This is a genomic window from Micromonospora sp. NPDC003241 (assembly GCF_053589795.1).
On record NZ_JBSFSO010000002.1, the window covers coordinates 1 to 57,671 of the forward strand.

Annotated in this window: 45 protein-coding genes; 24 read left to right on the plus strand and 21 right to left on the minus strand. The window is 70.6% G+C overall.

Translation table 11 applies throughout. From position 1 onward, the window contains the following. Positions 1-137 precede the first annotated feature (137 nt). Positions 138-992, plus strand: a complete 855-nt coding sequence (gene fdhD, locus ACWDVW_RS01805) for a formate dehydrogenase accessory sulfurtransferase FdhD (RefSeq protein ID WP_449943532.1) — start codon at positions 138-140, stop codon at positions 990-992. Between the two features lie 34 nt (positions 993-1,026). Here fdhD and ACWDVW_RS01810 read toward each other — a convergent pair whose 3' ends face one another. The 4 genes from ACWDVW_RS01810 to ACWDVW_RS01825 are packed head-to-tail and all read right to left on the minus strand — an operon-like array spanning position 1,027 to position 4,746. Then, a complete protein-coding gene (locus tag ACWDVW_RS01810) occupies positions 1,027-1,737 on the minus strand; it encodes a GAP family protein (protein ID WP_449943535.1) in 711 nt (236 codons plus the stop codon). Positions 1,738-1,759: 22 nt separating this feature from the next. Further along, complete coding sequence (locus tag ACWDVW_RS01815) at positions 1,760-3,094, minus strand: MFS transporter (protein WP_449943538.1); 1,335 nt, start codon at positions 3,092-3,094, stop codon at positions 1,760-1,762. Beyond that, on the minus strand, positions 3,091-3,666 hold the full coding sequence (locus ACWDVW_RS01820) for a helix-turn-helix domain-containing protein (RefSeq protein ID WP_449943541.1): 576 nt from the start codon (positions 3,664-3,666) through the stop codon (positions 3,091-3,093). Before ACWDVW_RS01820 ends, ACWDVW_RS01815 begins: the two co-directional genes overlap by 4 nt. 48 nt (positions 3,667-3,714) lie before the next feature. Continuing rightward, positions 3,715-4,746 (minus strand): DUF4192 domain-containing protein, encoded by a 1,032-nt coding sequence (locus ACWDVW_RS01825; RefSeq protein ID WP_449943543.1) that lies wholly within the window; start codon positions 4,744-4,746, stop codon positions 3,715-3,717. A gap of 206 nt (positions 4,747-4,952) precedes the next feature. On the opposite strand from ACWDVW_RS01825, the gene ACWDVW_RS01830 reads away from it, so the two are divergent. From ACWDVW_RS01830 to ACWDVW_RS01860, 7 genes are all read left to right on the plus strand, one after another. Beyond that, positions 4,953-5,867 carry a fructosamine kinase family protein gene (locus ACWDVW_RS01830; protein ID WP_449943546.1) on the plus strand — a complete coding sequence of 305 codons (915 nt, stop codon included), beginning with the start codon at positions 4,953-4,955 and terminating at the stop codon, positions 5,865-5,867. After that, positions 5,864-6,877 (plus strand): GTP 3',8-cyclase MoaA, encoded by a 1,014-nt coding sequence (moaA, locus tag ACWDVW_RS01835; RefSeq protein WP_449943549.1) that lies wholly within the window; start codon positions 5,864-5,866, stop codon positions 6,875-6,877. The genes ACWDVW_RS01830 and moaA overlap by 4 nt, the downstream gene beginning before the upstream one ends. Beyond that, a complete protein-coding gene (locus tag ACWDVW_RS01840; RefSeq protein ID WP_350698018.1) occupies positions 6,874-7,128 on the plus strand; it encodes a MoaD/ThiS family protein in 255 nt (84 codons plus the stop codon). Before moaA ends, ACWDVW_RS01840 begins: the two co-directional genes overlap by 4 nt. A gap of 12 nt (positions 7,129-7,140) precedes the next feature. Continuing rightward, complete coding sequence (locus tag ACWDVW_RS01845) at positions 7,141-8,424, plus strand: metallophosphoesterase (protein ID WP_449943553.1); 1,284 nt, start codon at positions 7,141-7,143, stop codon at positions 8,422-8,424. Between the two features lie 61 nt (positions 8,425-8,485). Continuing rightward, positions 8,486-11,695, plus strand: a complete 3,210-nt coding sequence (locus tag ACWDVW_RS01850; RefSeq protein ID WP_449943556.1) for a UvrD-helicase domain-containing protein — start codon at positions 8,486-8,488, stop codon at positions 11,693-11,695. 666 nt (positions 11,696-12,361) lie between these two features. Continuing rightward, entirely contained in the window at positions 12,362-12,802 is a 441-nt protein-coding gene (locus tag ACWDVW_RS01855) for an LppU/SCO3897 family protein (protein WP_449944161.1), read from the plus strand. A gap of 187 nt (positions 12,803-12,989) precedes the next feature. Beyond that, complete coding sequence (locus ACWDVW_RS01860) at positions 12,990-14,228, plus strand: AAA family ATPase (protein WP_449943559.1); 1,239 nt, start codon at positions 12,990-12,992, stop codon at positions 14,226-14,228. A gap of 134 nt (positions 14,229-14,362) precedes the next feature. On the opposite strand, the gene ACWDVW_RS01865 is transcribed toward ACWDVW_RS01860, so the two are convergent. Continuing rightward, positions 14,363-14,908, minus strand: a complete 546-nt coding sequence (locus ACWDVW_RS01865) for a GNAT family N-acetyltransferase (RefSeq protein ID WP_449943562.1) — start codon at positions 14,906-14,908, stop codon at positions 14,363-14,365. A gap of 150 nt (positions 14,909-15,058) precedes the next feature. Between ACWDVW_RS01865 and ACWDVW_RS01870 the strand changes: the two genes are divergently transcribed. Together ACWDVW_RS01870 and ACWDVW_RS01875 are read left to right on the plus strand one after the other, a co-directional pair. Beyond that, entirely contained in the window at positions 15,059-15,604 is a 546-nt protein-coding gene (locus ACWDVW_RS01870; RefSeq protein ID WP_449943565.1) for a DoxX family protein, read from the plus strand. Between the two features lie 224 nt (positions 15,605-15,828). Beyond that, positions 15,829-17,271 (plus strand): glycosyltransferase 87 family protein, encoded by a 1,443-nt coding sequence (locus tag ACWDVW_RS01875; RefSeq protein ID WP_449943568.1) that lies wholly within the window; start codon positions 15,829-15,831, stop codon positions 17,269-17,271. 46 nt (positions 17,272-17,317) lie between these two features. On the opposite strand, the gene ACWDVW_RS01880 is transcribed toward ACWDVW_RS01875, so the two are convergent. The 5 genes from ACWDVW_RS01880 to ACWDVW_RS01900 form a co-directional block, all read right to left on the minus strand. Then, positions 17,318-17,737 carry a molybdenum cofactor biosynthesis protein MoaE gene (locus ACWDVW_RS01880; protein ID WP_449943570.1) on the minus strand — a complete coding sequence of 140 codons (420 nt, stop codon included), beginning with the start codon at positions 17,735-17,737 and terminating at the stop codon, positions 17,318-17,320. Continuing rightward, positions 17,731-18,990: a molybdopterin molybdotransferase MoeA gene (locus tag ACWDVW_RS01885; RefSeq protein ID WP_449943572.1), complete on the minus strand. Its 1,260-nt coding sequence runs from the start codon at positions 18,988-18,990 to the stop codon at positions 17,731-17,733. The genes ACWDVW_RS01880 and ACWDVW_RS01885 overlap by 7 nt, the downstream gene beginning before the upstream one ends. Positions 18,991-19,012: 22 nt before the next feature. Next, positions 19,013-19,483 (minus strand): MogA/MoaB family molybdenum cofactor biosynthesis protein, encoded by a 471-nt coding sequence (locus tag ACWDVW_RS01890; RefSeq protein ID WP_449943575.1) that lies wholly within the window; start codon positions 19,481-19,483, stop codon positions 19,013-19,015. Beyond that, entirely contained in the window at positions 19,480-19,971 is a 492-nt protein-coding gene (moaC, locus tag ACWDVW_RS01895) for a cyclic pyranopterin monophosphate synthase MoaC (protein WP_449943577.1), read from the minus strand. The genes ACWDVW_RS01890 and moaC overlap by 4 nt, the downstream gene beginning before the upstream one ends. Before the next feature lie 233 nt (positions 19,972-20,204). Continuing rightward, a complete protein-coding gene (locus ACWDVW_RS01900) occupies positions 20,205-23,306 on the minus strand; it encodes an AfsR/SARP family transcriptional regulator (protein ID WP_449943580.1) in 3,102 nt (1,033 codons plus the stop codon). 425 nt (positions 23,307-23,731) lie between these two features. On the opposite strand from ACWDVW_RS01900, the gene ACWDVW_RS01905 reads away from it, so the two are divergent. The 4 genes from ACWDVW_RS01905 to ACWDVW_RS01920 are packed head-to-tail and all read left to right on the plus strand — an operon-like array spanning position 23,732 to position 28,604. Beyond that, entirely contained in the window at positions 23,732-26,236 is a 2,505-nt protein-coding gene (locus tag ACWDVW_RS01905) for a putative bifunctional diguanylate cyclase/phosphodiesterase (protein ID WP_449943582.1), read from the plus strand. A gap of 13 nt (positions 26,237-26,249) precedes the next feature. Then, a complete protein-coding gene (locus ACWDVW_RS01910; RefSeq protein WP_449943585.1) occupies positions 26,250-27,575 on the plus strand; it encodes a glycosyltransferase family 87 protein in 1,326 nt (441 codons plus the stop codon). Beyond that, positions 27,572-28,204 (plus strand): phosphoribosyltransferase, encoded by a 633-nt coding sequence (locus ACWDVW_RS01915; protein ID WP_449943588.1) that lies wholly within the window; start codon positions 27,572-27,574, stop codon positions 28,202-28,204. The genes ACWDVW_RS01910 and ACWDVW_RS01915 overlap by 4 nt, the downstream gene beginning before the upstream one ends. Before the next feature lie 22 nt (positions 28,205-28,226). Then, positions 28,227-28,604, plus strand: coding sequence for a TFIIB-type zinc ribbon-containing protein (locus tag ACWDVW_RS01920; protein ID WP_449943591.1), 378 nt, complete (start codon positions 28,227-28,229; stop codon positions 28,602-28,604). A gap of 70 nt (positions 28,605-28,674) precedes the next feature. Here ACWDVW_RS01920 and dnaB read toward each other — a convergent pair whose 3' ends face one another. Then, a complete protein-coding gene (gene dnaB / locus ACWDVW_RS01925; RefSeq protein WP_449944164.1) occupies positions 28,675-31,626 on the minus strand; it encodes a replicative DNA helicase in 2,952 nt (983 codons plus the stop codon). 374 nt (positions 31,627-32,000) lie between these two features. Between dnaB and ACWDVW_RS01930 the strand changes: the two genes are divergently transcribed. Continuing rightward, positions 32,001-33,650, plus strand: a complete 1,650-nt coding sequence (locus ACWDVW_RS01930) for a hypothetical protein (protein ID WP_449943594.1) — start codon at positions 32,001-32,003, stop codon at positions 33,648-33,650. Positions 33,651-33,753: 103 nt separating this feature from the next. Here ACWDVW_RS01930 and rplI read toward each other — a convergent pair whose 3' ends face one another. From rplI to rpsF, 4 genes are all read right to left on the minus strand, one after another. Then, complete coding sequence (gene rplI / locus ACWDVW_RS01935; protein WP_350698001.1) at positions 33,754-34,200, minus strand: 50S ribosomal protein L9; 447 nt, start codon at positions 34,198-34,200, stop codon at positions 33,754-33,756. Between the two features lie 14 nt (positions 34,201-34,214). Next, positions 34,215-34,454 carry a 30S ribosomal protein S18 gene (rpsR, locus tag ACWDVW_RS01940; RefSeq protein ID WP_007073789.1) on the minus strand — a complete coding sequence of 80 codons (240 nt, stop codon included), beginning with the start codon at positions 34,452-34,454 and terminating at the stop codon, positions 34,215-34,217. 41 nt (positions 34,455-34,495) lie between these two features. Further along, entirely contained in the window at positions 34,496-35,044 is a 549-nt protein-coding gene (locus ACWDVW_RS01945) for a single-stranded DNA-binding protein (RefSeq protein WP_449943597.1), read from the minus strand. 80 nt (positions 35,045-35,124) lie between these two features. Next, positions 35,125-35,415 carry a 30S ribosomal protein S6 gene (gene rpsF / locus ACWDVW_RS01950; RefSeq protein WP_117228245.1) on the minus strand — a complete coding sequence of 97 codons (291 nt, stop codon included), beginning with the start codon at positions 35,413-35,415 and terminating at the stop codon, positions 35,125-35,127. Positions 35,416-36,004: 589 nt separating this feature from the next. Between rpsF and ACWDVW_RS01955 the strand changes: the two genes are divergently transcribed. The 3 genes from ACWDVW_RS01955 to ACWDVW_RS01965 all read left to right on the plus strand — a co-directional run bounded on the left by ACWDVW_RS01955 (position 36,005) and on the right by ACWDVW_RS01965 (position 39,932). Continuing rightward, positions 36,005-36,796: a deoxyribonuclease IV gene (locus ACWDVW_RS01955; protein WP_449943600.1), complete on the plus strand. Its 792-nt coding sequence runs from the start codon at positions 36,005-36,007 to the stop codon at positions 36,794-36,796. Continuing rightward, positions 36,793-39,045, plus strand: a complete 2,253-nt coding sequence (locus ACWDVW_RS01960; protein ID WP_449943603.1) for a hypothetical protein — start codon at positions 36,793-36,795, stop codon at positions 39,043-39,045. Before ACWDVW_RS01955 ends, ACWDVW_RS01960 begins: the two co-directional genes overlap by 4 nt. Positions 39,046-39,485: 440 nt before the next feature. Next, positions 39,486-39,932, plus strand: a complete 447-nt coding sequence (locus tag ACWDVW_RS01965; protein ID WP_449943605.1) for a hypothetical protein — start codon at positions 39,486-39,488, stop codon at positions 39,930-39,932. 171 nt (positions 39,933-40,103) lie between these two features. Here ACWDVW_RS01965 and ACWDVW_RS01970 read toward each other — a convergent pair whose 3' ends face one another. From ACWDVW_RS01970 to ACWDVW_RS01980, 3 genes are all read right to left on the minus strand, one after another. After that, entirely contained in the window at positions 40,104-41,612 is a 1,509-nt protein-coding gene (locus ACWDVW_RS01970; RefSeq protein WP_449943608.1) for a glycosyltransferase family 87 protein, read from the minus strand. 155 nt (positions 41,613-41,767) lie between these two features. Next, positions 41,768-44,680, minus strand: a complete 2,913-nt coding sequence (locus ACWDVW_RS01975; protein ID WP_449943611.1) for a transglycosylase domain-containing protein — start codon at positions 44,678-44,680, stop codon at positions 41,768-41,770. A gap of 196 nt (positions 44,681-44,876) precedes the next feature. Continuing rightward, positions 44,877-45,332, minus strand: coding sequence for a DUF5318 domain-containing protein (locus ACWDVW_RS01980; RefSeq protein ID WP_396743700.1), 456 nt, complete (start codon positions 45,330-45,332; stop codon positions 44,877-44,879). 174 nt (positions 45,333-45,506) lie between these two features. On the opposite strand from ACWDVW_RS01980, the gene ACWDVW_RS01985 reads away from it, so the two are divergent. Together ACWDVW_RS01985 and ACWDVW_RS01990 are read left to right on the plus strand one after the other, a co-directional pair. Next, positions 45,507-46,145: a PadR family transcriptional regulator gene (locus ACWDVW_RS01985; RefSeq protein WP_176095595.1), complete on the plus strand. Its 639-nt coding sequence runs from the start codon at positions 45,507-45,509 to the stop codon at positions 46,143-46,145. Between the two features lie 23 nt (positions 46,146-46,168). Continuing rightward, positions 46,169-47,248, plus strand: a complete 1,080-nt coding sequence (locus tag ACWDVW_RS01990; RefSeq protein ID WP_449944168.1) for an inositol-3-phosphate synthase — start codon at positions 46,169-46,171, stop codon at positions 47,246-47,248. Between the two features lie 153 nt (positions 47,249-47,401). On the opposite strand, the gene ACWDVW_RS01995 is transcribed toward ACWDVW_RS01990, so the two are convergent. The 3 genes from ACWDVW_RS01995 to ACWDVW_RS02005 form a co-directional block, all read right to left on the minus strand. Further along, positions 47,402-47,881: a methylated-DNA--[protein]-cysteine S-methyltransferase gene (locus ACWDVW_RS01995; protein ID WP_449943615.1), complete on the minus strand. Its 480-nt coding sequence runs from the start codon at positions 47,879-47,881 to the stop codon at positions 47,402-47,404. 203 nt (positions 47,882-48,084) lie between these two features. Next, positions 48,085-50,178 (minus strand): S8 family serine peptidase, encoded by a 2,094-nt coding sequence (locus ACWDVW_RS02000; protein WP_449943618.1) that lies wholly within the window; start codon positions 50,176-50,178, stop codon positions 48,085-48,087. A gap of 252 nt (positions 50,179-50,430) precedes the next feature. Beyond that, complete coding sequence (locus tag ACWDVW_RS02005; protein ID WP_449943621.1) at positions 50,431-51,891, minus strand: CCA tRNA nucleotidyltransferase; 1,461 nt, start codon at positions 51,889-51,891, stop codon at positions 50,431-50,433. Between the two features lie 125 nt (positions 51,892-52,016). Between ACWDVW_RS02005 and murJ the strand changes: the two genes are divergently transcribed. The 4 genes from murJ (at position 52,017) to ACWDVW_RS02025 (ending at position 57,652) form a co-directional block, all read left to right on the plus strand. Then, positions 52,017-53,768 (plus strand): murein biosynthesis integral membrane protein MurJ, encoded by a 1,752-nt coding sequence (gene murJ, locus ACWDVW_RS02010; RefSeq protein WP_449943624.1) that lies wholly within the window; start codon positions 52,017-52,019, stop codon positions 53,766-53,768. A gap of 443 nt (positions 53,769-54,211) precedes the next feature. Then, complete coding sequence (locus tag ACWDVW_RS02015) at positions 54,212-55,816, plus strand: protein kinase family protein (RefSeq protein WP_449943627.1); 1,605 nt, start codon at positions 54,212-54,214, stop codon at positions 55,814-55,816. Between the two features lie 40 nt (positions 55,817-55,856). After that, positions 55,857-56,585, plus strand: coding sequence for an RNA polymerase sigma factor SigM (sigM, locus tag ACWDVW_RS02020; RefSeq protein WP_449943630.1), 729 nt, complete (start codon positions 55,857-55,859; stop codon positions 56,583-56,585). Beyond that, positions 56,582-57,652, plus strand: coding sequence for a hypothetical protein (locus tag ACWDVW_RS02025; protein WP_449943633.1), 1,071 nt, complete (start codon positions 56,582-56,584; stop codon positions 57,650-57,652). Before sigM ends, ACWDVW_RS02025 begins: the two co-directional genes overlap by 4 nt. Positions 57,653-57,671: the final 19 nt, after the last annotated feature.

Below are 57,671 nucleotides of genomic sequence, written 5' to 3' on the forward strand. Positions count from 1 at the left end.
GGGGTGAGGCGGGCGAGCGGCCGGGCGGGCGAGCGGCCGGGCGGCCGGGCGGCCGGGCGGGCGAGCGGCCGGGCGGGCGAGCGGCTGGGTGGAGCGGTCGGATGCGGTGGGGTGTGTGGGCGGGGCAGGATGGCGGGGTGGGACGGGCCAGTGACCGACGCGGGGTGCTCCGCGTCGACCTCGACGCGACGGACACCGGACGAATCCGGGTACGCCGACCGGACACGCTCGCCGCCGAGGAGCCGCTGGAGATCCGGGTCGGGCCGGCCGGGCCGAACCGACGCCGCCCGCTCTCGGTCACCATGCGGACCCCCGGCGCCGACCTGGATCTGGCCCTCGGCTTCCTGTTCACCGAGGGGCTGATCCGCTCGACGGACGACGTGTCCACCGCGCAACTGTGTGCCGGCACCGAGACGCCGAACACCTACAACGTGGTCGACGTGACGCTGGCTCCGGGCGTACCGTCTCCCGGCACCGACACGACCCGGCACTTCCACACCACCAGTGCCTGCGGGGTCTGCGGCAAGGCGAGCATCGACGCGGTCCGTACCCGGTCCCGGTTCGACGTGGCCGCCGACCCGCTCGCCATGGCCGCCGAGATGCTGGCCGAACTCCCGGAGCGGCTGCGGGCCGGTCAGCGGGGCTTCGACCGTACCGGCGGGTCGCACGCGGCGGGACTGTTCTCCGCCGACGGCGAGTTGCTGGTGCTGCGCGAGGACGTGGGCCGGCACAACGCGGTGGACAAGGTGATCGGCTGGGCGCTCCGCGAGCGTCGGCTGCCGCTGGCTGGGCACCTGCTGCTGGTCTCCGGCCGGGCCAGTTTCGAGCTGACCCAGAAGGCGTGGATGGCCGGGTTGCCGCTGCTCGCGGCGGTGTCGGCGCCGAGCACGCTCGCGGTCGACCTGGCTGCCGAAGCCGGTCTCACCCTGGTCGGCTTCCTGCGCGGACGGACGATGAACATCTACACCGGCGCCCACCGGGTGACCGGCTGACCGCCGCGTCGGGCGAGACCGCCCACCCGGCTGCTCAGCGGTTGGCCAGCAGCTCGAACAGCTCCAGCCGGACGGCGGCGTCCCGGGCGATGAGGAAACCCGCGATGCCCAGAATCCAGCCCAGCATGCTGCCCGACGACCGCACGATCCACGCGTTGAGGCGGGCGAGCAGGGGCTCGATCCGCCTCGGCCAGGCCACCCGCGCGCCCAGCAGCACCAGCGCCGGCAGGACCATGACCAGGCAGTATCCCGCCAACAACGCGATCACCTGCGGCACGCCCAGACCCGAGGTGGTGAGCAGACCCAGGGCACCGAGGTACGGCAGCATGGTCGCCACCTCGGCCAGCGCGGCGAACACCGCCAACCCGACCAGCCAACGGGCCGAGGAGTCACCGGACGTCGCCCGGTCACGCCAGCGCAACACCCGCCCGCCGCCACCGCCGCGTTTGCCGTCGTAGCGGAAGCTCAGCACGAACAACCCGACACCGAGCGCAAGCTGCCCCCACAGCACCGGCCGGTTGTCCAGCGCGCCGCCCAACATCTCGGCCAGCCCGCTGCCGCCGAAATAGAGCAGCAGCCCGACCAGGAAGTAGAAGCAGGCGATGGTGCCCAGGTAGGTCGACACCCGCCCGAGGCGAACCGGGCCCGGGGCGAGCAGCAGCCAGACCGGGATGAACAGGGTGCCGATGCTGGTGCTGTCGACGAGCGCCAGACCCGCGAGGGACAGCAGTAACGCGACGCTCATGCCGGGCCCAAGGAACGCACGCTCATGCGGTGATTATCCGGGTGTCCCGGTCCGACGGCTGCCCTGGCCCCGTGGCCTGTCGAGCCTTCGGGACGGTTTCCTGAGGTGGGTTCGGAGGACGGTTCATGGTGCGCCACGGGCCACCGAGGAGCGGGGTGAGGACCACCAGGAGGTAGCCGGCGCCGGCCGCGACGAGGGTGGCCGTGGTGCCGGCATGTTCGCTGGCGAAACCCGCTGCGAGCGCGCCGAGCGGGATGGCGGCCCAGGCCACCGCGCCGATCACGCCGTACACCCGAGCCCGCATCCGGGCCGGTACGCGTTCGAGCTTGATCGCGCCGATCATGGGGTTGATCGCCCCGGCGGCGAAACCGGCGCTGGCGAACACGACGAGCAGGACGGGCAACGGCAGCCCGGCGGCCATCGCCCAGAACGGCGGTGGACCGGCCACCGCGAAGGCCACCACGAAGGTGGCCCGGCGGGGCAGCCGGTGACCGACGGCGCTGAACACCAACGAGCCCGCCAGCGCACCACCGCCCATGGCACCGACGAGCAGCCCGAGGGCCGCCGCTCCGCCGAGGTCCCGGTGCGCGACGACGGGCAGCAGCACGTTGGTCTTGGTCGCGTCGAAGAAGTTGGTCACCAACACCAGCAGGACCAGGACCCGCAACAGGGGCTCGGCGAGCAGGAACCGTACGCCGGCGGCGAACTGGCGCCAGTAACCGGTGTCGTGGCTGGTCGCTGGCCCGTCGACGGTCGCGGCCTCGTCGGCGCCGGGCTGGAGGTTCGCCGGCACCAGCACGGCGACGACCACTGCGGACAGCACGAACGTGGCCGCGTCGAGGACCAGCACGGGCAGCGCCCCCAGGGTGGCGACCAGCAGGCCGGCCACCGGTGCACCGAGCAGTCGGGCACCCCGCTCGGTCGCCTCGAACCAACCGATCGCCCGCTCGGTCGGCAGGCCGGCGGCGGTGGCCGCCTCGGGCAGCAGAGCGACCCGGGCGGTCTGGCCCGGCGTGTCGAGCAGACCGCTGAGGAAGACCAGCGCGAGCAGCGCCCAGAACGGCAAACCGACCGTGGCGTGCAGGAGGGGGATCGCGGCGACCGTCAGGCAGGAGACCAGATCGGCGAGCACGCTCGCACGGCGGTAGCCGATCCGGTCGACCAGGACTCCGCCCAGTGCGCCACCGAGCACGATCGGCGCGGTCGCGACGGCAGCGGTGAGGCCGGTGGCGGCCGGCGAGCCGGTCTCGGCGAGTACGTAGAGCGGCAGCGCGATGATCGTGAGCATGTTGCCGGTCAGCGAGACCGTGTGCCCGACCAGCAGACCGATCAGCGGCGTGCGGGACGGGCGGCTCATTCGGGCCGCCGGAACGCGTGATAGATCATCGTGACCGGGCGGGCGTCGGCGCGGTCCGGGTCGCTGCGCTCCTGCCAGCGCGCGGCCAGCGCCTCCAGGTCGGCCCGCAGTTCCCGCAGTTCGGCAGCGGTGAGGTGGTAGGCGTTGTCGCTGCTGGCGGTGCCCCGTACCCACTCCGGCTCGAAGGTCGCCTCGGCGGCGAGGTAGCCGTTCAGGGCCGCCTGGTACCGCTCCAGCACGGCACGCCGCAGCAGGTCGGAGGCGACCTTCCGCTCCGGGTCGTCGAGTGCCTCCAGTGGCTCCCAGGAGGTGGTGGCGTGCGCAGCTCGCCACCACCGTTCCCGACGGTTGCGTGCACACTCCGGAGCCTCCCGCACGAAGCCGTGCTCGGCGAGTTTGCTCAGGTGGTAGCTGACCGAGCCGACCGCCTCGTCGACGACGTCGCTGAGCATCCCGACGCTCTGCGGCCCCCGCAGCCGCAGTTCGCCGAGGAGCCGGAGCCGGGTGGGGTGGGCGAGGGCCCGCATGGCACGGGGGTCGGTCAGGTGCAGCACGGTCTCGTCGTTCGACATGTCGCCACCGTAGACGTACAAGAAATGACGTACAATACTTCTTGTCAATCATCGCGGGCGGCGACCGGATCGACGCCTGCCCCGCCGTAGCGCCTTCGGCGATCTCGGCCAGCCGTCCAGGCGCGACGGCGGCACTCCCCGGCGGAGCAGGTCGTCCAAGAGCAGGCCGAGCGAGTAGTCCGGGTGCTCGGCCAGCACCCGCTCCAACGCCACCGCCGCCAGCGCGCCCTGCCCCGCGCGCCAGGCGGCGAACGCGAGCAGGGCACCGGGCGCGGCGGACAGGTCCGGCTCGGTCCGGCGCACCATCTCGGTCCAGAACGTCACGTCCTCGTCCCGGCCGTCGGTGCGTTCCCAGGCGTGGTCCCGCACCGGCAGATGGGTCAGCAGCAGGCAGAGCCACGCCACCTCGTCGTCGGTCAACGGCTCGCCGTCGCGGTGACGGCGTCGGGTGGCCCGCAGCGCCGCCACCCCGGCCGTCCGCAGCGCCCGACCGCCGAGCAGGTCGGCCGGGGGCGCCTCCGCCAACAGGTCGGCGAGTCGCCGGTCGGCCCGTTCGGCGGCGCGCCGCATCTCCGGCCCGTCGACCGGGGCCACCGCCGCGGCGAGAGCGGCCCGGTCAGGCAACGCGACCTGGCCGGCGAAGACCGCTGCGGCCGGCACCGCGCTGGCCCTGGGGTCGTACGGAGTGCCCTCGGGCGGGCAGCATTCCGGCTCCTGACAGACGTACGACCACCACCGGTCACCGGTGACCCGTAACGCGTCCAGGACGGTGAGCCCGGCGTCGGCAAGCGCGCCCCGGACCGCGTCCACGGCCGGAGTGACCCGGACCGCCGGGCCGTACCCGATCGCCGTGGCCGAATCGGCGCCCTGCCGCGCGGTCACCGCGGCGATGTGCTCCGCCGACTCACGCGGATCACCCTCGCCGGGCAGGTCTGTCCGGGCGGCGAAGACGATCCGCGAGCCGGCCAGCGCCACCACCACGACGCTGTCGGTGGGGTGGAAGCCGAGCAGGTACGGCACGGCCGCGATGAGGTCGGCGGGCGATCTGACGGTGAGCCGGGGCAGGTCCGTGGAGTTCATGAGAGCAGCCTGCGAGCCGCCCGGTTCCCACCGCTGCCCCTGTGGACGACACGCGGGTTATCCACAGTCACCCTGCGTATTCGCCCAGCTCAACGCGATCCGCCTGCTCCCCGGCACCGCAGCTCGGATGTTAGGAAGGGACCCTTCCTATACACGAGGCGTTAGTAGGGGACCCCTCCTTACACCCGAAGGGATACCTTGCGGGGATGGATCTGGCGTACCTGCGGGCGCATCCGGAGCAGTTGCCGACCTTCCTGACCCACCAGCGGATCCGGGAGACGCCGGTGAGCGGCGGCGACATCTGCGCCGCCAGCCGGCTGACGCTGGACGACGGGCACTCGGTGTTCGCCAAGACCTGGCCGGAGCACGCCGACCGGCAGGTGCCGGAGGACTTCTTCGCCACCGAGGCGGCCGGGCTGCGCTGGTTACGGGAGGCCGGCGCCGTCGCCGTACCGGAGGTGCTGGTGGCGCTGCCCGACCTGCTCGCGCTGGAGTGGGTGCAGCCGGGCGAGCCCCAGCGGGCGGCGGCCGACCGCTTCGGGCGTGAGCTGGCCGAGACGCACCGGGCCGGAGCGCCCGCCTTCGGGGCACGCTGGCCGGGCTTCATCGGCGCGCTGCCAGCGGACAACACCCCGCACGACGGTCCCTGGCCGGTCTGGTTCGCACAGGCCCGGATCGTGCCCTACCTGCGTCGCTCGGTCGACGGAGGCGCCCTGGACGCCACCGCCGCCACGCTCGTCGAGCAGGTCGTGACCCGGATCGACGAGTTCGGCGGCGACGAGCCGCCCGCCCGCATCCACGGCGACCTCTGGCCCGGCAACCTGCTCTGGGGCGCCGACGACCGGGTCTGGCTGGTCGACCCGGCCGCGCACGGTGGGCACCGGGAGACCGACCTCGCGCAGCTAACGCTCTTCGGCGGGGCACCGTACGCGGACCGGATCCTGGCCGCGTACGACGAGACCTGGCCGTTGGCCGACGGCTGGCGGCACCGCGTGCCGCTGCACCAGTTGCACCTGTTGCTGGTGCACACCGCCCTGTTCGGCAGCGGGTACCGGGATTCGGTCGTGCACGCCGCCCGGGCGGCCCTGAGCGGGGCCGAGCGCGCTACGGTCGACGGGTGACCGTCGCCCCGCCGACCGCCGGCGCCCTTGTCGACCGGTACGGCCGCGTCGCCCGGGACCTGCGGGTCTCGCTGACCGACAAGTGCAACCTGCGCTGTACGTACTGCATGCCCGCCGAGGGGCTGCCCTGGCTGGCCGGGCCACAGCTGCTCACCGACGACGAGGTGGTCCGGCTGATCCGGGTGGCGGTGTGCCGGCTCGGCGTGACCGAGGTCCGGTTCACCGGCGGCGAACCGCTGATCCGCCCGGGTCTGGTCGACATCGTCGCGGCCGCCGCCGCACTCGACCCGCGTCCCCGGCTCTCGCTGACCACGAACGGCATCGGGCTGCACCGGCTGGCTCCGGCGTTGCGCGAGGCCGGGCTGGACCGGGTGAACGTCTCGCTCGACACGCTGGACCGTGAGCGCTTCACCCGGCTCACCCGGCGCGACCGGCTCTCCGACGTGCTGGCCGGTCTGGCCGGTGCCGCCGACGCCGGGCTGACCCCGGTCAAGGTCAACGCGGTGCTGATGCGGGGCGTCAACGACGACGAGGCACCGGCACTGCTCCGCTTCGCCCTCGACCACGGCTACGAGCTGCGGTTCATCGAGCAGATGCCGCTGGACGCCCAGCACGGCTGGGACCGCGCCGCCATGGTCACCGCCGAGGAGATCCTGACGACGCTGCGCTCGGCGTACGCGCTGAGCCCGGACCCGACCGCGCGCGGCACGGCGCCCGCCGAGACCTGGCTGGTCGACGGCGGCCCGACGCGGGTCGGCGTGATCGGCACCGTGACCCGGCCATTCTGCGGAGACTGCGACCGGACCCGGCTCACCGCCGACGGCCAGATCCGCAACTGCCTGTTCGCCACCGAGGAGTCGAACCTGCGCGACGCGTTGCGGGCCGGGGCCGACGACGACGAGGTGGCCCGCCGCTGGACGGCGGCGACCTGGGGCAAGCGGGCCGGGCACGGGATCGACGACCCGACCTTCCTGCAACCGACCCGGCCGATGTCGGCCATCGGAGGGTGACCGTGGCGACCGTCACCGTCCGTTACTTCGCCGGGGCCCGCGCTGCCGCCGGTCGCGCCGAGGAGACCACCACCGCCGGGCGGTCGCTGGACGAGGTGCTGGCGGAGCTCTCCGACCGGCACGGCGCGCGGCTGGTGCCGGTGCTCAAGGTGGCGAGTTTTCTGGTCGACGGCGTTACCTGTCATGATCGGAAGCAGCCGCTGCCGGCCGGAGCGACGATCGACGTCCTGCCTCCCTTCGCCGGTGGCTGAGGGGGATCACACGTGTTCGCGGTACTCGGCTTCGTGGCCACGCTTGCCCTGATCACCGGGCTGATCCACCTCTACCTCTGGAAGCGGCTGGTCAAGGACACCACCACCGCCGGGCGCTGGCGGCGGATCGGCACGGTCACCGCGGTGGTGCTGGCGCTGCTCGTACCGGCGACCATGATCGGCACCCGGTCCGGGATGTACTGGCTCGCCTGGCCGGGTTACCTCTGGCTCGCGGTGATGTTCTACCTGTTGGTGATCCTCGTCGCGCTGGAAGTGCCGATGCTGGTGACGCGGCTGGTGCTGCGCCGCCGGGCGGCGGCCGTCGCACCGGAGCCGGCCCTGGTCGGCAGCGCCACCCCGGCGGACCCGCCGGGCACCGACGACACCGAGGCGAGCACTCCGGCAGCCGACCAGGCGGGTGACCCGCCGGCCGCCGGAGCGGTCGGCCCGGACCACGACCCGTCCCGCCGGCTGCTGCTCGCCCGTGGGGCGGCGATCTTCGCCGGGCTCACCGCCACCGGCCTGGTCGGGTACGGGGTGCGGACCGCGATGGGCCCGCCCCGACTGGACCGGGTGCAGATCCCGCTGGCGAAGCTGCCGCGCAGCATGGACGGCCTGCGCATCGCCACCGTCTCCGACATCCACATCGGGCCGCTGACCGGACGGGCGCACACCGAGCGGATCGTCGCCGCGATCAACCGCCTGGACGCCGACATCGTCGCCGTGGTCGGTGACCTGGTCGACGGCACGGTGGCCGAGCTGGGCGACGACGCGGCCCCGCTGCGCGACCTGCGGGCCCGGCACGGCAGCTACTTCGTCACCGGCAACCACGAGTACTACTCCGGCGTCGAGGAGTGGGTGGCCGAGGTCGACCGGCTCGGGCTGCGGGTGCTGCAGAACCAGCGATTGGAGATCGCCGCCCGGGGTGGCGTGCTCGACCTGGCCGGCGTCAACGACGTCAGCGCCGTGGGCACCGGTGTCTCCGCCCCGCCCGACTATGCGGCCACCCTCGCCGACCGGGACCCGTCCCGGCCGGTGGTGCTCCTCGCCCACCAGCCGGTGGCCGCGATGGAGGCCGCGAAGTACGGCGTCGACCTGCAACTGTCCGGTCACACCCACGGTGGTCAGATCGTGCCGTTCAACCTGCTGGTCAAGTTGGAGCAGCCGGTGGTCTCCGGCCTGGGCGAGGTGGACGGGACCAAGGTCTACGTGACCAACGGGGCCGGCTTCTGGGGCCCGCCGGTGCGGGTGGGCGCGGAGCCTCAGGTCACTCTCGTGGAACTGCGTTCGGCATAGCGAACCTCACGCCCGAGCGTGGCGGCGCGCACGGGCACGGCCGGTCGTGGCAGGATGCGGCGTGCCTCCGTTCAACGCCGTACCCCCCGGTGGCCGCCCGCCCTTCGTCGCGGATCTGCACATCCACTCGAAATACTCGCGGGCCTGCAGCCGTGACCTGACCCTGCCGAACCTCGGCTGGTGGGCGAAACGCAAGGGCATCGCGGTGCTCGGCACCGGTGATTTCACCCACCCCGCCTGGTACGACCACCTCCGGGAGACCCTGCGTCCCGCCGAGCCCGGTCTGTACCGATTGTCCGACGAGGCCGAGCGGGACATCGCCCGTCGGTTGCCGCCCCGGCTCTCCAGTCACGCCGAGAGCGACCCGGTCCGGTTCATGCTCAGCGTGGAGATCTCGACGATCTACAAGCGGGACGACCGGACCCGCAAGGTCCACCACCTGATCTATCTGCCGGACCTGGACGCGGTGGGCCGGTTCAACACCGCGTTGGGCCGGATCGGCAACCTCGGGTCGGACGGCCGCCCGATCCTCGGCCTGGACTCCCGCGACCTGCTGGAGATCACGCTGGAGGCGAGCCCGGACGGCTACCTGGTGCCGGCGCACATCTGGACGCCGTGGTTCTCCGCGCTGGGCTCGAAGTCCGGCTTCGACGCGATCGCCGACTGCTACGCCGACCTGGCCGAGCACATCTTCGCGGTGGAGACCGGCCTCTCCTCGGACCCGGCGATGAACTGGCGGGTCGGCAGCCTGGACGCCTACCGGCTGGTGTCCAACTCGGACGCCCACTCGCCACCCGCGTTGGCCCGGGAGGCGACCGTCTTCGCCTCGGAACGGGACTACTTCGGCATCCGGGAGGCGCTGCGGACCGGCGACGGGCTGGCCGGCACGATCGAGTTCTTCCCCGAAGAGGGCAAGTACCACGCGGACGGCCACCGGCTGTGCGGGGTGAACTGGGAACCGGAGCGAACCAGGGCGGCCGGCGGACGCTGCCCGGAGTGCGGCAAGCCGCTGACAGTGGGTGTGCTGAGCCGGGTCGAGGACCTGGCCGACCGACCCGAGGGGTACCGGCCGGAGCACGCGCCCGAGGTGACCCACCTGATCCAGCTCGCCGAGATCCTCGGCGAGATCAACAAGGTCGGCCCGCGTTCCAAGAAGGTCGAGGGCAAGCTCACCGACCTGGTCGCCGCGCTCGGCTCCGAACTGGACATCCTGACGCGTACCCCGTTGGACGACATCGGGCGGGTCGGCGGCGAACTGCTCGCGGAGGGCATCGGCCGACTGCGCCGCGACGAGGTCCGCCGGGTGCCCGGCTACGACGGCGAGTACGGCGTGATCACCCTCTTCGACCCGACCGAACTGGGTGCCGGTGCGGCCTCGGGCGGGCAGGAGACGCTGTTCGACGTACCGGTGCAGGTGCCCACGCAGCGGCGACCGGCCGAGTCGAGCGGCTCGGAGACGAAGGCGAAGCGGCCGACGGCCAAGGCGGAACCGAAGCGCAAGGCGGCTCCCGTGCCGGCTCCGGCACCGCCGATCGCGCCGGCACCCTCCCCGCACGAGCCGTTCGAGCCGATGCTCGCCGGCATGGAGGAGGTGGGCAGCGGGCTGCTCGACCGGCTCGACGCCATGCAGCGGGTGGCCGCCTCGGCACCCGGCGGTCCGCTGCTGATCGTCGCCGGACCGGGCACCGGCAAGACCCGTACGCTGACCCACCGGATCGCGTACCTCTGCGCGGAGCTGAACGTCTTCCCCGAGCGGTGCCTGGCGATCACCTTCACCCGACGCGCCGCCGAGGAACTGCGGCACCGACTCGACGGGCTGCTCGGACCGGTCGCCGAGGACGTCACCGTGGGCACGTTCCACTCGCTCGGACTGACCATCCTGCGGGAGAACGCGGCCACCGCCGGTCTGCCGGACGACTTCCGGATCGCCGACGACGCCGACCGGACGGCGGCCCGCGCGGAGGCCGGGGACGATCCGGCGCGGTACACGTCGCTGCTGCGCAAGCAGGGCATGGTCGACCTGGACGACCTACTCACCCTGCCGGTGGCGCTGCTGCGCGACGACCGCAGGCTGGTCGAGCGCTACCGGGACCGCTGGCAGTGGATCTTCGTCGACGAGTACCAGGACGTCGACGCCGTGCAGTACGACCTGCTGCGCCTGCTCAGCCCCGCCGACGGCAACCTCTGCGCGATCGGTGACCCGGACCAGGCGATCTACTCGTTCCGGGGCGCCGACGTCGGATACTTCCTGCGCTTCTCCCAGGACTTCACCGACGCCCGCCTGGTCCGGCTGAACCGCAACTACCGGTCCTCCGCGCCGATCCTGGCCGCCGCCGTGCAGGCCATCGCGCCGTCGTCGCTGGTCCGGGGACGCCGACTGGACCCGGCCCGGCTCGACCCGGAGGCCCCGCTGGTCGGACGGTACGCCGCGGCGTCCGTCGCCGACGAGGCCGACTTCGTGGTACGCACCGTCGACGAACTGGTCGGCGGACTGTCCCACCGGTCGCTGGACTCCGGGCGCATCGACGGCCGGTCGAGCACGCTGTCCTTCTCCGACATCGCGGTGCTCTACCGCACCGACTCGCAGGCCGCGCCGATCGTGGACGCCCTGGCCCGGGCCAACGTCCCGGTGCAGAAGCGATCGCACGACCGGCTGCGGGACCGGCCCGGCGTGATGGCCATCGCCCGCGAGCTGCGGCACGTCACCGGTGTCGACGGCGCACTGCCCGCCCGGGTACGCCTCGCCGGCCAATCGCTCGCGGAACGGTTCGCCACCCCCACCCTCGACGGCTCGCACGGGGTCCGGCCGGAGGACGTGCGTACCGCGGTCGACCTGCTGACCCCGCTGGCCCGCCGCTGCGGTGACGACCTGGAGATGTTCCTGTCCCAGCTCGCCACCGGGGCGGAGGTGGACGCGCTCGACCCCCGTGCCGAGGCGGTCACCCTGCTGACCCTGCACGCCGCCAAGGGCCTGGAGTTCCCGGTGGTCTTCCTGGTCGGGGCCGAGGACGGACTGCTGCCGCTGCGCTGGCCGGGCACCACTCCGGACGACGAGGCGATCGCCGAGGAGCGACGGTTGTTCTTCGTCGGGCTGACCCGGGCACAGGACCGGCTCTACGTCAGCCACGCGGCACGTCGGGTCCGGCACGGGTCGGAACGCGACTGCCGACCGACTCCGTTCCTCGACGTGATCGACGCCGGCCTCTTCGAACGACTCGGCGACCCCGCCGGGCCTCGCCGACCGAAGGACCATCAGCTCCGGCTCATCTGAGCGTCCGCCGACCCGCCCCGCCCTCCACAGTGCGGGGCGGGGCGGCGGCCGCAGTGACCGGTCCGTGATCGCGTACGGACGATCAGTGAGACGGTCACGCGCTACGGTGACGTGGGCGACGACCGGCTGCGGCCCACCGATTCCACCCACGGCTTCAGGAGTGCGTGCATGGCGAACTACGGACCACCGGGGGGCGGCGGCCCTTCGCCGTGGCACGAGCCGGGCCATGACGAGGGGTACGGCTCCGATCGTCGACCGCCCGACCGCCACCGCCCCTATGACGCGACACCACCACCCGACGACGGCCGGCCGCCCTACGGCGACGGACAGGGCCATGGCGGCCAGGGCTACGGCGATGGGCAGCCCTACGGCGGCCAGGGCTACGGCGATGCGCGGTCCCACGGCGGGCAGCCCTACGGCAGCAGCGGGCAGGGCCATGGCGGTGGCCAGTCCTACGGTGACGGTCATACCTACGGCGGTGACCAGCCCTACGGTGGCGGCTACGGTCCGGGGGCGAGCGGGCCGCAGTACCCGGGCAGTGGACACGAAGCGGGCCACGGATCCGACTCGCAGGACACCGCGACGTACCCGGCCTATCAGGACGGCGCGGCGGAGACCGCGTACGCCGGGCAGCCGCCGCCGGAGCGCGGGCGCGGTCGGGGCCGGATCTTCGCGGTGCTGGCGACGGTATTGGTGCTCGTGCTCGGCGGCGCGACCGCGTTCTACCTGATCGGGCAGGACGACGAGACGCCGACGCCGGTGGCCGCTCCCACGCCCGAGGAGGCACCGGTGACCCCGGCCGGGCCGGACGACGAGGACGAGGAGCCGGCCAGCTCGCCGTCGGACGCCTCGTCCACCGATCCTCGGTTCGTCGAGCCGGGCCAGTGCGTACGCAACGAGGGCCCCGCCGGTGGCAAACCCAAACTGGTGATCAGCGAGTGCGCGCCGAAGTCGTACGAGGTGCTGCGCCGCTTCGACGGCAAGACCAGCGGGGAGCGGGACGCCGAGGCGAAGTGTGCGCCGGTCGACGGCTACACCAACTGGTACTTCTACGACAGTGAGCTGGACTCGCTGGACTTCGTGCTCTGCCTCAAGCAGCGCGGCTGACCTCAAGCAGCGCGGCTGACCTCAAGCAGCGCGGCTGACCTCAGGCCCGGTGTCGACGATCGGTAAAACTAGTGCTGTCTAGCGTCCACGCTAGACAGCCTTAGTTTTGGCTCGACCGGCAACACGCCGGTAGCACCGTCTATCCATGTCTAGCCTCCCGCCTAGACGGCCCGATACTGTGCGATTCGTGGATCCGGTCCGCAACCCGTACGCCCCGGGCGCTGGTCAGCGCCCGCCCGAACTGGCCGGGCGGGGGCGGGAACTGGACGTCTTCGACATCGTGCTGGAACGCATCGCCCGGGGACGTCCGGAGCGGAGTCTGATGCTCACCGGGCTGCGGGGCGTCGGCAAGACCGTGCTGCTGAACACGCTGCGCTCGCAGGCAATCAACAGCCTCTGGGGCAGCGGCAAGATCGAGGCCCGCCCGGACCAGTCGCTACGCCGGCCGATCGCCGCCGCCCTGCACATGGCCGTCCGGGAACTGGCCCCACGGCATCGCGCACCGGACCGGATCGACGCGTTCCTCGGGGTACTCAAAGCCTTCGCCCAACGGGGTGCCCCGACCGGTCGCGCCGGTGCCGCCAAGCTGCGCGACCGGTGGCAGCCCGGCATCGACGTACCGGCGGCCACCGGCCGGGCCGACTCCGGCGACATCGAGATCGACCTGGTCGAGCTGCTCACCGACGCCGCCTCGGTGGCCAGCGACGTCGGCACCGGCGTCGCCGTCTTCATCGACGAGATGCAGGACCTCGGGCCGGAGGACGTCTCCGCACTCTGCGCGGCCTGCCACGAACTCTCCCAGCTCGGCGCACCGCTGATCGTGGTCGGCGCCGGCCTGCCGCACCTGCCGGCGGTGCTGAGCGCCGCCAAGTCGTACTCCGAGCGGCTGTTCCGCTACCAACGCATCGACCGGCTCGACCGCATCGCCGCCGACCAGGCACTCTGCGCACCGGCCGAGCGGGAGGACGTGGAGTACGAGGCGAAGGCGCTCGACCTGCTCTACGAGAAGTCCGGCGGGTACCCGTACTTCGTCCAGGCGTACGGGAAGGCGACCTGGGACCACGCCCCCCGGTCACCGATCACCGCCGCCGACGTACGGGTGGCCGCCCCGGAGGCCGAGGCCGAGCTGGCGGTGGGCTTCTTCGGTTCCCGTTTCGAGCGGGCCACCCCGGCCGAGCGCGAGTACATGCGGGCGATGGCGACGCTCTCCCTGGTCGAGGGGGCAGCCGACGGAGGCGGCCGGGACGACATGGACGCCGCAGTGCCGACCGCCGAGATCGCCCGTGCTCTCGGCCGCAAGCCCGCCAGCCTCTCCCCGGCCCGGGACGCCCTGATCAAGAAGGGCTTGATCTACTCCGGGGAACGCGGCACGGTCGCCTTCACCGTCCCGCACTTCGGTCGCTACCTCCGCACCCAACCCGCCTGACCCGGTCTCGACCTCGCCGCGAGATCACGCTCGATCCGGGATCGAGTGGTCTCGGGGCGAGGGTGACACCACTCGATCCTGGATCGAGCACGACCACAACTCCATGATCGCGGAGGCAGGTGAGGTGGGGCGGGTCAGACCTTGGACCACGGAGGCGGGAAGACCACCTCACCCCGTGGGGCGGCCGGCTCGCCCGAGGTCGTCGGAGGGAGGACCAGGGCCTGCCATGGTTCACCCAGACCGGACCAGGGGCTGGTCAGGCCCATCCGGTCGGCTCGGCTGAAGCCGAAGCGCCGGTAGTACGCGGGGTCGCCGAGCACCACGATCAGCCGCTCGCCGAGTTCCGTGGCCGCCTCCAGGGCGGCCTGCACCACCGCGCCGCCGAGCCCGATCCGTTGCCGGTGCGGTGCCACCGCCACCGGTCCGAGCACCAGCGCCGGGGCGTTGGCCCCGTCCGCGCAGACCCGAACCCGGGTCAGCAGGGCGTAGCCGACGATCTCACCGCCGTACTCGGCGACCATCGCCAGGTTCGGGAGCCACGCGTCGCCGGCCCGCAGTTCGTCGACGAGGCGTACCTCCGGCGGGGTGGTCACGTCGGGGCGGGCGAAGGCGGCGGCCAGTACCCGGCGGACCGCGCCGGTGTCTGCCGGGTCCTCGGGTCGGAGCCGCAGCGTCGTCACGCGGGGAGGTTACCGCGCGCGACGCATCCATCAGTGACGGTCGCTGGAATCGGCGTGGCGCGTCGCCACTCGGGCCATCCGGCCCACCCGATCGATCGAGATGGGCCGTTGCGGGGCATGTCGAGGTCACGGACGGGGTATGACTGTTCCATGACGCCCGTACGATCCCTCGCCCGCGCCATGTTGAGCGGCATCTTCGTGGTCAGCGGCGCCCGCAACTTCACCAGCCCCGAACGTCTGGTGCCGGCGGCGCAGCCGGTCACCGACCGGGTGGCGCCGCTGCTGCAACGGGCGGACGCCCGCATCCCCACCGACACGGTGAGCCTGATCCGCGCCAACGCCGCCGTCCAGTTCGGCGCGGGGCTGATGCTGGCCACCGGGAGGTTCACCCGGCCGGCGGCGCTGGTGTTGGCCGGCACGTTGGTGCCGGTCACCCTCGCCGGGCATCCCTTCTGGCGTAACGACGACCCGGCGGCGCGGAACAACAACCAGATTCACTTCCTGAAGAACCTCGGTCTCCTCGGTGGGCTGTTGCTCGCCGCGGCGGACACCGGGGGGAAGCCGGGACTGCGGTGGCGGGCCGGTCACCGGATCGGCCACTCCCGACGGTCGGTACGCCGTGCCGTCCGGACCGCACGCCGCGAAGCCCGGATCGCCGTCCGCTCGGCGGCAACCGCGCGCCGGATCCCCGGCTGAGCCTCGTCACCCCTCGCTGACCTGCGTTTATCCCACCCCCAGTCTGGCTAAGGCCGCGAATCACCTGAACCGCCCGGTAGGCGTTAACGCGGTGGAAATGTCAAAAGATGGTGTGGGATCGGACACGGTCGCATAACGCGGGAGGCACTGACGTGAGGCGCCGTTCTAGGCTCCCTACCGGACCTGGACGGGTAGGACGACCTTGGTACGGGGGTGGCCGAGCCATGCCGACGAGCGTCGGTAGAAGGCTGGACCGCCTCGCCGCAGTCCGTCGCGTAACGCGTGGGATCGATCGTAGGACAGTCGTACGGGCCGGCATCGTCGCCGCCGTCGCCTATGCCGCATGGCTTGCCATCGGCGCTTTCGGGCGTCCGTACAACTTCTTCGACATGAAGATCTATCACGGCGCGGTGGTCTGGTGGGCGAGCGGTCACGAGCTGTACGAGTTCGTCGCGCCCGACACCACACTGGGTTTCACCTACCCACCCTTCGCCGGGCTGGCGATGCTGCCCATGGCGCACCTGCCGGTGGCCGCGGCGGGGCTGGTGAACGCGCTGGTCAGCATCGCCGCGCTGGCCGTGGTGCTGGCCGCCCTGCTGCGGCCGATCGTGGACCGGCTGGGCTGGCCACTGTGGTACACGGTGGCCATCGCCACCCCGGTCGCGCTCGCCATCGAGCCGACCCGCGAGACCCTCGGCTACGGGCAGGTCAACCTGCTGCTGTTCGCCCTGATCATGGCCGATCTGGTGGCGCTGCGCTGGCGGTCCCGGCGCGGCACGCACCAGGCGGACAGCGACGGGCCCCTGCTGCGGTTCGTCTACGGTGGCGCCTGGGCCGGCGTGGGCATCGGTCTGGCCACGGCCGTGAAGCTCACCCCGGCGTTGTTCATCTTCTATCTGATGATCACTCGCCAGTGGCGGGTGGCCGCGACCGCGATCGGCACCACCGTCGCCGTGACCATCGGCAGCTTCGGCATCGTGGGCGCCGAGTCCCGGGCCTACTTCGGCAACGTGCTGTGGCAGACCGAGCGGGTCGGCGCCGCCGACATGACGCCCAACCAGTCGCTGGCCGGTCTGCTGGCGCGGCTGTACGACTCGATCGAGACCCCCACGCTGCTCTGGCTCGCCTTCGCGGTGCTGGTGCTGGCGCTGGGCCTGTCCCGGGCCTCGCAGTCGCACGCCGACGGTGACGAGCTGACCGCCTTCACCCTGGTCGGCCTGACCGCCAACGTGATCAGCCCGATCTCCTGGACACACCACCTCGTCTGGGTGATCCCGGCGATCATCGTGTTGGCCGACGCGGCGATCCGCCGCCACGACGCCAGCCGAGGTCCGGCCCTGCGGGCCACCTCCGGCGCGTACGGCGGTCCACCGGGTGTCTCCGCGCTCCGCCCGCCGATCTGGTATCCGACGTTGACCGGGCTCCGGCACGGCATCGCCGCGCTCGGGCTCTATCTGCTCTTCCTGATCTCGCCGATCTGGCCGTACGAGCACCAACTCCCCGAGGTCTCGCACTACGAGAACGGGCTGTTCGGGGTGCTGATGGAGAACTCGCTGGCGCTGGCCCTGATCGTGTTGGTCGCCGCTCTGCCGTGGCGTCCCGGTGCGGAACCCGCCTTCTACACCGACCGGATGGCCCGCATCGCGCTGCTGCACAGCCGGCGCTGACCGGGGCGTCGACGGTGCCGGGTCGACGTGACCCGGCACCTGCGGATCACGGGCAGTTGACCCACTCCTCGGTGCCGTCGGCGAAGACCTGCCGCTTCCAGATCGGCAGCCGGGCCTTCACCTCGTCCACCAGCTTGGCGCAGGCGGCGAACGCGGCCGCCCGGTGCGCGGTGCTCACCGCCGCGACCAGCGCCGCGTCGCCGATGGCGAGCGGGCCGATCCGGTGCGACACGGCCACCGCGTATACGTCGGGATCGGCCGCGATCTCGGCGGCCACCTCCCGCAGGATGGCGGCGGCGCTCGGGTGGCCCTCGTACTCCAGGCTCACCACCGCGCGGCCGTGGTCGTGGTCGCGTACCACCCCGGCGAAGGAGACCACCGCGCCGGCCCGCCGGTCGGCGACGGCCGCCTCGTGGGCCGCCAGGTCCAGCGGTTGCTCGGTGACGTCCCCGACCACGATCACCACGCCCGCTCCCCGGGCAGCAGCGGCAGCGGCACCAGCGGCACCCGGTCCCCGGCGGCACCGGTGCTGCCCGGCCGGATCACGGCGAAGCCGTCCGCGCCGGAGAGGCCGCGCAGCATCGCCGATCCGACGTGTCGGACCGGGCGGGCCGTCCCGGCGGCCCGGTCGAGCCGGACCAGGGCGAGGTGGGTGTGGTCGCCGCGTCCCGGCACCGGCTCGGCCAGTGTGACGTGCGGCAGCACCGGTGCCACCCGGCCGGCGAGACCCGCCAGCAGCGGCGCGACCAGCGAGACCAGCGCGACGACGGCGGACTGCGGGTTGCCGGGCAGGCCGGCGACGAACCGGACCCGACTATCGTCGCCGACCACCCGGGCCAGCAGCATCGGGAAACCGGGGCGTACCGCGACGGTGTTGACCACGTAGTCGGCGCCCAGTTCGGCCAGCGCCGGATGCAGGTGGTCGACCGGCCCGTGCATCGTCCCGCCGGTGGTGCAGACCAGGTCGGCGTGGGCCAACGCGGCACGCAGCGCGGCCACGTGGTCGGGCAGCGTGTCGGCCACCGGTCCGACCACGTCGGCCGGACGGATCTGACAGCCGTACCGGCGCAGCCAACTCGGCACGGTCGGGCCCAGCGCGTCACGGACCCGCCCGGCGGCGGGCGGACCGGCGGTGAGTAGTTCGTCCCCGAAGACCAGCAGCGCGGCCCGGGGCTGGCGGCGTACCCGCAGCGTGTCGTGGCCACAGGAGGCGGCCAGGCCGATCACGGCCGGGTCGACCGGGGTACCGGCCGGGAGCAGCTCCTCGCCGGCCGCCGCCTCCTCGCCCGGCCGCCGCCACTCCGGCACGCTGCGCGGCACACCGTCGACCGACCCGTCCGGGGTACGCGTCGACTCCTCCACCCGCAGCACGGCGGAGGTGCCCGACGGCACCATCGCGCCGGTGGCGATCTCGACGGTCGTCCCGTCCTCGGTCAACGGGGACGGTGTGCCGCCGGCCAGCACCCGCCCGACCACCCGCCACGGACCGGTACCTCGGACCGCCCAGCCGTCCACACTCGACGTGGGGAACGCCGGCAGGTCCGTCCGGGTGGTGAGCGGTTCGGCGAGGGTGTACCCGTCGACGTCGGCGAGTGGGCGCTCGACTGCGGGAAGTGCGGCGGCCAGGCCCACCGCGTACACCCGGGAGCGCGCCTCCTCCCAACCGGCCGGCGGCGGCGCGGCGACGCCCTCGGGGGCGGATGCGGTTTCCGTTCTCACCCGGCCGAGCCTATCGGTTCGCCTAGTGGTCGCCACCGCGCAACTGGTCGACGGTGTGCGCGAGGATCGGCCCCAGCACGGCGAGACCGTCCCGCGCGCCACCGGTGGAGCCCGGCAGGTTCACCACCAGGGTGCGACCAGCCACCCCGGCCACCCCCCGGGACAGCACCGAGGTGGGCACCCGGTCACGGCTGTGTGCGCGCAGCGCCTCGGCGATGCCGGGGATCTCGTAGTCGAGCAGGGCCCGGGTCACGTCGGGAGTGCGGTCGGTCGGCGTGACCCCGGTCCCGCCGCTGGTGACCAGCACGTCGACACCGTCGGCCAGTGCGGCTCGGATGGCCTGACCGACCGGCTCGCCGTCCGGCACCACCACCGGCTCGTCCACCTCGCAGCCCAGTTCGCGCAGGCCTTCGACGAGCAGCGGGCCGCTGGTGTCGGCGTAGACGCCGGCGGCGGCGCGGTTGGAGGCCACCACCACCCGGGCGCGGATCACGGCCGGTCCGCCGGACGCTCCCACAGGCCGGTCTTGCCGCCCTCCTTGCGCACCACCCGGATCGCCTCGACGCTCGCCGCCGGGTCGACCGCCTTGACCATGTCCACCAGGGCCAATCCGGCGACGGCCACGGCGGTCAGCGCCTCCATCTCGACGCCGGTCCGGTCGGCCGTGCGGGCGGTGGCGGTGATCTCGACGCTGTCCGTGGTGGGCACCAGGTCGACCGTGACACCGTGCAACGCGATCGGGTGGCACAGCGGGATCAGGTCGGGGGTGCGCTTGGCGCCCATGATCCCGGCCAGTCGGCCGACCGCCAGCGCGTCGCCCTTGGGCAACCCGTCCCGGCGGAGCAGCTCGATCACCTCGGACGTGGTGCGCAGCCGACCGGCCGCGACGGCCACCCGGCCGGAGACCTGCTTGGCGGAGATGTCGACCATGCGCGCCGCACCGGTCGCGTCGACGTGGGTGAGCTGGGCGGGTTCCGTCACGCTGGCGAGCCTATCCCTCCGCACCGACGTGCCCGGTGTGCGGTGCTTCGCGGAAGGAGTGGCGCTCGCGCGCCGCCCCCTTCCGCACCCTGCCGTGGTAGTCGAGACGTACCGATGGCAGGTGTCGCGACGAGATCCGTCCGTGGCGGATCTCCCCCCGTCGGCGACGTCGAGACGCTACCGAGCCGGTCGATAAGAAATCGATAAGAAGGTTTCTCTCGTTCTGTCGCTGCTCAGCGGTGGTCGGCACCGGACGACGCGGCGGTCAGTCGGGTGGCTGTCACCGCGACGGACGACCCCGCCAGACGGCGTTCGACGTCGAACCGCTCGGGTACCCCCATCCGCCTGAAGATCGCCAGGGCACGTTCCCAGTGCCGGCGCGCCTCTGCCGGGTCCGTGCCGGACAGGTGCTCGGCGAGGCCCGCCAGGGCTCGACCCCGCTCGTATGGGTGGGCGATCCGGGTGGCCAACTGCAGGGCCGACCGGTGCAGGGCGGTCAGCCGGTCGGCGTCGGCGGAGCCGGCGAGCGTGAACGCGAGATCGTTCAGGGCGGCGGCCTCGACGTGCGCCTCACCCGACTCCACCGCCAACTCCCGGGCCAGTTCGTGCTGCCGCACGGCCTCGTCGATTCGGCCCAGTCCGCGCAGCGCGTTGCCGATGTCGTTGCGTACCTCCGACTCCGCGTAGCGCTGACCGGTGCGCTCCCGCATCACCAACGCAGCCCGCAGTGCCCGCAGGGCGGCGGCGTACCGCCCCATCCGACATTTCACCCCACCGATGTGTCCCAACGCGTTGAGGATGTGGAACTGGTTGTTGACCTGGCGACCGAGATAGAGGTGCAGGCGATGCAGGCGCAGTGCCTCGTCGTACCGGCCGAGCAGGCCGAGCGCGAGCCCCACGCTCGGCAGGAAAGTCGGCACCTCGCCGGGGTCGTACCCGTTCTGGCTGCGCAGTCCGTCCAGACCACACCGCACCGCCTCTTCGAGATCACCACGGATCCAGTGGATGGCGGCCAGGTTGGTCCGGTAGCGGCCGATGTTCTTCAGGTCGCCACGCCGCTCGGAGATGCGGACCGCCGCGCCGACGTGCTGCAACGCGTCCCCGTAGTCGCCGGTACGGACGTAGGCGGAGGCGAGGTAGTTGTGCATCGCGGCGATGGCGGCGTCGTTCTCGACGTGCTCCGCCGCGGCGAGCCCGTGCAGATGCGTCGAAATGATGTCGTCGAAATAGCCCCGGACGTAAAGGAACCGCCACAACAGTCGGGTCAATCGCCACGCCTGATCGTGGTGTCGCCATTCCCGGGCCCGTACGACGAGCGACACGAGGTTGGCCCGCTCCGTCTCCATCCATTCCTCGGTCGGTGTTCCGACGTCGGCCAATAAGTCAGGACGGCGAGGTCGACCGAGGCTCACCTGCCCTCGCACGAAACCGGACTCCAGCTCGTCAGCGACACCGAATGCGAGGTGCAGAACGAGGTCGAGCAGATCGGCGAGAGCCCCATTCCGGGTGTCCGGCGAATCGTGTCGCATCGACATCTCGTGGGCGTACTGGCGAATGAGGTCGTGCATCCGGTACCGCCCGGCCTCGACCTCTTCGATCAGATGACAGTCGACGAGTACGTCCAGCGCCTCTGCGGTGTCGTCCGGGGACAGCCCGGACACCGCACTGGCGATCGCCGCACCGAACACCGCGCCCGGAGCGACGCTGAGCAGCCGGAACAGTCGCTTCGCGTCGTCGTCCAACGGTTCGTACGAGGCCGCGAACGCGCCGGCCACGCTCCGGTCCCCGGACGCGAGGTGGTCCAACCGGCGGGCGTTGCCGGCCAACAGCGCCGCCAGGTCCGCGACCCGCCAGGTCGGTCGATGCGCCAGCCGCGAACCGGCGAGCCGGATCGCCAGCGGTAGGTGCCCGCACTGCTCCACCACGGCCACGGCCGCCTCGGGTTCCGCCGCCACCCGCGCCGATCCGGCCGTGGAGGCGAGCAGCGCTACCCCCTCCGCGACGTCCATCACCGGCAGGGACACCGGTGGACCGACGTCCAGGCCGGTGATCCGCCGCCGCGACGTCACGATCACGGCGCTTCCCGGCACCGTGGGCAGCAGCGGGCGGACCTGCTCGGCGTCCGCCGCGTTGTCCAGCACCACGATCACCCGGCGTCCGGTCAGCTCGCGACGCCACAGGACCAGCCGGTCACCGCGTTCCGGAGGGATACGTCCACCCGGCACACCGAGTTGACGCAGCAGCGTCGCCAGCGCAGCGGTCGGGTCCACCCTCGCGGCGGGGTCGTGACCCGCGAGGTCGATGAAGAGTTGCGCGTCCGGGAAGCGGGCGGCGAGTCGACCGGCGACGTGCAGGGCCAACGACGTCTTGCCGCTGCCCGGCATGCCGTCGACGAGGTGCACCGCGGAGAGCGAAGTGCCGGCGCGCAGCGTCGCCGCCACCAGGTGTTCGACCGCCGGGGTCCGACCGACGAAGTCCGGCACCTCGCGGGGCAGGAACGGTTGCGCAGCGTCGCCTCTGCCCTCCGGGTCCCGCGTCGAGGACGCCGGGCGCGACTCCGCCGGATGCCGACGTTCCCGCTCCCGCGCGGCGATGTGCTGGTGGAGTTGCCGCAGCTCCGCCCCGGGCTCGATGTCCAACTGCTCGCGCAGGACCCGTCTCGCCTCGGCGTAGGCGGCGATGGCCCCGGCGTGGTCGTTGCGCAGGTACAGAGCCCGCATCAGCAGCAGGTGGGCCCGCTCGCGCAGCGGTTGCCCCATCAACAGCTCCCGGAGCACCGGCAACGCCTCGTCGTACCGACCCAGGCGGATCCGCAGCTCGGCCAGGAGTTCCGCCGTCAACATCCGGTCCTCGGTCGCCGAGGCCACCTGTGCCAGCAGCCCCGGCCCCAGCGAAAGCCCGGTGAGCATCGGTCCCTGCCAGCGCGCCAGCGCCCGCACCAACAGGTCCGCCGCAGCCGGCTCGTCCGCGACGACGAGCCGACGAGCCTCGGCGACCTCGGACTGGAAGGCGAAGACGTCCACGTCGGAGGGGTCGACGTCGAGGCGGTAGCCGTCACGGGTGCGGACCAGCACCTCACGCTCCGGCACCAGCAATTCAAGGCTGCGTCGCAGATTGGCCGCATACGTACGGACATTGGGCACGGCCGAGTGCGGTGGGCGGTCCGGCCACAACTCGTCGACGAGCTGGCCCACCGACACCAGCCGACCGGGGTTGCCGGCCAGCATGGCGAGAACCGTCTGCTGTTTCGGCGTCCCCAGGGGCAACACCCCCGAGTCGAGGCGTACCACGAGACCGCCGAGGACCTGAATCTGCACCGACCCCTCTGCCCGCATTCAAAGGATCACTGTACGCAGCTTAACCAGGATCCCGTGCTGCCAGTCCCCGCGTGATGCGGCAAGCTCGACCGAAACGGCGATGAAACGAGCAAAGCTTCTGGTCACACTTGTTGCGCAGAAATCTTGCGGCGGCGGGCACCGAGGTGGACAACGTGATCGATCCACCTTATTGGACCCTCCGTTAAGCGGATGGAACTGAACGTGACTTAATATCACCATATTGGCCTATTCTGCGCAATAAGACACCTTTAGTCGCTATATGCCCGCAAGCGCCCCTAGGGTTTGGCTACCAACGCGAAGGCAGCACAAAACTGGGGGTCGAGATGAACTCGAACGAATGGGGCTGATCCCATCTTCTGGATCAGGACCAACCGACGTACGCTTGCGGAGCGCAGCCCCTCGGTGACGAACGGGGACGATGGTTGGCTCTGCAGGAACGACAGACCGGGACCGATCGGCGGCTACTGCCGCTAATCGGTCTCGTCGTCGTTGTGGCCGGACTGGCCGCCGCGGTCTCCGTCGCCCACCTGCCCAGCTACGGAGCGGTCAACGCCACCCTCACCTGGACCGCCCTGATTTCCCTGGTGGCGGTCGGCTTCACCGCCAAGGTCCGGGTCCGCATCCGCGCCTCCAACCACTACATCGCCTGGACCGAGACCGCGATCATCATCGGCCTCGTCGTGGCACCGACCTCCGTGGTCGTCCTCGCCACCGGCTTCGGCGTCGCCATCGCCACCACACTGGCCCGGCTCCCACCGATCAAGCGCGTCTTCGGCATCGCCAAGAACATGCTCGTCGCCACCGCCGCCGGCCTGGTCCTGCAACTGTTCACCTGGCCACCGACCGACTCCGACATCGCCGCGACCATCGCCCCCCTGGCCGCCGCCTACCTCACCGCGGTGCTACTCGACGAACTCGTCACCCTGCCGGTCATCGCCATGGCCACCGGCACCTCGCTGCGCGGACTCTTCCTCGACAACTGGGACGTCCGCCTCACCGCAGCCCTGACCCGCCCCATCGTCATCGTCGGCACCATCCTCATCGTCAAGATCGACACGTGGCTGCTGCTGGTCGTACCACCACTCGTCCTCAGCCTCCACCTGCTCAACTCCAACCGCGTCCGCAGCCGCACAGAACAGCAGGCCTGGCAACGACTCGCCCAGACCACCGACGCGCTCAACGTCGTCGAGCTCGACGACGTACTCACCACGGCGGTCACCCGCGCCGCCGAACTCTTCTCCGCCGACGAGGTCGAGATCGAACTCCGCGAGGACGGCCGGGTGGTACGCGGCTCCACCGAGACCATCACGTACGACGGACCCATCGGCGAACCCACCGAGGTACACGGCGCCACCGTCCCCGTACGCCTCGAAGGCCACGACAAGACCGTCGACGTCGGCATGCTGCGCCTACGCTTCCGCGGCCCGGTACGACTCTCCGAACGAGAGCGGTACACCCTGCACACCTTCGCCTCCGCACTGTGCACGGCCGTCCGCAACGCCCAGGCGTACGCCGAACTCGCCCGGGTGGCCCAGGCCCACGCCCACGCCGCCGCACACGACGCACTGACCGGGCTGGCCAACCGACGCCACCTGCTCGAAGAGGGCAACGAGCAGTTGCACCACCGGCACGCCGACGGCATCACCGCCCTGGTCCTCATCGACCTCAACCACTTCAAAGAGGTCAACGACACCCTCGGCCACGCCGCCGGCGACCAGATGCTGATGCAGGTCGCCGAACGACTCCGCACCGCCGCCCGCGCCGACGACCTGGTCGCCCGCCTCGGCGGCGACGAGTTCGCCGTACTCCTGCGGGCGCTGCCCGCCCCCGCGGTCGCCGCGCACCGCGCCGACACCCTGCTCGCCGCCCTGCACGAACCGTTCGACGTCGACGGCATGCGGATCAGCGTCGAAGCCAGCGGCGGCATCGCCGTCGCCCCCGCCACCGGCGGCATGGTCGAACTGCTCCGACGCGCCGACGTCGCCATGTACCAGGCCAAACGAAGCGGAAACCGGATCGCCACCTACGCACCCGCACGCGACACCGCCGACATCGGCCGACTCACACTCGGCGGTGAACTACCCCGCGCCGTCGCCGACCAGGAGTTCACGGTCAACTTCCAGCCCATCGTCGACCTCGGCACCGGCGAAGTCATCGCCGCCGAGGCACTGGCCCGCTGGCACCACCCCACCCACGGCATGATCGACCCACTGCGCTTCCTGGAAGCCGTCGAACGCTCCGGGCTACTGCCCGCGTTCGCCGAAGCCATCCTCGACCAGGCCCTGATCGCCGCCGGCACCTGGCGCGACGCCGGCTTCGACGTCCCGGTGGCGGTCAACGTCTCCCCCCGCAGCCTGCTCGACGCCCGCTTCCCCGGATCCGTACTCGCCCGCCTACGCGCCCACGACCTACCCCCCGACCGGCTGGTCCTCGAACTCACCGAGACCCTCACCCTCAGCCAACTCGACGTCGTCGACCAGGGACTCACCCGACTGCGCGACGCCGGCATCCGCCTCGCCCTCGACGACTTCGGCACCGGCTACTCCTCGCTCTCCCTGCTCTCCCGGATCCCGGTCCACGAACTCAAGATCGACCGAAGCTTCGTGACCGCCATGGAATCCGCCACCGAAGCCGCCGCCATCATCCGCTCTACCCTCGACCTCGGCCGCAGCCTCAACCTGGCCGTCGTCGCCGAGGGAGTCGAACGCGACGCCCAACGCCGCGCCCTCTGGGAACTCGGCTGCACCGCCGGACAGGGCCACCTCTTCGCCCGCCCTCTCGCCGCCGGCACCCTCCTCGCCGCACTCCAACGCGGAACCGGCGGGCGACCGGGACACCTCGCCGCACCCCTGCACGATGCCGGAGCCGTCGTCCGACTACCCAAGGGACGCCGACAGGGGGGCCGGGGCCACCACCGGCCCGCCTGACACACTGGCCGACGTGAGCGCCGCCACCTCGACCACCCACCGCCCCGGCAGGTGGCACCGCCTCGACACCGCCGCCGACGGCCTCACCCTCGACCTCGGCCTGTACGCCGCCGCAGCCGCCTTCGCCGCGATCACCGCCGCCACCAGCACCCTCGTACCCCACCGGGCCTGGGGCACCATCGCCGCACTCGGCTACCTCGCCGCCGCACTCGCCGCCACCGGACAACTCCTCCTGCGCCGCCACCGACCACACTCGAAGCTGGTCACCCTGCCCGGACGCGCCCTCGTCACCGCACTCGCCTGGGCCGGCACCGCCCTGCTGCCCCTGATCTGGCAGAGCGTGCAACGCACGGCCGGACGCACCGACCGCGCCCAGGAAGAGGTCCTGGTCGTCGAGGACTCCGGCACCCGCCTCGTCGACACCGGAACGCCCTACCTGGGGCCCGACGCCATCGCCGCCCTGCCCCCCGACGAACAACTCCTCGGCTACACCCCCTACCAGCCGGGCATGGCCCTGTTCGGAATACCCCGGGCGTTCGCCGACACCTGGTGGACCGACGCCCGGGTCTGGTTCGCCGTCGGCACCGCCGTGGCGCTGCTGCTCGCCATCCGCATCCTGCGACCACCCACCGCCCGCACCGACACGACCCGGCACGACGCCCTCCTGCTGCGCGGCGTACAGGCCGCCACCGTCCTGCCCGTCTGCGCGCTCACGCTCGCCACCGGCGGCGACGACCTACCCGTACTCGCACTCTGCCTGCTGGCACTCGCCCTCGCCGCCACCGACCGACCCGGCTGGGCCGGCATCGCCGTCGGGCTCGCCGGAGCCCTGAAACTCTTCGCCTGGCCGGTCGCCGCAGTACTCATCATCTGGGGCCTCACCCGCCGCGCCGGCCTCCGCGTCGCCGCCGGAGCCCTCGGCCTCCCCGCCGCCGCGCTGCTCCCCACCCTCCTGGTCGACCGCAACGCGCTGGTGGAGAACGTCCTGCGCTTCCCCCTCGGGCACGGCCTCGTCTCCAGCCCCGCCGCCAGCCCGTTCCCCGGCTACCTGATCGCGAACGCCCTGCCCGCCGGCCGGATGATCGCCGCCGTGCTGCTGGTCGCCGCCGGCATCGCCATCGCCGTCCTGCTCGCCCGCCGCCCGCCGCGCACCGCCCGCAGCGTCGCCCTGATCTGCGGGTACGGTCTGCTCGTCGCCATCCTGCTGATGCCCGCCACCCGATTCGGCTACCTGCTGTACCCGATCGCGTTCCTGCTCTGGGCACCCGCACTCGACCTTCTCGGGATCCGGCAACCGCCGAGCGCGGACGACCGACAGGGCGTAGACCTGAGGACATGACCACCTACCGCGACCGCACCGAGGCAGGCCAGGAACTCGCCGACCGACTCACCGGCCTGATCGGCGAACCGGACCTCGTCGTGCTCGGCCTGGTACGCGGCGGCGTACCGGTGGCCCAGGTCGTCGCCGAACGCCTCGGCGCACCCCTCGACGTCCTGGTGGTCCGCAAACTCGGCGTGCCCTGGGCGCCCGAGGTCGCCTTCGGCGCACTCGGCCCCGGCGGCGAACGCGTCCTCAACGAGGTCGTCGCCGACCGGCTCAGCCCCGACGACATCGCCGCAGTACAGGCACGCGAACAGGCCGAACTGGACCGACGGGAACAGCTCTACCGGGCCGGCCGTCCACCCCTGGACCTCACCGGCCGTACCGCCCTGATCGTCGACGACGGCCTGGCCACCGGCGCGACCGCCCGCGCCGCCGTCCAGGTCGCCCGCCACCTCGGCGCCCGCCGCGTGGTGGTCGCCGTACCCGTCAGCGCGCCGCAGGCCCACGAGATGCTGGCCGCCGAGGCCGACGACGTGGTCAGCGCCCTGCGCCCCGCCGACTTCGGCGCGGTCGGCGCCTACTACGACGACTTCCACGAGGTCTCCGACCGCGAGGTGACAGCGGCGCTTACCACTATCGGGTGACCCGACCAGGTACCTTCGGGTCATGAGCCTGACCTGTCCCAAGTGTCGCGGTGAGATGCGCCAGTACGAGCGCAGTGGGGTCGTCATCGACCAGTGCGGCGAGTGCCGTGGGATCTTCCTCGACCGTGGCGAACTGGAGAAGCTGTTCGAGGCGGAGGCCAACTGGAGCGCCGCCCAGCAGCCCCCGCCCGCTCCCCAGGGTGGCTACCAGCCCCCACCGCCGCCGCCCCCCGCGCCCGCCCCGCACCAGCCCGGCTACGGCGCCGTCCCGCCTCCGCCCCCGCCGCACGGCTATCCGGCACCGGCGCCCGCCTACGGCCACTCCCAGCAGCACTACGGCTACCACGGCCACTACCGGCGTAAGAAGCGCAAGAGCTTCCTGGACGACATGTTCGGCTGAGCAATATCGCGACCGGGCCGCCACCTCGGCCGGCCCGGTCGCCCGCCCGCTCGAAGCGGTCCCGGACGGCTCAGACGATGGCCATGTCGACGAATCTCGACAGGTGCAACTGAGCTGCGACGGTCACCGTGTCGGTCGGACCATTTCGATGCTTGGCAACTATGAAATCCGCCTCTCCGGCTCGGGGCGATTCCTTGTCGTAGTAGTCGTCGCGATGCAAAAGTATGACAACGTCGGCATCTTGTTCAATAGACCCGGATTCGCGCAAATCGGACAGTTGCGGACGCTTGTCGGTGCGCTGTTCGGGGCCACGGTTCAGCTGACTGACCGCGATGACCGGGCACTCGACCTCCTTGGCCAGCAGCTTCAGGCCTCGGGACAGGTCCGCGACCTCCTGCTGCCGGCTCTCGGTGCGCTTCGGTGAGGTCATCAGCTGGAGATAGTCGACCACGATCAGCTTGAGGTCGTGCCGCTGCTTGAGCCGGCGGGCCTTGGCCCGGATCTCCATCAGGTTCATGCTCGGCGTGTCGTCCACGAAGAGTGGCGCCTCACTGATCTCACCCATGCACCGGGCGAGCTTCGTCCAGTCGTCGTCGGAGAGCTGCCCGCTGCGCAGCACGTGCAGCGGCACCCGCGCCTCGGCCGAGAGCAACCGCATGACGATCTCGACCTTGCTCATTTCCAGCGAGAAGATGGCCGCCGCATGGTTCGCCCGGATTGCCGCGTTTCGGGCGAAGTCCATACTCGCCGTGCTGTTGTGCGTGGGAATCATCGACCGACCGGCCAGGTACAGATGATCCTCGTTGTCGACCGTCACGCACCGCACCGGGACGCTCGACACCGGTCGCACATCCACGATGTAGCGGGACCGAGTACCCGCACGGCCGGTCGCGTGCCGGCGCGTCGCGTGTGACTCCCGCTTCCGGGCCAACCGGAACACCTCGTCCGAGGTCGAGAAGTTCAATATGAAAGCAGTCGAGCTTTCGGGAGTGCGACCGCTGACTCGCTTGCGGTTGATCGAGCATCGGTAGCCGAGGCTGACGACGAGTTCGTACACATCCTCGGCCAACCGCTCCGAGGTGGTGGCGTATTGGACATGGCCGGCCGGCGCAGCGGTACCGTCGGTGTCGAGCAGTCCGGCCAGCAGATCCCGTCGCTGCTCCTCCGACGCTCGGAGGTACGGCTGCGGGATGTGCTTGTCGTCAAGGACACCGGCGGCTCGGAGCAGGCCGGTGAACGAGCCGCGCAACCGGCGACACGATGCGCACTGGCGGGCACCGTTCCAGCTGGACTTCGTCGTCGTACCGCACGTCTCGCAACCCTCGCGGTCGACGGTCTCGACCATGCCTCTCGACCTGGCACCACAGGTCCTTCCGCAGGTTCGTACCGCAGACGCGCGGGGAGTGAAGGTGACGCCGCAGACGATGCAACAACGCTCGTCGAGTGGTGCCGGCGACGGCAGCTTGATGCCGTAGGAGTAGGTCCCGCTACCCGGGGTGACCCTGAAGCCGTCGGCTTCGACGTACTGTGCGATCTCCGGATCCGCCGATGTGAATCGGGCACCTGCGGAGTGCCCGTCGCCCAACCACACCCCGAGTGTGTACGGGGGAACGGGCAGGTCCTCGCGGGCGGGCAGGGACAGCGGCCGAGCATTGGTCACCGCGTGGTTCGCGCGTCCGTCAGCCGGATGCCGCAGTGTCGCGGCGATGTGCTCGGTGGTGACGGTCCGAGGGTGAGCCACAGTTGTCTCGCTGTTGATGACCCGACTCACCCGGCTCAGGTGCGCGTCGAACAGGGCATGGGCGCTGTAGGCGTCGACCGTCCGACGCCAGGGCTTGCCGTTCCGGGAATACTGGCGTTCGACCTTGCCGGCGATGCCGACCCCGGCCGCCACGACATGCAGGACGTTCCGGAAATCGGACCCGGCGATCTCCACAGCTTCCCGGTACGTGACGAGCCGGTCGGGGGCGGAGGTGACGGCCTGGTGTACGGCTGCCGCCTTGGCGCGTGCCGAGGCCTCCCACTGGTGGCGCGGCCGGAGTTCGTTCTGCTGGCGGCGTGAGGCGCGGGTGGTCGTCGTCCAGAGATGCTCGGCATCGGCGACGATGACCGAGCCGTCGGAGAACTCGACCTCGTAGCAGGGGCGGTTGTGGCGCACCTCGTAGGCGTGCGTCACGGTGGTGGGTCGACCGTCGGCACCGATCAGCTGGTCGCCTACCTTCACCTCGCCCATCGTGGTCCAGCCGGTCGGTGTCGGCAGCTGCGTGTCGAGCGCGAGCGCCTTTCCAAGACCCGGGCGGCCCGCCACGATGATCAATTGGCCGGCGTGCAGGCCGTTGAGCAGGCGGTCCAGGTCGGTGAAGCCGGTCGGCACGCCGGTCATCACGCCGCCCTGCGCGCCGACGGCCTCGATCTCGTCGAGGGTCGGTTGGAGCATGTCCGCCAGGATGGCGAAGTCCTCGCTGACCCGGCGTTCGGTCACGTCGTAGACGGCCTGCTGGGCCAGGTCGACGACGTCGTCGACGTCGCGAGTGCCGCCGCCTCCGGTGCCGTATCCGAGTTGGACGATCCTGGTGCCGGCCTCGACCAGTCGTCGGAGTACCGCCCGCTCACTGACGATGCGCGCGTAGTACGCGGCGTTCGCCGCGGTCGGCACGCTCGCGATCAGCGTGTGCAGGTAAGGTGCGCCACCGATCCGGGCCAGGTCACCGGAGTCGGCCAGCGCCGCGGCGACGGTGATCGCGTCGGCCGGTTCACCACGACCGTAGATCTCCAGGATGATGTCGAAGATGGTGGCGTGCACCGGCCGGTAGAAGTCGTTGGTCTTGAGGATCTCGACGACGTCGGCGATGGCGTCCTTGGACAGCAGCATCCCGCCCAGGACGCACTGCTCGGCCGCGACGTCCTGGGGTGGCGTCTTGTCGAACTGGCCGTCGCGCGGTGGCGGGCCGGACGGTTGCCCTCCGTTGGGAAACGACTCTGTCCGCATGTCATCCGTGACCGACACCGAGCCCCCCTCCACTGCGTCGGATCGTTCCTGGGCCTGCACAGCCCGGGTGCGAGAGTCGACCGGCCGTCGATCGGGGGCATCTGGCGGCGGGTCGGGGGCTAACGATACGGAACCCGAGGTCAGCCACTCAACCAGACCAGTGGATGAGCCTCGGGACAACCTGTGGATGGCGGTGGACGAGCATGTGCGCAGCGTGTGCACAGCATGTGGATAACTCCTGGGGAACAGCGAGGCGCACGCCGCTGAGCTGGACAGGTATTGTCCACAGCCTGTGGACGGGAATTTCCGGGTAGGGCTTTGTCCTGAACGTCCCGTAGGATCGGTGCCCTACGGCTACACCTGGACAGCGGATTGCGCTTTCGGTTGAGAAGGGTCACGCTCCGGCCGTGAGTTACCGGGACTGGGTACGCGGGGAGGACGGCCCGCGTGAGCGGCCGACCGCTTCGTGGGCCGAGCCCGTGGAACGGGACCCGGACGAGCGGTACGACTCCGCGGTCGAGCGGTACCGCACCCCGAGTCGGCGCCGGGCCGCCGAGCGCGGCCAGGAGGAGCCGGCCGAGCCGTACCTGCCGCGCTGGGCGCTGGAGTCCGGCGTGCGCAGTGTCGACGGCGGCGGGCGGCACGCTGCTCCGGATGAGGATGACGAGGTCGAGCGGCCACGGTACGCGGGCGGTCGGCGGTCGGCCGAGCGCGGCGGGAGTCGCCGGGCTGGTGAGTCGAGTTGGCGCGAGCCCACGGCACGGGCTGCCCTGCCGGCGTCCGATCACACCCGGGAGTGGACGTTCGACCGTCCACAGGAAGAGGGGTACGTCGGTAGTCGTCGCGCCGAGGACGACGACCCGGTCTCGGGTGTGACGCCGCAAAGCCGGCCGCGTCGGGCCCCGTCGCAGCGTCGCCAGGTGACCTGGTCGGGGCTTGCGGAGGAGGACGCCGAGTCCGACGCGTCCGAGCCGGCCGCCGAGCCACCCACCCGGCGTCGGCGGCGTGCGGCGGAGCCCTCGACGCCTGCGGTCGACCCGTGGCAGCGGGGCACGGAGCGGGCTGCGGAGCCGGAGTACCAGCAGCCGGCGGTGGATCCGTGGGACGCGTCCGGCCTGCACGCGTGGGACCGGTCGGCGGTTGATGGTCGCCGCGTGGACCCCGCGTCGGCCGATCCCTGGGACGCGGACAGTACGAGCCAGTGGCTTCAGGCGGCGGGTACGGATCCGTGGATCGAGCCGGACAGCACCGGCCAGTGGGATCGCTTCTCGGAGCCGGAGCCGAAGTCCGCGCCTGTGCCGGAGCCACGGGAGCGGGATCGACCCCCGGAGCGGTGGGCCGGTTCCTCCGAGCCGGACCGGTGGGATCGGACGGAGCCGCCTCGTTCGGGGGCTGCTCCGGCGACCTCTGGTGCCGGACAGTGGTCCTGGGCGGAGCGGGCGGAGCCGGAGCCGGCGCGGGAGCCCTTCTGGCCGGGTACGCGTCTGGCAGGCGACGATCCGCGGTGGGTGGACGCGCCGGAGTCGGCGCCTCGGTCGCCGGTGGTCGGGTACACCGCGCCTCGGCCACGGGCGGCGCCCCGTCGGCGCTCGTCGCCCGCACCGGCTCCGCCTCGGCCGGTCGGTATGGCGGCCGTACGGCGGCGGATCGAGGCGGTCGGTTCCGGGGGCTGGAACCGTCGGCTCGAGGACGACCTGCTCGATCCGGATCCGGGTGGTCCGTGGTTGCCGTTGCTGTACACCGCGGCCTGTTACGTGCTGCCGGCGGTGGTGATCTTCGTCTGGCTGTTGACGCTCGACGGGGCGCCGCCGGCCGGCTGCGTGACGGACATCAGTGGCGGCGGCTGTGATTCGCCGCGGGCTCGGGCGTTCGGCGCGATGGTGGGTGGGTTGCCCCGCTTCGGGCTGGCGTTGATGAGCAGTTTGGCGGTGGCGATGTTGCTGCGCCGGGTGGGTACGACGTGGCGGTCGACCACGGTGGCGCTGGCGGCCGCCGTGGTCGGTGGTGGTCTCTCCACGGTGATGATCAGTGCGGTGACGGGCCAGCCCATCGGCTGACGGTTCGGTCGTCGCGTTCCGTCGTTCGTCCGTCGGATACGCGGATGCGACAGGGCCCGCACCGGTGATCGGTGCGGGCCCTGTCGGGTACGTCCAGCGGGGCTCAGCCCTGCACGACGTTGAGGTTGAACGTGGCGGTCACCTCGGGGTGCAGCTTGACCCGCACCGCGTGCGACCCGATCGCCTTGATGTGACCGGGAAGCTCCAGCCGACGTCGGTCGAGCGCCGGGCCGCCGGCCGCCTTGACGGCGTCGACGATCTCGGCGGAGGTGACCGAGCCGAAGAGCCGGCCACCGTCGCCGGCCCGGGCCTTCAGGTTGACCTTGAGACCCTCGAGCTGGCCCTTCACCTCGTTGGCGTGGCCCAGATCGCGGATCTCGCGTGCCGAGCGGGCCCGCTTGATCAGCGTGACCTGCTTCTCCGCGCCCTTGGTCCAGGCGATCGCGAAGCCCTGCGGGAGCAGGTAGTTACGGCCGTAGCCGTTCTTGACCTCGACGATGTCGCCGGGGGTGCCGAGCCCGGACACCTCCTGAGTCAGAATGATCTTCATGGCGGTGCCTCCTCTCAGCGGGCCGTAGCGGTGTACGGCAGGAGCGCCATCTCACGGGCGTTCTTGACCGCACGGGCGATCTGCCGCTGCTGCTGCGAGGTCACGCCGGTCACCCGCCGAGCGCGGATCTTGCCGCGGTCGGAGATGAACTTACGCAGCAGCGCGGTGTCCTTGTAATCGATGTAGGTGATCCCGTCCTTGTCGAGCGGGTTCACCTTCTTCTTCGGCTTGCGCAGTGCCGCAGCCTTCGCCATTGCTCTTGCTCCTGGTTTACGATCACGGGCGCTCGGCGCCATTAGAACGGAGGCTCCTCGTCGAAGTTGCCGCCACCCGAACGGGAGGGGGCTGGTGCGGCCGAAGCCCAGGGGTCGTCGAAGTTGCCTCCGCCGCCGCCCTGGCCACCACCACCGCCGCCGCTGTTGCCGCCGCTACCGCCGAAGCCGCCGCCGCTACCGCCGGAGCGGGACATCTTCTGCACCTTCGCCGTGGCGTAGCGCAGAGACGGGCCGATCTCGTCGACCTCCAGCTCGATGACGGTGCGCTTCTCGCCCTCGCGGGTCTCGTAGGACCGCTGGCGTAGCCGGCCCGACACGATCACGCGGGCACCGCGCTGCAACGACTCCGCCACGTGCTCCGCGGCCTGACGCCAGACGGTGCACGCGAGGAACAAGGGCTCGCCGTCCTTCCACTCGTTGGACTGCCGGTCCATGTACCGGGGCGTCGAGGCGACCCGGAACTTGGCGACGGCTGCCCCCGAGGGGGTGAACCGCAACTCGGGGTCATCGGTCAGGTTGCCGATGACCGTGATGGTGGTGTCTCCTGCCATGACCAACTCCTCGCACACTCAACCGTTCCGCCGTACAGGTTCTCAGAACCCTCTGACAGCGCGGCTGAGGCTGTTCCGGGTGGGGCTAGGTGGATGGATTAGCGCATTTCCGGGCGGATGACCTTGGTGCGCAGCACGGACTCGTTGAGTCGCAGCTGGCGGTCCAGCTCGGCCACCGCCTCAGGCGACGCCTGAAGGTCGACGACGGCGTAGATGCCCTCGGCCTTCTTGTTGATCTCGTACGCGAGGCGCCGGCGGCCCCACACGTCGGTCTTCTCCACCGAGCCACCCGCGGTCCTGATCACATTCAGGTACGTGTCGAGCGACGGGGCGACGGTGCGCTCCTCGAGGCTGGGGTCGAGGATCACCATGATCTCGTAATGACGCAAGACGTGCTCACCTCCTGTGGGCTAAGCGGCCACGGTCCTTCCGTGGCAGGAGGTCGTGCGTCGCTGCCCGTCCCGCACCGGGGGAACCCGACCGGGAGCGGACAACCGGACCAGGATACCCGGCCCGAACGATCACCAGCACCGAGGTGACCGGCACAGCGAACCGGGGGTCCGCGTCGACGTCGCTGTCGACCCGGACCCCCGGTCACGGGACCGCGGGGCGTCCCGTCCGCATTCCTTGGGTGGGACCTGGGGAGGAACGACCACACCGATGAGGTTGGACCGAAGACGCCCCGCGGAGCTTTATCACGTTGTTATCTGACGATATCCCGGAAGTCAGCGCTTCATGGGGCAAATCCCAGAATTACCGACATTCTTCTTCTGCTGACCTCCGTCGACGTCCCACCGATGCCGCTGCGCCGACCGGGTCCGGTCGGGCATCGACAGGCGACCGGTCCGTCGACACCGGGATCAGGAACGTCCGAAGCGCCGGATCCATCGGTATCAACGAGTTCCGGCGGCCACGGTGACGCCATCGGGCCGGTGGGCGTCACCCCGACCGTCGGTCGCGCGACGTAGGCTCCCCTGCATGCGTATCGGAGCCCACGTCGATCCGACCGACCCGCTGGCGGAGGCGACCGCCCGAACGGCCGACGCCGTGCAGTTCTTCCTCTCCGACCCGCAGGGTTGGAAGGCCCCACAACCCCGTGCGGACGCGGAACTGCTGCGCGCCGCCGAGGTCGACGTCTACGTGCACGCGCCGTACGTCGTCAACGTCGCCACCGGCAACAACCGCATCCGCATCCCGAGCCGGAAACTGCTGCTCGCACACGCGCAGGCCGCCACGGCGATCGGCGCCAAGGGGCTGGTGGTGCACGGTGGCCACGTGAACGCCGGCGACGATCCGGCCAGCGGCATCGAGAACTGGCGCAAGGCCCTGGCGTACGCGGCGGACTCCGGTGGTTTCGGGCTGCCGGTGCTGATCGAGAACACGGCCGGCGGCGAGAACGCCTGCGCCCGTCGACTCGACGCGCTCGCCCGGCTCTGGGACGTCATCGGCGAGTACGACGTGGGTTTCTGTCTCGACACCTGCCACGCGCACGCGGGCGGCGAGGAACTCCTCGGCCTGGTCGACCGCGTGAAGGCGATCACCGGACGGATCGACCTGGTGCACGCCAACAACTCCAAGGACGCGTTCGACTCGGGCCGAGACCGCCACGACAATCTGCGCGGCGGCACCATCGAGCCGGACCTCCTGGTGGCCGTGGTCCGGGCGGCCGACGCCCCGGTCATCGTGGAGACTCCCGGTGGGGCCGACGGGCAGAGCGGCGACATCGCCTTCCTGCGTGGACAACTCGGCCCGGGGACGTCGGCGGCATGACCACGGACCAGTCCGCCACCGGCGGCGCACAGTCGACCCCCCAGGACAGCAGCACTGCGGCCGAGCCGTCGCCCCCCGGTGCGTCGACCGACGTCCCTCCGGCGGCGACGAACGCAGGGGCCGACGCCGGCACGCGTGCCACCGGCCCGGACACCACCGCCGTCGACAGCATGGAGGCTGCGGCCGTCGGCGGCCGGGCAGGTTCCACCTCGGACCGGGGCACCGAGGTCGAGCCGACCGCTACGGCCGGCTCACCGGCCACTGCCACCGGCGCGGACGCCGGCAGCGGTGACACCGGAAACGACAAGACCGCCGGAAGCGACAAGAGCAGCGGGGACGGCAAGACCGCCGGGAACGACAGGAGCAGCGGCAAGGACACCGCGAGCAAGGACGCCGCCGACAAGGGCGCTGGCGACAAGGACGGCAGCGACTCGGACAAGGAGAAGACCGGCGAGGGCGCCACGGGCGACGACAAGTCGGACCCCTGGGCCGCCTTCGGGCCTGCTCCCGTCCCGGTACCCACCTGGTACGGGCGGCTCGGTCGCCGCCTCGGCCGGTTCGCCATCCACGAGTGGACCCTGGCCGCTCTCGGTTCTCTGGCGCTGGCCGTCCTGATGACCTGGCCGACGCTGCGCTATCCACGGCACACCCTGCCGCAGGACTACTGGGACCCGAGCCTGCAGGCATGGCAGATGGCCTGGTCGGGACACATCCTGAAGACCGACCCGGCGCAACTCTGGCACGCCAACACGTTCTTCCCGGAACGGTGGAGCTTCGCGTTCTCCGACACCCTGCTCGGGTACGCCCCGGCAGGCATGATCGGGACCGGCCCCGAACACGCGCTCCTGCGCTACAACATCATCTTCGTGCTGGCCCACGCGCTCGCCACGTTCGGCGCGTACGTGCTGGCGCGGCAGCTCGGGGCCAGCCAGATCGGGTCGGCGGTGGCCGGGGTCAGCTACACCTACGCGCCGTGGTTGCTGGCGCAGGCCGGTCACCTGCACGTGATCTCCAACGGCGGTATCCCGCTGGCGCTGGCCATGCTCGCGCGGGGGCACGGTTGGTCGCTGCGGCACGGCTACCGGCCCGAACGCCGCAACCCCGGTTGGGTGTACGCCGGCTGGCTGGTCGCCGCCTGGCAGTTGAGTCTCGGCTTCGGCATCGGCCTGCCGTTCGCGTACGTCCTCGCCGGCACGGTCGTGGTGGCCGCCGTCATCTCGTACGCCAAGCGCATCTTCTGGCGGGTGAAGCGGCCCTTCGGTCAGCGGTTGCTGACCGCCGACCTGATCGGCGGCCTGATCTTCGCCGGAGTCGGCATCCTGCTGGCCATCCCGTACTTCACGGTGACCCAGCTCCACCCGCACGCGGAACGTTCCATCGCCGACATCGCCGTCTTCTCCCCTCCGGCGACCGGCTTCGTCACCGCTCCCGGTGAGTCCCGCGTCTGGGGCGAGCTGCACGAGGGTGCCCGGGCGATCCTGCCCTGGCACCCGGAGATGACGCTGCTGCCCGGCTTCGTGCTGTACGCGTTGGCGGCCGGCGGCCTGTTCTTCTCGATCTGGACGGCCCGCCAGCGCCTGCTGCTCTTCCTCGGCGTGCTGGTCACGATGGTGTTGGCGATGGGCACCGAGTTCTTCGGCGGCACCTACACCTTCGTCCCGCTCTTCGAGCACCTGCCCGGCTGGAACGGCATCCGTACGCCGGGACGGCTGATGCTCTGGACCACTCTGCTGTTGGGGCTGCTCGCGGCGGGCGCGGTCAGCGCGTTCGCCGAGCGGGTACGGGAGATCTCCGCCGAGCGGATCCCGTCCTGGCCCAGCCCGTGGCTGCGCCTGGCCACGCTGGTTCCGCTGGTGCTGGTACTCGCCGAGGGAACGAACACCACCCCGCAGCCGGTGGTGCCGACGCAGCCGGCCGCCATGCGTGAGGTCGACGGTCCGATGCTGGTGCTGCCCAGCGGGCAGAGCCACGACCAGCCGGTGATGCTCTGGTCGACCTCGCGGTTCCAGCAGGTCGTCAACGGCGGCAGCGGCTTCGTGCCCCGGCAACTGGACGACGTCCGCCGCGTGACGATGGCCTTCCCGGACCAGACCAGCGTCGACTACCTGCGCACCCTGGGCGTGCAGAACGTCCTGATCCTGCGGGACCTGGTCGTCGGCACACCCTGGGAGATCAGCATCGACGCGCCGGTCGACGGTCTCGGCATCACCCGCGAGGAGATCGGCTCGGTCGTCGTCTTCCGTCTCTAATCCACGTATTGCTGGTGCTTACAGCTTCGAGAAGCTACCTATCGAGGTAGGGCTGCAAACGACATGATGTGCGCCGACATCGCGAAGCGCTGACATCTCCGCCACGGCCAATTTAGCGACCACTCTTCGTTACATGACACTAATTACCAGACTTTAACACAGCGCGGAAGGGCACCATATCCGCGACAGCCCAGAAGGCATGCGGATACTAGCAGCCGCAGCGGTGATTTGGGGAAGTGTTACCCAATCAAGAACGAATTATTTCCGGGAAACCAACAGCAGTGCATGCATCGTCTCATTTAGGCAGCTATGCGCAGCTTGCCGCGATCCATACATTTGACATTATCGTTTCCCGTCAAATACAGTGCCTACCTGAATGGCCAACAATCAAAACCGTCGACCTCAATGGGTTGGCGAGTTGACCAACGGGAGGTGTTCGGGTGAAACTGAGGAAGCTCTTCGCGGCCACGGCAGTAGTCGCGACAACTATCGTCACCACCACACTCGCGAGCACAACTTCAGCCTCGGCAGAGCCGGCTGACATTTCGGAAGCCGCAGCCGCCAGTTGTTACGGTGGCGCAGTTTCCTTCCCGTCTCAGACTTTGGGCCCAGCATCCACGCGATATCTTCCCTCCTCCTCGGGCTACTACACGACGAGCTCTCGCTGCCAGGACATCAACATCAAGTTCGCCAACCCTGAGAGCGGAAACGTGCAGGTCCGGGTTTGCTGGGTGTCCCACGGCACCTGCAACTCGTACAAGACCCTATTGATGGACTCCGCCTGGAAGGTCATCGCTACCGATGTACTGGACGGCACGAGGTTCCGGGTTCAGATCTACAACTATCGGGACTGGAGCACGACTTTCGGCGGCCAGGTAGCCTACTAGCGTTGAATGGTTGCAGGCTCTCTGCGGAGAGCCTGCAACCATTCACACTATTGCCTCGCCTCGCCGACCACCCAGCTCATGCCGAATTCCCGACTACGTCGAATCCAACCTCTTATCCTCTCCAGGGCCGCCTGAACACTTCAAGTAGATGCGATCTTGGAGCAGCCAATTTCATGACTTAATAGAGACAGGATCAATGGAAGTGGTGGTGCGGCGACTTCGCCATCGGTCCAGCCAGGGCGCGTCGGGGGCGCCGTCGATGACGCCGCCGTCCGGGTCGTCCGGGTAGGTGCTGCGGACCGCGTCCCGCTCGGGGTGCAGGATCTCCCGGATCACCAGCACGCACAGGACCACCACCGTGGTCAGTCGCAGGCTGGCGGCCAGCACGAAGACGCCCTCGGGGAAGACCGGCCGACCGGTGGAGGCGCCGAGCAGTTGGCCGTAGAACGCGACGAAGTAGCAGACCTCGGCGGCCTGCCAGACGAGGAACGCTCCCCACTTGGGCCGGGCCAGCACCACCAGCGGCAGCAGCCAGAGGACGAACTGCTGCGACCAGACCTTGCTGAAGATCAGGAAGGCGGCGACCACCAGGAAGGCGAGTTGGCCGAGCCGGGGCCGGCGCGGTGCCAGCAGCCCGAGCGCGCCGATGCCGAGGCAGGCCAGTCCGAAGAGTACGTACGACAGGTTGTTGAGCACGGGGATGTTCGCGTCGAGCCACTGGAAGGGGCCGATGCTCGCCGGATCGCCGACCTTGCCGTCCAGGTAGCGACCGATGTACCACAGCGTGCCCCAGTCGATCGGGCGTTCGGTGTTGAGTTCGAAGAAGCGTTTCCAGCCGTCGCGGGTGGCTTCCGGAATGGCCACCGGCAGGTTCACCGCCAGCACCGTGACCGCTGCCGCGCCGATCGCCGTGAACGCGGCGCGTAGTCGGGCGGTGCGGAACGCGAGCACCAGGATCGGGCCGAGTATGAACAGTGGCCACATCTTCGCCGCGCCCGCCAGCCCGAGCAGGATCCCGGCCAGGACGGGTCGACTGCGGGCCCAGGCCAACAGCCCGAACGCGCCCAGTCCGATGGCGAGCAGGTCCCAGTTGACGGTTGCGGTGATCAGCAGTGCGGGGGCCAGGGCGAAGAGTGCGGCGTCCCATGGTCGTCGTCGGCGTAGCGACAGCAGCACCGCCACGGTGGCCACCGCCAGCGCCCCGAGCACGAGCACGTTCAGGTTGTAGAACCACTGCCCCTGGTTGATCTGCGGGTTGCCCTCGCCCACGGCGTGCACGGGCAGCCCCAGCGCCCCCATGAAGTACCCGGTCAGCACCGGGTACTCGACCGGGTGGTCGCGGTAGGGCACGGCACCCTCGTGGAGTCGCTCCGCGTAGTAGAGCGCCAGCACGTCGGTGTAGCAGAAGCGGGTGTACTGCTTGTTGTCCACCCAGGCGCCGTCCTGGCAGGGCGATTTCTGCACCCAGTGCAGGGCCAGGGTCAGGCAGGTCAGCGCCAGGACGATGCGTACCGCCGTCCAGAACCGGCGTTCCGCGCCGCTCTGACGGTCGCGCGCGGTGGCGTGGTCACCGAGCGGGCCGCCGATCAGCCCGGAGAGCCCCCGCACGAAGCCGTCGGAGCGGGACGGGTGGTCTGGGACACCGGTTTCATCGATGCCTGGCGTCGACTGGGTGCTCATGACCGTGCATCCTGCCGTATCAGTTGACCGCACAGAAGTCGAACCACGGCAACGCCTACCGATCAACTGTCGATGAATGCCTATTTATCAGCGGCTATGAACGCCGCGTGGGCGGCCCGAACCAGGTTCGGACCGCCCATCACGTGGACCGGAGATCAGTCCCGGGTGCTTCTCGGTGGCAGCAGGCCACCGCCACCACCACCCGGTCCTTCATTGTTGTTCGGGTCGCCACCGCCCGGACCGCCGTTTCCACCGCCCGGACCACCGTTGCCGGGGCCGTTGTTGCCCGGACCGCCGTTGTTGTTGCCGCCGCCCAGCAGGCAGCGCAGGTCCGTCGGGTCGCAGCCGCCCGGGTTCGACGGCGGCGCAGGCGGCGCAGGCGGCGGTGGTTCCTCGCCGTTGCCCAACTTGTCGTCGCCGACGCCGGTCACGTTCGGCAGGTCGGACGGATCGGAGCCCTTGAGCGCGTCGTCCATGTATTTCTTCCAGACCGCAGCCGGCAAGCCGTTACCCCCGACGTTGTCGCCGTTCTTGTCGACGATGGCCGGCTTCTTCGGATCGCGGCTGCCGACCCAGACGGCGGTGGCGACGTTCTTGTCGTAGCCGACCATCCAGGCGTGCGCGTTCTTGTCGGTGTTGTTGTGCTCCCAGGTACCGGTCTTGCCGGCCGCCTGCCGGCCGTTGCTCAGTCCGGCGTTGCTGCGGCCCGGGATCTCCTTCAGCACGGCGGTCACCTCGTCGGCGACCTCCGACCTGATCACCTGCGTGCCGCCGCCCCTCGTCAGCTTCTCACCGGCGATCTTGTCCCACTTGCCGGTCGCCTTGTTCTGCTTCTCCACCACCCGGACGAAGTGGGCCTTGTTGTACTTGCCGCTGTTGGCGAGCGTGGCCAGCCCGTTGGCGTGGTCGAAGACGGTGATCGGGTACTGCCCGAAGCCGATGACGCGGTCGAACGTCTTCTTACCGAGCTCCTCCGGCTTGTTCTTGGTCAGGTCGTACGGCTTCGGCGGGTCGACCGACCAGATGGTCCGGATGCCGGCCCGACGGGCGATGTCGATGACCTTGTCCTCACCGACCTGCTCGGCGATGTGGAAGAACGGCACGTTGTACGACCGCACGGTCGACTCCTGCAGCGTGCAGGACTTGCCGCAGCTCTGCCGGACGTCCCGGCCGGCGTTGATGATCTCGTTCGCGTAGCCGTCGGGCTTGAACGGGGTCGCGTCCCAGCGCGACTTGACCGAGATCCCGGCGTCGATCGCCGCCGCCAGCGTGTAGACCTTGAACGACGAGCCCGGCGGGTGACCGCCGACGATGTCGCCGTTACTGTTGGTGTTCATGCCGGCGTAGTCGAAGTCCGCGCCGCTGTTGCCGCCGTAGTAGGCCAGCACCCGCCCGGTCTTCGGGTCGATGGAGACCGCGGCGGCCATCAGGTTCTTGGGCTGCCCGTTGAGCACCGAGCCCTTACGGTCCGGCCGGGCCGCCTCCTCCAGGGCCTTCTGCATCTTTGGGTCGATGGTGGTGGTGATCCGGTAGCCGCCCTCACGCAGCTCGGTCACGCAGTTCGGCTTGTCCGGAGCGCCGGAGTTGGAGCAGATGCCCCACTCGTCCATCTCCTTGCGCACGTAGTTGATCACGTTGCCGACCGGAGTGGCGACGCCGAACCCGTTGTCCTTCTTGATCTTCTGGACCTTCGGGTATTCGGTCGGCCGCTCGAGCTTGCCGGGTACGCCCAGCCAGCCCTCCTCGACCATGCCGTTGATGACGTACTCCCACCGGGACTTGGCGTCGACCTCGTTGACCTCCGGGTCGAATCCCTTGTGGGTGGGGCTGATGTCCGGCTGCTTGATCAGCGCGGCGAGCACCGCCGCCTGCGCCGGGGTGAGCTTCGCGGTGGTGGTCTTGAAGTACGTCTGTGCCGCCGCCTCGATGCCGTACGCACCTCGACCGAAGTAGATCACGTTGAGGTAGTTCTCCATGATCTGCTCTTTGCCGAAGTTGTCGTTCAGCTTGGAGGCGAGGATCGCCTCCTTCACCTTCCGGCCGTAGCTGTCGTCCTGGAGGTTCTCGTAGGCGTTGCGGGCGTACTGCTGGGTGATGGTCGAGGCGCCCTGCCGGTCACCGCCGGAGAGGTTGTTCCAGGCGGCCCGGGCGATGCCCTTGTAGTCGACGCCGGAGTGCCGATAGAAGTTGCGGTCCTCGGCCGCCGCGACGGCGTTACGCACGTGCTCCGGCATCTGGTCGATGGTGATGAAGATGCGGTTCTCGTTGCCGAGCTTGGCCACGACGCTCTTGCCGTCCTTGGCATAGACCGTGGTGGAGAGCGGCAGCGGGATCTCCTTGGGCAGCACCACGTTCGTCGAGTAGTAGGTGAATCCGACGACGCCGATACCGGCCAGCATGATGAACACCGCGAAGCTGGCGATCAGCATGTTCATCCGCTTGCGCTTGCGGGCGCGGGACACCGCGTTCGGGTCGCGACCACCGCGACCGGGACCGGCCGGACCACCCGGACCGCCGGGTCCGCCCGGCCCACCAGGACCGCCGACACTGGCCCGGGCCACCGCAGCCCGGCCCCCGGCACCGCCCACGGACGCCGCACCGACACTCGCCCGGCCGGCCGACGCGGCGCCGACGGACGCCGCACCGACGGACGCCGCACCGACGGACGCCGCACCGACGGAGGCACGGCCGGCGGGCCCACCCGGGGCCGGGCTGACCGGCACCGAGGCGCGCCCGGACCGACCGGGGGCGGGCGAGACGGGCACCGAGGCGCGGCCGGGCGCGGCCGGCGAGACCGGCACCGAGGCCCGACCGGGGCCGGCGCGACCGACGGAGGCGGAACCGGCGACGGAACCGCCATGCGGGGGTACGCTCGCCGACCCGCCGACCGAGGCCCGACCACCGACCGAGGCGCGGGCCGACGGGCCGGACGACTCCGGGCCGCTCGACCAGTTGCCGCGCGGTTCACCACCCGGGTAGCGGTACGCGTCGTCCGCCTGCCCCGGGTCGTCCTGGCCCGGAATCCGGGCCCGTCCGCGCGAGGAGCTGGGATCGCCGTACGAATTCATTCCTCACACCCTGCCGTCGCGGTGGGGCGCACTCGCACCGCCACCGGTTTGCCGTGAGTTGGGACACGTGAGTGCGGGGCACGGGGGTGCCGCCACAGTGGTGCCACATCCGAATCAATCGGACTATTCAGACCTACAAGCCGTCGGGCGCCCCGGTCGCGTGCAGTACGGCCGGGGTCGGCCGATCGAGCTCGAATCACCGTTGCGCCTCTCGCCTTCGCCGGGCACCTGCTCCACTGGCGGCAGCCACTCCACCCGGCGTCTCCTGCTCCGACTCGCCACCGGTCAACCCGTCCCGCCCGAGCAGGTACTGCTCGACGAGATGGTTCCAGTCACAGCCGAGACACACCTCCACCACGAAGACCTGGAACTCACGCAGCGTCATCGCCAGCACGGACAACTCCGCCACCGTACGGGCCTGGCCGGCAGACTGCTTGAGCTCGTCGCCATAAATGTAATGGACGTGCGTGAGGTTCTCGCTCCGGCAAATCGGGCAACGCTGCTCAGTGGGCTCGCCGTGGAACCGAGCCGCGTTCTTGAGGTAGGGAGACGCGTCGCACAGGTCATAGGTGCCGACGCGACCGGCGAGGAGTTCACGCAGCAGCGCTCGCTTCCGGAGCGAGTAGTCGACGACCTGGCGCTGCGTACGCATGCGGCAAAGGGTACGCGGTCTCGTCTGGTGGGGCGACCACCGTGACGATCCGTGATGAGGGGACCTCGGAGCGAGGAGTTTGCCCGCCGAGGTGTGAGACGCTACGGTGCGATGTATCGGCCCGATACATCGCGGCGGTTAGCGCTCCACGCACAGGGTAAGGGAAGGGTGGCCGTGCTCGAACTCGCCATCCTCGGCCTGTTGCAGGAGGCCCCGATGCACGGCTACGAGCTCCGTAAGGAGCTCACCGCCAAGCTCGGGGCGATCCGAGCTGCGATCAGCTACGGCTCGCTCTACCCGACCCTGCGCCGGTTGCAGGCGGCGGGATGGATCACCGAGGCCGCCGAGACACCCGCCACCGCCGAGGAGGTTCCCGCGCTGACCAGCCGACGAGGTCGGGTGGTCTACACCATCACCGCGGAAGGAAAAGAACGCTTCGCTCAGCTCATCGCACAAACCGGGCCGGAGACCTACGGCGACACCGGTTTCGGTGTGCACTTCGCGTTCTTCTCCCGAACCGACCGGGCGACCCGACTCCGAATCCTGGAAGGTCGGCGCCGCACGATCGAGGAACGTCGCGAGGGCCTTCGCGACATGCTGGGCCGGGCGGCCGAGCGCCTCGACGCGTACACCCTGGAGCTGCAACGCCACGGCCTGGAGGCCTGTGAGCGTGAGGTCCGGTGGCTGGAGGAGCTCATCGCCAACGAGCGCTCCGGCCGTGCCCCGACGGTCCCGCACGACGGGACGGCCGGCGGCCGACGAGATGACAACAGCCCGCCTCCGCCTGGAGAGACCAGGACAGAGCGGCCGTGACCAAGAAGAAGGAGGCACACGCGATGGGCTCCGTCCGCGTCGCCATCGTCGGTGTGGGTAACTGCGCCTCGTCCCTGGTACAGGGCGTCGAGTACTACCGGAACGCCGACCCGAACGACCGCGTCCCGGGTCTCATGCACGTCACCTTCGGCGACTACCACGTCTCTGACGTGCAGTTCGTCGCGGCGTTCGATGTCGACGCCAAGAAGGTGGGCATGGACCTCGCGGAGGCGATCGTCGCCAGCGAGAACAACACCATCAAGCTCTGCGACGTGCCGCCGACCGGCATCACCGTGCAGCGCGGCCCGACCTTCGACGGCCTCGGGCAGTACTACCGCGAGATCATCAAGGAGTCGGACGTCGAGCCGGTCGACGTGGCGAAGGCGCTGCGCGACGCGCAGGTCGACGTGGTCGTCTCCTACCTGCCGGTGGGCTCGGAGCAGGCCGACAAGTTCTACGCCCAGGCCGCCATCGACGCGGGCTGCGGGTTCGTCAACGCCCTGCCGGTCTTCATCGCCTCGGACCCGGAGTGGGCGCAGAAGTTCACCGACGCCGGTCTGCCGATCGTCGGTGACGACATCAAGAGCCAGGTCGGCGCCACCATCGTGCACCGGGCCCTCGCGAAGCTCTTCGAGGACCGGGGCGTCGAGCTGCTGCGCACGTACCAGCTCAACTTCGGCGGCAACATGGACTTCATGAACATGCTGGAGCGCAATCGCCTGGTCTCGAAGAAGATCTCGAAGACCCAGTCGGTGACCTCCCAGGTGCCGCACGAGATGGCCAAGAGCGACGTGCACATCGGCCCGTCGGACCACGTGCCGTGGCTCGACGACCGCAAGTGGGCGTACATCCGCCTGGAGGGTCGCTCGTTCGGCGACACCCCGCTCAACGCGGAGCTCAAGCTCGAGGTGTGGGACTCGCCGAACTCGGCCGGCGTCATCATCGACGCCGTCCGGGCCGCGAAGATCGCCCTGGACCGCAAGATCGGTGGCCCGATCCTGTCGGCCTCGTCGTACTTCATGAAGTCCCCGCCGGTGCAGTACGCCGACCACGAGGCGCACGCCGCCGTCGAGGGGTTCATCACCGGTGAGGTCGAGCGCTGACGCGCTGACCACCAGCACCACCATGAAGGGTCGGGTCCATGAGGACCCGGCCCTTCATGTCGTCCGTCATCCCAGGCGACACTCGGATCGTGGCACTGTGGCTGCTCCCGGCCCGGCGTGTCGACTTCCTACAGTGCCACGATCGAGGCGGTGTCAGGACCAGGCGCGTTGCAGGGCGACCCGGGCCTCCAACTCCAGCAGCTTGATCTTGCGATCCAGACCGCCGCCGAAGCCGACCAGTTTGCCGCCGGCCCCGATGATCCGGTGACACGGCACGATGACCGGGACCGGGTTGCGGTTGCACGCCACCCCGACCGCGCGGGCGGCGCCGGGATCCCCAAGCCGCCGGGCCACCTCACCGTAGGTCAGCGTCTCGCCGTACGGGATGAGGGTCATCTCCCGCCACACCGCCCGCTCGAACTCGGACCCCCTCGGTACCCGCACCGGCACCCCGAACTCGGTCGACTCGCCGGCGAAGTACGCACGCAGCTCCGCCACCGCCCGCCGGGACACCTCGTCGACCGGTTCCCTCGGCGCGCCCGCCACCGCCGCGAAGTGCGTCCCGCACACGCTGTCGCCCTCGATACCCACGGAGAAGTCCCCGATCGGCGAGTCCAACACGGTCCAACGCATCCCGCCATTGTCCCCCAGCCGCCCACCGCAACCATGATCGCGCTCGATCCGGGATCGAGTGGTGTTCCACCGCAAGCGATGCCCCTCGATCCTGGATCGAGGGCGTCCCCGGCCCGGTCGACACACGCCGAACGGCCGGCGCCCGCCGGAGCATCCCCGTTCGGGGTGCTCCGGCGGGCGCCGGGTGTCGTGCGGCGGGGTCGTCAGGCTACCGAGAAGGTGAACTTCTCGCCCTTGCCATGCTTCGCATACGGGTCCTTGTTCGCGATCAACTTCTTGTTACCGGTCGAGCCTGCGGAAACCACACTGTAATCACGATTCACCACCGTGACCGTGCCATCGGCGTAGTAGTCCCAGAAACCGAACTTCTCCCAGGTGCCGACCGACTTCTTGCTCGCGATCAACGGCTTCTCGCCGTAACCCGGCGTGGTGACGTACTTGCCGTTGGCCAGAGCTTTCAGGGAGAACCACGTGCCGCCCGCAGGGGCGATCTGGAACTTCGCCGCCTTGGTAACCGACTTGCTGCTGGCGACCAGCGGCTTGCTGCCGGCCACGACGTACTTGCCGTTGGCCAGCGATCTGATGCTGATCACCGGAGCCGGCGCGTCGACGGTGAACTTCTCCGTCGTCCCGATGCTGGTCTTACTCGCCTTCAGTGACGACTTGCCGGACTTCGGCGCCGTGACGTACTTACCGTTGACCCTGGCCTTGAGGCTGATCGAACCGTCGGTGTGGTTGATGATCTGGAATTTCCCGGCGGTGACGATCTTCTTGTGACTGGCGATCAGCGGCTTGGTGCCCTTGCTCGGCGCGACCACATAACGGCCGGTGGACTTGGAGCGGAGCGCGACCAACCCGCTGCCGGCGTTGACGATGTCGTACCGCTGCGCGGTGCCCAGGCTCTTGCCGTTGTTGACGAGCGCCTTCTTGGTGCTGGCGGCAGTGACGAACCTGCCGTTGGACTTGGCCTTGAAGCCGTACGCCGAGCGGGCCTGGGTGACCGAGCCGACGGTCAACAGACGGTCGATCGAGCCCGCCTTCGAGTCGTAAACCGCGCCGGCGATGCCGGTGGTGACGATCCGGTCGCGAACCTGCTTCGGCTTCCAAGTCGGGTTGGTGTGCAGCAGGAGCGCTGCGGCACCCGCCACGTGCGGAGCTGCCATCGAGGTGCCGCTGAATGCCGTGGCGGCGGTGCTGCTGTCGTGCCGCGCCGACACGATGCCCGTCCCCGGGGCGAACACGTCCAGGCACTTGCCGTAGTTCGAGAAATACGCGCGCATGTCGATCCGGTCGGTGGCACCCACGGTGATCGCGTCCGGCAACCGGGCCGGCGACACCTTGCAGGCATCCCTGTTCTCGTTGCCTGCAGCGATCGCGTAGGTGAGCCCGGAGTCGATGGAGCGCTTCACGGCCGCGTCGAGCACCCGGTCCGCTTCTCCGCCAAGACTGACATTGACCACGGCCGGCTTCTTCGCGTTCGCGGTCACCCAGTCGATACCCGCGACGACGCTGTCGGTCGTGCCGAAGCCGTCGCAGTCGAGTACCCGTACGCCGACGAGCTTGACCTGCTTCGCCACGCCGTACTTGGCGCCGCCGACGGTGCCGGCCACGTGGGTGCCGTGGCCGTCGCAGTCCTCCTGCGACGCCGGCACGGGCGTGGTCGGGGCCGGGGTGGTGGGATCCGGCTGCGGCTCGGGGTCGACGGGCGGCTCGGGGTCGACGGGCTCGGCGAAGTAGTCGAACCCCATGATGGCCCGACCGCCGAAGTCCTGGTGCTTGGTGTTGATGCCGGTGTCCACGATGTACGCGGTGACGTTGCTGCCCGTGTTCGGGTACTTGAAGCTCTTGTTCAGCTTCGCGGACGCCTGGTCGAGCCGGTCGAGACCCCAGGACGGCGGGTTGCTCTGGGTGCCACTGGCCGACACCCGGCGCACCGGCTCCACGAAGGCGACGGCTGGATTCGCCGCCACCTTCTCGGCCTGCTGCGTGCTCATCGAGGCCGAGAAGCCGCTCAGCGCCGTACCGAACACCTGCCGGACGTTGCCGCCATTGGCCCGGGTGAGCGTGGCGGCGATGGTCCGGACCGAGGTGTAGGTGGCCCGTTGGTCCTTCAGCACGACGATGTAGCGACCCGGTACGACGTCGGAGCGCTCGGTGCCGCGCACCGCTGCCCGCGCGGGCTCTTCAGGGGTGGTCGCCGACGCGGCTTGGCCGGTGGCGACGGTGATGATGGAGGAGGCGGTCGCGAGGGCGAGCCCGGCCGCCGCCGAGCGGCGCAGTACGCCACGGCGTTTCACTAAATGATCTCCCCGTTGTGTCGACCGTGCCGGTGGGCAGGTCGGACGGACAGTGGATCGTCTCGCTTCGGCAGTGAATCTGCGAGCTGAAGAGACGTGCCAACATCATGTACGACCGACGCAACGACCCGTCTCAACCTTTCGGTCGAAACGTCGGCGTTTCGTCGTAGCGTCCGTCCCGTCGGGACGAGCCACGATGGACGTCGGGACAGCGCGGTGTCCAGAATCTGCGACGACGGGGGCGGTCGGCGATCAGCCGACGATGCCCTCCTCGCGCGCCCAGCGCAGCAGCTCGGCCTCGGCGGTGTCGCGGTCCAGCGGTCCGTGTTCCAGGCGCAGGTCCTTGAGGTGCTTCCAGGCGCGGCCCACGATCGGCCCCGGCGGGACGCCGAGCAGCTCCATGATCGCGTTGCCGTCCAGATCGGGCCGAACCCGGGCCAGGTCCTCGTCGGCCGCGATCCGGGCGATCCGCTCCTCCAGCGCGTCGTAGTCGGCAGCGAGTTGGGCGGCCTTGCGTCGGTTGCGGGTGGTGCAGTCGGACCGGGTCAGCTTGTGCAGGCGGGACAGCAGGTCACCGGCGTCGGTCACATACCGCCGTACCGCCGAGTCGGTCCACTCGCCCCGGCCGTAGCCGTAGAACCGCAGGTGCAACGCGACCAGCGCGGTGACCTTGGCGGTGACGTCCTTCGGGTAGCGCAGCGCCTTCATCCGCGCCTTGGTCAGCCGGGCGCCGACCACCTCGTGGTGGTGGAAGCTGACCCGCCCGTCCGTACCGACCGACTTGGTGGCCGGCTTGCCGACGTCGTGCATCAACGCGGCCATCCGCAGGACGAAGTCCGGCCCGTCCTGCTCGTACGAGATCGCGTTGCGGACCACCGTGAGGGTGTGCTCGTAGACGTCCTTGTGCTGGGCGTGCTCGTCGATCTCCAGCTTGAGGCCGGTCAACTCCGGCAGGAAGCGCTCGGCCAGCCCGGTGTCCACCAGCAGCCGCAGCCCGGTGATCGGGTCGGCCCCGGTGAGCAGCTTGGTGAACTCGTCCCGGATCCGCTCGGCGGTGATCCGGTCCAGGTCGGCCGCCATCCGGCTCATCGCCGCGTGCACGTCCGGGTGTACCGCGAAGCGGAGTTGGGCGGCGAACCGGGCGGCCCGCAACATCCGCAGCGGGTCGTCACCGAACGACTCGGCGGGCGTGCCCGGGGTACGCACCACCTTCGCGGCCAGATCGGCCAGTCCGCCGTACGGGTCGGTGAACCGGTGCTCGGGCAGGCTCACCGCCATCGCGTTGACGGTGAAGTCCCGCCGCCGCAGGTCCTCGCTCAGGCTGCTGCCGTACTGGACCACCGGGTTCCGGGTGACCTGGTCGTAGGACTCGGCACGGAAGGTGGTGATCTCCAGCCGCAGGCCGTCGCGTTGGCAGCCGATGGTGCCGAACTCCCGGCCGGTCTCCCAGATCGCCTCGGCCCAGCCGCGTACGACGGCGAGTGTCTGGTCCGGGTGGGCGTCGGTGCAGAAGTCGAGGTCCTCACCGAGTCGGCCGAGCAGGGCGTCGCGTACCGAACCGCCCACGAGGTGCAGTTCGTGGCCGGCGGCGGCGAACCGGCGACCCAACTCGTCGGCGACCGGCGAGACCCGGAGGAGTTCGGCGACGGCGTTGCGCTGCGCGGCGGTGAGTTCGCGGCGGTCGGTGGTGTGGGATGCGGCGGCTTCGGACATCGGACCAGCAGCCTATCGGTCCAGATCGGCATCTCATCCGCCGGGCGCGGGTAACGGGCCGGGGTTGACTAAGGTCTGTGGCGTGCGGGCCGGTACGGCTCCGGCGTACCCCTGGGAGGCACAGCATGAGCGGCGGGCTCTACCGCAGCGCGAACGCCGCACAGGGCGGCGCGCCCGGCGGCCGGCCGGACGACGGTGCCACGTTCATCTCCGCCGACCCGCTGAACCAGCCGGCCGTCGAGTCGGTCGCGCCACCCCAGGAGCAGGTCGCCGAGGCCAGCGCCGCGACCAACAGCGCGGTCATGGCGATCGGCAGCCTGGTCAGCCGAGGTACGGGCTTCCTGCGCAACCTGGTCATCGGCGCGGCGCTGGGCGGGGCGTTGGTGGGCGACGCCTACACCACCGCGCAGATCCTGCCGGGAATGGTCTACGAATTCCTGCTCGGCGGCATCCTGACCAGCGTGCTGATCCCGGTGTTGGTACGCCGGCGCAAGGCGGACAGCGACGGCGGCCAGGCGTACACCCAACGGCTGTTGACCCTGGCGCTGCTGGCCCTCGGTGCCGCCGCCCTGCTCGCGGTCGCCCTCGCCACACCGCTGACCTGGCTCTACGGTGCCAGCGAGTCCGCACCCGGCTACTCGGGTCTGGTCACCATGCTGGCCCGGCTCATGTTGCCGATGATCTTCTTCTCCGGCCTGAGCGCACTGATCAGTGCCGTGCTCAACACCCGGGGCCACTTCGCCGCACCGATGTGGGCGCCGATCCTCAACAACCTGGTGGTGATCGGCACCGCCGGCCTCTACATCGGGATCTTCGGTGCCGAGATCGTCGGGCCGGACGACATGACCACCGGACGGGTCCTGCTGATCGGTGGCGGCACGCTGCTCGGCGTCGCCGTCCAGGTCGCCGGCCTGATGCCGGCGCTGCGCAAGGTCGGCTTCACGTGGAAGCTGCGGTTCGACTTCCGCAAGCTCGGGCTGGCCGAGCTGGGCCGACTCGGCGCCTGGATGATCTGCTACGTCGCGGTCAGCCAGATCGGCCTGATCGTGCTGTTCAACCTGTTGAACCGCGCCGGCAAGGAGAACTCCGCCGGTCCGCTGATCTACAACAACGTGTTCCTGCTGCTGATGACCGCGCACGGCATCATCGCCGTATCGATCATCACGGCCCTGATGCCCCGGATGAGCGCCGCCGCAGCCGACGGCCGGTACGCAGACCTCGCCGCAGACCTGTCCCGGGGCACTCGTACCGTCTCGGCGGTACTCGCGCCGATCGCGGTCTGCTACGCCGTGCTCGCCACCCCGATCGCGTTCACGCTGTTCCGCTGGGGTGCCTTCGACCAGAACAACGCGAGCGCGACGTCCCTGGTGCTGCTCGCCGCCGCACTGGCCCTGGTGCCGTTCGCGATCAGCCAGCTCTTCACCTTCGCCTTCTACGCGCTGCCGGACACGCGTACCCCGGCCCTGATCAACATTCCGGTGGTGGCGCTGCGGATCGGCGTGCAGATCGCACTGTTCCTGGCCTTCTCGGCGAGCTTCGCGGGGGCCGGGATGATGATCGGCAACACGGTCTCCTACCTGGCCGCCGCCATCATCTCCGCCTGGCTGTTGCGGCCCCGGGTGGGCCGGATCGGACTGGGCGCGATCCTGCGGACCCTCGGCCGGGTGACGCTCGCCGCGGCGGGGGCCGCCGTGGCCGGCGCGCTGGTGGTCGCTCTGCTGCCCGGAGACGACACGCCGACCCGGCTGGAGGCGATCGTGCAGCTCGTGGTGGGTGGCGCGGTGATCGGCGGTACCTACCTCGGGCTGGCCACGCTCCTGCGGATCTCCGAGATCACCGAGGTGATCGGCATGGTCCGCAGCCGTCTCGGGCGCTGATCGCCGACGCCGGACACCGGTGCACTGAGCGTGACCGGGGATCACCAGCCTGGGGATGCGCCTGTGGATAACTCCGCGAGTCGCCGCTCAACTGCCGGATCGGCCTGTGGATAACCAACCGGAAGGCCGAGTGTGGTCAGCCGTTCGACGGGAACCCGCTGACGTCGTACCCGCCGTCGCTTTCGGTACCGCCCCTGCGGCAGCCGATTGTGGACGACCTCTAGATTGGCAACTACATGTACCGGCAACGTGGCTGACATCGGTCGCAACGGGACGAGTGCGCCTGACTGCGAACTCCCCGGCCGGCGACGGCGGGAAGATGACATGTCGGGGAGCGGGCCAACCCAGGTAAGGTCGCTCTCGACGGGTACGGCAGGAACGGCGCGCGTCACATCGCGGGACCGGTCCGTCCGGTGCCACACGAATGCGGAGCGGGAAGTCAGATGCCCAGCAGCGCGGGTCCATCGATCGACACGATCACCGAGGGAGGACGGGTGACCCAGGTCGGCGAGGGTCAGGAGGCGGACGAGACCACTCCGCCGGTCATGACCTTCGGTGCTCCCGCAGTCGGTGAGATCCTCGCCGAACGGTACGAACTGGTCGAGCACATCAACAACGACAGCGCGGGCCGGCTGGTCTGGCGCGGGGTCGACGTCGTGCTCCGCCGACCCGTCGCGGTCGTGATGCGCTACCCGGGTGGTGACTCCGCTACCGAGATGCTCCAGGCCGCGGTCGCCGCGAGCCGGGTCATCCACCCCAACCTGACCGGTGTCTACGACGCCATCGACGAGGCCGATCGGGCCTACGTCGTACGCGAGTGGGTCGACGGGCGCTCCCTGCGGGAGCTGGTCGCGGACGGGCCGCTGGACGGGGCCCGGGCCACCGCCGTCGGCAGTGCCGTCGCCAGCGCGCTGGCCGCCGTGCACGCCACCGGCATGGTGCATGGCAACGTGCACCCCGGCACGGTGATGATCAGCGACGACGGCCGCGTGGTGCTGGCCGACGCGCGGACCGACGGGGACGACAGCCAGGAGAGCGACGTCCGGGCGGTCGGCGGTGTCCTCTACTACGCGCTGACCGGCTACTGGCCGCACACCGAGGCACCGCTGCGGGGCGCCACCGCCGGGCACGGTCGGGCGGCCATCCCGGACGCGGTACGCGACGCCAACGGCGTGGTGGCGGCTCCCCGTCAGGTCCGGGCCGGAGTGCCGGCCTACCTCGACGACCTCACCACGGACCTGCTCGACGGTGGGATCGCCCCGCCCTCGTCGGACGTGCTCGCCGCCGAACTGGCCCGACTCGACGTACCCGCCGACGACGACTACCTCGACAACAGCGGTCCGCTGCGCTTCGCCGCCGAGTCCGGTGACGAGCCCTCGCCGCTGGCTGTCGCAGGCGGCCGGAAGGTGGCTCTGGGCATCGCCGGTGTGCTGGTGGTGGCCCTGGTCGGCCTGCTCGTCGGGATCAGCGCCCTCGGTGGCGACGACGACAGCCCGCAGACCGACCCGGTCGCCGCGCCCACGTCCAGCGCCCCGGTGAGTGAGGAACCGCCACCGCCGCCCGCCGTGCGGGACCTCCAGATCAGCGCCGCTCGGATCATCGACCCGGACAGCAACGATCGCAGCGAGGTCCGGGACGCCGAGAAGGTCTTCGACGGTGACCGGGACGAGGGCTGGTCCACGGAGACCTACAACCGGAGCAACTTCGGCAACCTCAAGGAAGGCATGGGGGTCTGGGTCGACCTCGGCACCGAGCGGACGGTCAAGTCGGTGCAGGTCCACCTCTCCAGCACCGGGGCCTCCGCGCAACTGCTCACCGGCACCGTCGACGCCCCCTCGACCAGTGCCGGTGACCGCCAGGTCGTGGACGCGTTCAAGAACAGCGTGATCGGGCAGCCCTTCGAGGAGCACGACGGCACCACGATGACCTTCAACGGCTTCGACGCCGACCAGAAGTACCGCTACCTCATGTTCTGGATCACCGAGTTGCCGTCGAACAACGGTGGCTTCAAGCTCGGCGTCCAGGAGATCACGGTCCAGGGGTCATGATCTGGTCGCCACCGGAGCGGCACACCCAGCGGACCCGGTGATGGAGGTACGCGGCCGGGACGTTGCCGGCGTACCGCCGGACGGGGTGGTCAGCGACATCGACCTGCTCCGCGCACACGCCGACGGTGACCGGGACGCGTTCGCCACGCTGTTCCTGCGGCACCGGGACCGGCTCTGGGCGGTCGCCCTGCGTACCCTCGGTGACCGCGAGGAGGCCGCGGACGCGCTCCAGGACGCGATGCTGTCGGCCCACCGTGCCGCCGCGCGGTTCCGGGGCGACGCCGCCGTCACCACCTGGTTGCACCGGATCGTGGTGAACGCCTGCCTCGACCGCATCCGCCGTCGGCAGGCCCATCCCACGGTGCCGTTGCCCGACGGTACGCACGACTCCGAGGCCGGGGGCGGCACCGGTGGCACCGAGCCGACCGCGCCGGTACGCGACCACGACACCGCGATGGTGGTCCGGGAGGCGCTGGCCACCCTGCCGACCGAGCAGCGGGCCGCACTGGTCCTGGTGGACGTGCAGGGCTACCCGGTCGCCGAGGTCGCGCGGATCCTCGGCGTCGCCGAGGGCACCGTGAAGAGTCGGTGCGCCCGAGGTCGCGCCCGGTTGGCGCTCCTGCTCGGGCACCTGCGTACCGGCAGCGAACCAGCCCCCGCCGGTGCCGCTGAGGTGCCACGGATCACCCGGGGGAACCCCGGAGCCCCGCACGGCGTCCGATCGAGGTCGGGAAGCCATCGCCCGGATGCCAACCAGGAGGATTCGTGAGTACCGGGGAGTTCAGCGGGGTCGACCTCGACCTGCTCGCCGATTACCTCGGCGGCGCGCTGGACGGCACCCCGCAGCAGGCAGAGGTCGCCCGCCTCGTGGATCAGGACCCGGACTGGGCGCGGGCACACGCCCGACTCGCCCCGGCGGTGGACGAGGTCCGGGACGAACTGGTCGACTGGGGTGCGCCACCGATCGAGATGCCGCCTGCGGTCAGCGATCGGATCCTCGCCGCGCTGCGCGACGCCGATCTCCCGACGGCCGTGCCCTCGGTCGGCGTACCCGAGGAGGACGTCGACACCGACGACGCGGCGACCACGAAGGCCGACGACCACGCTTCGACGAAGCCCTCGCCGGTGCCGGCCCAGCCGCTCGGCGGTACCCGACGGCCCGGCGGCAGCCCACGCCCGGGGCAGGAGCGCGGTACCCCGAGCCACCCGGGTCGGCGTCGGCGCCGCTGGGCCCGTCTGGCCGGACCGGTCGCGCTGGCGGCCGCGGCGGTGGTCGGCCTCGGCGCCCTGCAACTGTCCCGTCCCCAGCAGGCAGGTGACTCGACGGCCGGCACGGCCCTGAGCGATCGGGGCACCAGCCCGGTCATGCCGCACGCGTACCCGGAGGGATCCGCCGAACAGGCACCGCAGGCGGCCTCGCCGGACCGTGCGCCCGCCTCGGCCCCCACCCCGTTCCGGATCGCCAGTCCGCCGTTGCGCACCGGGTCCGACTACACGCCGGAGAGCCTCACCGGGCCGACGGTGATGAAGGGCCCCGGGTTCGGTGGAGGACCCACGGACAGCACCGAGAGCGACAACCAACCCGCTATGCCCGGCGAACTCAGCCGGCTCGGCGACCAGGCGGCGTTGAGCGCCTGCCTGGCCGAGATCGGTGTCGAGCACGGCGATCAGCCGCTGGTCTTCGACGTCGTCGACTACGCCCGCTTCGGCGGGCTCCCGGCTCTGGTGGTGCGCTTCACCGACGGCTCCGGCGAGCAGTGGGCCTGGGTCAGCGGGCCGGAGTGCGGAAACCCCCGATCCGGCTCGGACACCCGCTACCGATCGCGGGTAGGGTGAATCGCGGCCACCGCACGTT

Coding starts and splice junctions, on each gene's coding strand:
- ACWDVW_RS01810 (WP_449943535.1), bottom strand. CDS start 1,737: ATGAGCGTCGCGTTACTGCTGTCCCTCGCGGGTCTGGCGCTCGTCGAC.
- ACWDVW_RS01815 (WP_449943538.1), bottom strand. CDS start 3,094: ATGAGCCGCCCGTCCCGCACGCCGCTGATCGGTCTGCTGGTCGGGCAC.
- ACWDVW_RS01820 (WP_449943541.1), bottom strand. CDS start 3,666: ATGTCGAACGACGAGACCGTGCTGCACCTGACCGACCCCCGTGCCATG.
- ACWDVW_RS01825 (WP_449943543.1), bottom strand. CDS start 4,746: ATGAACTCCACGGACCTGCCCCGGCTCACCGTCAGATCGCCCGCCGAC.
- ACWDVW_RS01830 (WP_449943546.1), top strand. CDS start 4,953: ATGGATCTGGCGTACCTGCGGGCGCATCCGGAGCAGTTGCCGACCTTC.
- ACWDVW_RS01870 (WP_449943565.1), top strand. CDS start 15,059: ATGACGCCCGTACGATCCCTCGCCCGCGCCATGTTGAGCGGCATCTTC.
- ACWDVW_RS01875 (WP_449943568.1), top strand. CDS start 15,829: ATGCCGACGAGCGTCGGTAGAAGGCTGGACCGCCTCGCCGCAGTCCGT.
- ACWDVW_RS01900 (WP_449943580.1), bottom strand. CDS start 23,306: ATGCGGGCAGAGGGGTCGGTGCAGATTCAGGTCCTCGGCGGTCTCGTG.
- ACWDVW_RS01915 (WP_449943588.1), top strand. CDS start 27,572: ATGACCACCTACCGCGACCGCACCGAGGCAGGCCAGGAACTCGCCGAC.
- ACWDVW_RS01920 (WP_449943591.1), top strand. CDS start 28,227: ATGAGCCTGACCTGTCCCAAGTGTCGCGGTGAGATGCGCCAGTACGAG.
- rplI (WP_350698001.1), bottom strand. CDS start 34,200: ATGAAGATCATTCTGACTCAGGAGGTGTCCGGGCTCGGCACCCCCGGC.
- rpsR (WP_007073789.1), bottom strand. CDS start 34,454: ATGGCGAAGGCTGCGGCACTGCGCAAGCCGAAGAAGAAGGTGAACCCG.
- ACWDVW_RS01955 (WP_449943600.1), top strand. CDS start 36,005: ATGCGTATCGGAGCCCACGTCGATCCGACCGACCCGCTGGCGGAGGCG.
- ACWDVW_RS01960 (WP_449943603.1), top strand. CDS start 36,793: ATGACCACGGACCAGTCCGCCACCGGCGGCGCACAGTCGACCCCCCAG.
- ACWDVW_RS01970 (WP_449943608.1), bottom strand. CDS start 41,612: ATGAGCACCCAGTCGACGCCAGGCATCGATGAAACCGGTGTCCCAGAC.
- ACWDVW_RS01975 (WP_449943611.1), bottom strand. CDS start 44,680: ATGAATTCGTACGGCGATCCCAGCTCCTCGCGCGGACGGGCCCGGATT.
- ACWDVW_RS01980 (WP_396743700.1), bottom strand. CDS start 45,332: ATGCGTACGCAGCGCCAGGTCGTCGACTACTCGCTCCGGAAGCGAGCG.
- ACWDVW_RS01990 (WP_449944168.1), top strand. CDS start 46,169: ATGGGCTCCGTCCGCGTCGCCATCGTCGGTGTGGGTAACTGCGCCTCG.
- ACWDVW_RS01995 (WP_449943615.1), bottom strand. CDS start 47,881: ATGCGTTGGACCGTGTTGGACTCGCCGATCGGGGACTTCTCCGTGGGT.
- ACWDVW_RS02005 (WP_449943621.1), bottom strand. CDS start 51,891: ATGTCCGAAGCCGCCGCATCCCACACCACCGACCGCCGCGAACTCACC.
- murJ (WP_449943624.1), top strand. CDS start 52,017: ATGAGCGGCGGGCTCTACCGCAGCGCGAACGCCGCACAGGGCGGCGCG.
- ACWDVW_RS02015 (WP_449943627.1), top strand. CDS start 54,212: ATGCCCAGCAGCGCGGGTCCATCGATCGACACGATCACCGAGGGAGGA.
- sigM (WP_449943630.1), top strand. CDS start 55,857: ATGGAGGTACGCGGCCGGGACGTTGCCGGCGTACCGCCGGACGGGGTG.